This window comes from Klebsiella sp. JN_Kp126 (genome assembly GCF_033843325.1).
GTDB classification, from domain to species: domain Bacteria; phylum Pseudomonadota; class Gammaproteobacteria; order Enterobacterales; family Enterobacteriaceae; genus Klebsiella; species Klebsiella michiganensis.
Genome location: NZ_JAWXQV010000044.1, coordinates 1 through 57,671, shown reverse-complemented (window position 1 = coordinate 57,671; position 57,671 = coordinate 1). Strand labels below are relative to the sequence as shown.

The 57,671-nt window shown below is 57.3% G+C and carries 47 protein-coding genes and 2 pseudogenes (1 of these 49 running past the window's edge); 14 read left to right on the top strand and 35 right to left on the bottom strand.

What is annotated here, in order from left to right; translation table 11 throughout:
• Positions 1-708, bottom strand: partial view of a LysR family transcriptional regulator gene (locus SIK97_RS04610; protein ID WP_047722997.1) — the 5' portion only. Its footprint begins 180 nt before the window's first position; 708 of the gene's 888 nt are visible here — the first part of the coding sequence; its start codon is at positions 706-708; its stop codon lies off the left edge, out of view.
• Between the two features lie 107 nt (positions 709-815).
• Here SIK97_RS04610 and SIK97_RS04605 point away from each other — a divergent pair, with 107 nt between their 5' ends.
• Together SIK97_RS04605 and SIK97_RS04600 are read left to right on the top strand one after the other, a co-directional pair.
• Positions 816-2,030, top strand: a complete 1,215-nt coding sequence (locus SIK97_RS04605) for an MFS transporter (protein WP_047722996.1) — start codon at positions 816-818, stop codon at positions 2,028-2,030.
• A complete protein-coding gene (locus SIK97_RS04600) occupies positions 2,027-2,404 on the top strand; it encodes a DUF4440 domain-containing protein (RefSeq protein ID WP_032751032.1) in 378 nt (125 codons plus the stop codon). Before SIK97_RS04605 ends, SIK97_RS04600 begins: the two co-directional genes overlap by 4 nt.
• 65 nt (positions 2,405-2,469) lie before the next feature.
• Here the strand turns inward: SIK97_RS04600 and rpoS are convergent, their stop codons facing one another.
• The 13 genes from rpoS to cysG form a co-directional block, all read right to left on the bottom strand.
• Entirely contained in the window at positions 2,470-3,462 is a 993-nt protein-coding gene (gene rpoS, locus SIK97_RS04595) for an RNA polymerase sigma factor RpoS (RefSeq protein WP_004104962.1), read from the bottom strand.
• Positions 3,463-3,621: 159 nt separating this feature from the next.
• Complete coding sequence (gene nlpD / locus SIK97_RS04590; protein WP_223852525.1) at positions 3,622-4,683, bottom strand: murein hydrolase activator NlpD; 1,062 nt, start codon at positions 4,681-4,683, stop codon at positions 3,622-3,624.
• A 182-nt stretch (positions 4,684-4,865) separates the two neighbouring features.
• A complete protein-coding gene (locus SIK97_RS04585) occupies positions 4,866-5,492 on the bottom strand; it encodes a protein-L-isoaspartate(D-aspartate) O-methyltransferase (protein ID WP_009651549.1) in 627 nt (208 codons plus the stop codon).
• On the bottom strand, positions 5,486-6,247 hold the full coding sequence (gene surE, locus SIK97_RS04580; RefSeq protein WP_049103728.1) for a 5'/3'-nucleotidase SurE: 762 nt from the start codon (positions 6,245-6,247) through the stop codon (positions 5,486-5,488). Before surE ends, SIK97_RS04585 begins: the two co-directional genes overlap by 7 nt.
• Positions 6,228-7,277: a tRNA pseudouridine(13) synthase TruD gene (gene truD, locus SIK97_RS04575; RefSeq protein WP_014226586.1), complete on the bottom strand. Its 1,050-nt coding sequence runs from the start codon at positions 7,275-7,277 to the stop codon at positions 6,228-6,230. The genes surE and truD overlap by 20 nt, the downstream gene beginning before the upstream one ends.
• Positions 7,274-7,753 carry a 2-C-methyl-D-erythritol 2,4-cyclodiphosphate synthase gene (gene ispF / locus SIK97_RS04570; protein ID WP_004853615.1) on the bottom strand — a complete coding sequence of 160 codons (480 nt, stop codon included), beginning with the start codon at positions 7,751-7,753 and terminating at the stop codon, positions 7,274-7,276. The genes truD and ispF overlap by 4 nt, the downstream gene beginning before the upstream one ends.
• On the bottom strand, positions 7,753-8,463 hold the full coding sequence (ispD, locus tag SIK97_RS04565; protein WP_004853617.1) for a 2-C-methyl-D-erythritol 4-phosphate cytidylyltransferase: 711 nt from the start codon (positions 8,461-8,463) through the stop codon (positions 7,753-7,755). Before ispD ends, ispF begins: the two co-directional genes overlap by 1 nt.
• Before the next feature lie 19 nt (positions 8,464-8,482).
• The gene (ftsB, locus tag SIK97_RS04560; protein ID WP_004104977.1) at positions 8,483-8,800 is read right to left on the bottom strand and encodes a cell division protein FtsB; all 318 of its coding nucleotides are present in this window, start codon (positions 8,798-8,800) and stop codon (positions 8,483-8,485) included.
• 140 nt (positions 8,801-8,940) lie between these two features.
• Entirely contained in the window at positions 8,941-9,267 is a 327-nt protein-coding gene (locus tag SIK97_RS04555) for a DUF3561 family protein (RefSeq protein WP_014839365.1), read from the bottom strand.
• 53 nt (positions 9,268-9,320) lie between these two features.
• Positions 9,321-9,926: an adenylyl-sulfate kinase gene (cysC, locus tag SIK97_RS04550; RefSeq protein WP_004853621.1), complete on the bottom strand. Its 606-nt coding sequence runs from the start codon at positions 9,924-9,926 to the stop codon at positions 9,321-9,323.
• On the bottom strand, positions 9,926-11,353 hold the full coding sequence (gene cysN, locus SIK97_RS04545) for a sulfate adenylyltransferase subunit CysN (RefSeq protein ID WP_032751037.1): 1,428 nt from the start codon (positions 11,351-11,353) through the stop codon (positions 9,926-9,928). The genes cysC and cysN overlap by 1 nt, the downstream gene beginning before the upstream one ends.
• A gap of 9 nt (positions 11,354-11,362) precedes the next feature.
• Positions 11,363-12,271: a sulfate adenylyltransferase subunit CysD gene (gene cysD, locus SIK97_RS04540; protein ID WP_004104981.1), complete on the bottom strand. Its 909-nt coding sequence runs from the start codon at positions 12,269-12,271 to the stop codon at positions 11,363-11,365.
• A 9-nt stretch (positions 12,272-12,280) separates the two neighbouring features.
• On the bottom strand, positions 12,281-13,687 hold the full coding sequence (gene cysG / locus SIK97_RS04535; RefSeq protein ID WP_192831091.1) for a siroheme synthase CysG: 1,407 nt from the start codon (positions 13,685-13,687) through the stop codon (positions 12,281-12,283).
• 246 nt (positions 13,688-13,933) lie between these two features.
• Here cysG and SIK97_RS04530 point away from each other — a divergent pair, with 246 nt between their 5' ends.
• The gene (locus SIK97_RS04530; RefSeq protein ID WP_057173789.1) at positions 13,934-14,989 is read left to right on the top strand and encodes an aminopeptidase; all 1,056 of its coding nucleotides are present in this window, start codon (positions 13,934-13,936) and stop codon (positions 14,987-14,989) included.
• A 36-nt stretch (positions 14,990-15,025) separates the two neighbouring features.
• Positions 15,026-15,178: a hypothetical protein gene (locus SIK97_RS04525; RefSeq protein ID WP_162934496.1), complete on the top strand. Its 153-nt coding sequence runs from the start codon at positions 15,026-15,028 to the stop codon at positions 15,176-15,178.
• A gap of 196 nt (positions 15,179-15,374) precedes the next feature.
• Here the strand turns inward: SIK97_RS04525 and SIK97_RS04520 are convergent.
• From SIK97_RS04520 to cysJ, 4 genes and pseudogenes are all read right to left on the bottom strand, one after another.
• Positions 15,375-16,415 (bottom strand): annotated as a pseudogene (locus SIK97_RS04520) (CRISPR-associated endonuclease Cas3''); the annotation flags it as partial.
• A gap of 195 nt (positions 16,416-16,610) precedes the next feature.
• Positions 16,611-17,345 (bottom strand): phosphoadenosine phosphosulfate reductase, encoded by a 735-nt coding sequence (cysH, locus tag SIK97_RS04515; protein ID WP_014226592.1) that lies wholly within the window; start codon positions 17,343-17,345, stop codon positions 16,611-16,613.
• 98 nt (positions 17,346-17,443) lie between these two features.
• The gene (gene cysI / locus SIK97_RS04510; protein ID WP_057173790.1) at positions 17,444-19,156 is read right to left on the bottom strand and encodes an assimilatory sulfite reductase (NADPH) hemoprotein subunit; all 1,713 of its coding nucleotides are present in this window, start codon (positions 19,154-19,156) and stop codon (positions 17,444-17,446) included.
• Positions 19,156-20,955 carry an NADPH-dependent assimilatory sulfite reductase flavoprotein subunit gene (gene cysJ, locus SIK97_RS04505; RefSeq protein WP_025106432.1) on the bottom strand — a complete coding sequence of 600 codons (1,800 nt, stop codon included), beginning with the start codon at positions 20,953-20,955 and terminating at the stop codon, positions 19,156-19,158. The genes cysI and cysJ overlap by 1 nt, the downstream gene beginning before the upstream one ends.
• 430 nt (positions 20,956-21,385) lie before the next feature.
• Between cysJ and queD the strand changes: the two genes are divergently transcribed.
• Positions 21,386-21,748 (top strand): 6-carboxytetrahydropterin synthase QueD, encoded by a 363-nt coding sequence (gene queD / locus SIK97_RS04500; RefSeq protein WP_004853637.1) that lies wholly within the window; start codon positions 21,386-21,388, stop codon positions 21,746-21,748.
• A gap of 57 nt (positions 21,749-21,805) precedes the next feature.
• Here queD and queE read toward each other — a convergent pair whose 3' ends face one another.
• The gene (gene queE, locus SIK97_RS04495; protein ID WP_004124321.1) at positions 21,806-22,477 is read right to left on the bottom strand and encodes a 7-carboxy-7-deazaguanine synthase QueE; all 672 of its coding nucleotides are present in this window, start codon (positions 22,475-22,477) and stop codon (positions 21,806-21,808) included.
• Positions 22,478-22,937: 460 nt separating this feature from the next.
• On the opposite strand from queE, the gene SIK97_RS04490 reads away from it, so the two are divergent.
• On the top strand, positions 22,938-24,047 hold the full coding sequence (locus tag SIK97_RS04490; protein WP_014839382.1) for an SDR family oxidoreductase: 1,110 nt from the start codon (positions 22,938-22,940) through the stop codon (positions 24,045-24,047).
• A 66-nt stretch (positions 24,048-24,113) separates the two neighbouring features.
• Here the strand turns inward: SIK97_RS04490 and eno are convergent, their stop codons facing one another.
• The 5 genes from eno to rlmD all read right to left on the bottom strand — a co-directional run bounded on the left by eno (position 24,114) and on the right by rlmD (position 31,896).
• Positions 24,114-25,412, bottom strand: a complete 1,299-nt coding sequence (gene eno, locus SIK97_RS04485) for a phosphopyruvate hydratase (RefSeq protein ID WP_004124327.1) — start codon at positions 25,410-25,412, stop codon at positions 24,114-24,116.
• 80 nt (positions 25,413-25,492) lie between these two features.
• Positions 25,493-27,130 (bottom strand): glutamine hydrolyzing CTP synthase, encoded by a 1,638-nt coding sequence (gene pyrG / locus SIK97_RS04480; protein ID WP_004105009.1) that lies wholly within the window; start codon positions 27,128-27,130, stop codon positions 25,493-25,495.
• A 227-nt stretch (positions 27,131-27,357) separates the two neighbouring features.
• On the bottom strand, positions 27,358-28,149 hold the full coding sequence (gene mazG, locus SIK97_RS04475; RefSeq protein ID WP_014226596.1) for a nucleoside triphosphate pyrophosphohydrolase: 792 nt from the start codon (positions 28,147-28,149) through the stop codon (positions 27,358-27,360).
• Between the two features lie 68 nt (positions 28,150-28,217).
• Positions 28,218-30,455, bottom strand: a complete 2,238-nt coding sequence (relA, locus tag SIK97_RS04470; protein ID WP_004853643.1) for a GTP diphosphokinase — start codon at positions 30,453-30,455, stop codon at positions 28,218-28,220.
• Between the two features lie 97 nt (positions 30,456-30,552).
• Positions 30,553-31,896 carry a 23S rRNA (uracil(1939)-C(5))-methyltransferase RlmD gene (gene rlmD, locus SIK97_RS04465; protein ID WP_057173791.1) on the bottom strand — a complete coding sequence of 448 codons (1,344 nt, stop codon included), beginning with the start codon at positions 31,894-31,896 and terminating at the stop codon, positions 30,553-30,555.
• A 122-nt stretch (positions 31,897-32,018) separates the two neighbouring features.
• Here rlmD and barA point away from each other — a divergent pair, with 122 nt between their 5' ends.
• Complete coding sequence (gene barA / locus SIK97_RS04460; RefSeq protein ID WP_069684215.1) at positions 32,019-34,772, top strand: two-component sensor histidine kinase BarA; 2,754 nt, start codon at positions 32,019-32,021, stop codon at positions 34,770-34,772.
• A gap of 49 nt (positions 34,773-34,821) precedes the next feature.
• Here barA and SIK97_RS04455 read toward each other — a convergent pair whose 3' ends face one another.
• From SIK97_RS04455 to syd, 8 genes are all read right to left on the bottom strand, one after another.
• Positions 34,822-35,961 carry a glycerate kinase gene (locus tag SIK97_RS04455; RefSeq protein WP_014226599.1) on the bottom strand — a complete coding sequence of 380 codons (1,140 nt, stop codon included), beginning with the start codon at positions 35,959-35,961 and terminating at the stop codon, positions 34,822-34,824.
• 71 nt (positions 35,962-36,032) lie between these two features.
• Positions 36,033-37,373, bottom strand: a complete 1,341-nt coding sequence (gene gudD / locus SIK97_RS04450; RefSeq protein WP_014226600.1) for a glucarate dehydratase — start codon at positions 37,371-37,373, stop codon at positions 36,033-36,035.
• A 19-nt stretch (positions 37,374-37,392) separates the two neighbouring features.
• Positions 37,393-38,733, bottom strand: coding sequence for an enolase C-terminal domain-like protein (locus tag SIK97_RS04445; protein ID WP_057173009.1), 1,341 nt, complete (start codon positions 38,731-38,733; stop codon positions 37,393-37,395).
• Positions 38,730-40,088, bottom strand: a complete 1,359-nt coding sequence (gene gudP, locus SIK97_RS04440; RefSeq protein ID WP_004124361.1) for a galactarate/glucarate/glycerate transporter GudP — start codon at positions 40,086-40,088, stop codon at positions 38,730-38,732. Before gudP ends, SIK97_RS04445 begins: the two co-directional genes overlap by 4 nt.
• 484 nt (positions 40,089-40,572) lie before the next feature.
• Positions 40,573-41,016, bottom strand: coding sequence for a flavodoxin (locus SIK97_RS04435; protein ID WP_014226602.1), 444 nt, complete (start codon positions 41,014-41,016; stop codon positions 40,573-40,575).
• Between the two features lie 2 nt (positions 41,017-41,018).
• Positions 41,019-41,813: a tRNA pseudouridine(65) synthase TruC gene (gene truC / locus SIK97_RS04430; RefSeq protein WP_014226603.1), complete on the bottom strand. Its 795-nt coding sequence runs from the start codon at positions 41,811-41,813 to the stop codon at positions 41,019-41,021.
• Positions 41,813-42,142, bottom strand: coding sequence for a YqcC family protein (locus SIK97_RS04425; protein WP_014226604.1), 330 nt, complete (start codon positions 42,140-42,142; stop codon positions 41,813-41,815). The genes truC and SIK97_RS04425 overlap by 1 nt, the downstream gene beginning before the upstream one ends.
• 633 nt (positions 42,143-42,775) lie before the next feature.
• Positions 42,776-43,333, bottom strand: a complete 558-nt coding sequence (gene syd / locus SIK97_RS04420) for a SecY-interacting protein (RefSeq protein ID WP_014226606.1) — start codon at positions 43,331-43,333, stop codon at positions 42,776-42,778.
• Positions 43,334-43,402: 69 nt separating this feature from the next.
• Between syd and queF the strand changes: the two genes are divergently transcribed.
• The 5 genes from queF (at position 43,403) to SIK97_RS04395 (ending at position 50,068) form a co-directional block, all read left to right on the top strand.
• Positions 43,403-44,248, top strand: a complete 846-nt coding sequence (gene queF, locus SIK97_RS04415) for an NADPH-dependent 7-cyano-7-deazaguanine reductase QueF (RefSeq protein WP_004853651.1) — start codon at positions 43,403-43,405, stop codon at positions 44,246-44,248.
• Positions 44,249-44,359: 111 nt separating this feature from the next.
• The gene (gene ppnN / locus SIK97_RS04410) at positions 44,360-45,727 is read left to right on the top strand and encodes a nucleotide 5'-monophosphate nucleosidase PpnN (protein WP_004853652.1); all 1,368 of its coding nucleotides are present in this window, start codon (positions 44,360-44,362) and stop codon (positions 45,725-45,727) included.
• Between the two features lie 544 nt (positions 45,728-46,271).
• Entirely contained in the window at positions 46,272-47,561 is a 1,290-nt protein-coding gene (locus tag SIK97_RS04405) for an HAAAP family serine/threonine permease (protein WP_032751049.1), read from the top strand.
• 50 nt (positions 47,562-47,611) lie between these two features.
• Positions 47,612-48,979: an L-serine ammonia-lyase gene (locus SIK97_RS04400; RefSeq protein ID WP_057173007.1), complete on the top strand. Its 1,368-nt coding sequence runs from the start codon at positions 47,612-47,614 to the stop codon at positions 48,977-48,979.
• Positions 48,980-49,126: 147 nt separating this feature from the next.
• Positions 49,127-50,068 (top strand): aliphatic sulfonate ABC transporter substrate-binding protein, encoded by a 942-nt coding sequence (locus tag SIK97_RS04395; protein WP_042945985.1) that lies wholly within the window; start codon positions 49,127-49,129, stop codon positions 50,066-50,068.
• A gap of 152 nt (positions 50,069-50,220) precedes the next feature.
• Here SIK97_RS04395 and SIK97_RS04390 read toward each other — a convergent pair whose 3' ends face one another.
• From SIK97_RS04390 to ssuD, 3 genes are all read right to left on the bottom strand, one after another.
• Positions 50,221-51,627, bottom strand: coding sequence for an LLM class flavin-dependent oxidoreductase (locus tag SIK97_RS04390; RefSeq protein WP_014226609.1), 1,407 nt, complete (start codon positions 51,625-51,627; stop codon positions 50,221-50,223).
• Between the two features lie 73 nt (positions 51,628-51,700).
• Positions 51,701-53,098 (bottom strand): FAD/NAD(P)-binding protein, encoded by a 1,398-nt coding sequence (locus tag SIK97_RS04385; RefSeq protein WP_057173006.1) that lies wholly within the window; start codon positions 53,096-53,098, stop codon positions 51,701-51,703.
• Between the two features lie 41 nt (positions 53,099-53,139).
• Positions 53,140-54,312, bottom strand: a complete 1,173-nt coding sequence (gene ssuD, locus SIK97_RS04380) for an FMNH2-dependent alkanesulfonate monooxygenase (protein ID WP_014226611.1) — start codon at positions 54,310-54,312, stop codon at positions 53,140-53,142.
• Positions 54,313-54,582: 270 nt separating this feature from the next.
• Between ssuD and SIK97_RS04375 the strand changes: the two are divergent.
• Together SIK97_RS04375 and xni are read left to right on the top strand one after the other, a co-directional pair.
• Positions 54,583-56,526: pseudogene (locus SIK97_RS04375) on the top strand (aliphatic sulfonate ABC transporter substrate-binding protein).
• Between the two features lie 109 nt (positions 56,527-56,635).
• Positions 56,636-57,391: a flap endonuclease Xni gene (gene xni / locus SIK97_RS04370; protein ID WP_025108014.1), complete on the top strand. Its 756-nt coding sequence runs from the start codon at positions 56,636-56,638 to the stop codon at positions 57,389-57,391.
• The last annotated feature ends 280 nt before the right edge of the window (positions 57,392-57,671 follow it).

Below are 57,671 nucleotides of genomic sequence, written 5' to 3'. Positions count from 1 at the left end.
GCTGCCCGCCAGCGCAAAGGCCATCAGCGCGCTGGCGCTATCTGCCGACAGCCGCGGCGCCTGTTTAATCTCGAAGGCGATGCTCTCCTCATCGGGCCCGGTAAGCGGCCAGCGGAGCGGTGCGGTCAGACGTTCATGAATAATCCACGCCGCGTGGGCCAGCTCCTCAAGCGTCTTTACAGGATGCTGCGCCAGCCATGATGGGGCAGCAACCGGGACGATGGCAAAACGCGATATCAGCGCCGCGCGGTAGCGCGAATCCGCCAGCGTCCCGAGGCGAATCGCCACGTCAAACCGTTCGGAGATTAAATCCGCGTGGTGAGAAGAAGAAACATGGCGCACGCGGAGCGCTGGATGCCGCTGGCTGAACTCCGCCAGCGCCGGGATAATCACCTGCGCGCCATATTCTGGCGTCGTTGTGATCCGCAGTTCACCGCTCAACCCCACGTGGCTGCCCCGGACGTCGTCCTGCAGGTTTTCCGCCGCTTTCAGCAGCACGACCCCGCGATGATAGAAGAGCGAACCGGCTTCCGTCAGCGTCAGCCGACGGGTCGATCGCAACAGCAGCGTAACCCCCAGCTCGCTCTCCAGCTGGCGAATGTTGAAACTCACCACCGCCTTGGTCTGCCCCAGCGCCGTCGCCGCCGCGGTAAAACTTCCGCTATCGACCACCGCTACAAACATGTTCATCCGCTGCAGGTTCAGCATCGCGCCGCCAATTGTCAAAAAATTTCAGACAGTATATCTCCGAATGTCGTGTTTATTCGCCCTGACGCTGAGGTTTACAGTAGCGGCCTTCACGGGGGGTTTAATCAATGACGTATCGCAGCAAGGTCGCAACCGTTTTTCTGCTGGGTTTCTTTCTCGACTTAATCAATATGTTCATCGCCAGCGTCGCCTTTCCGGCGATGAGCCGAACGCTGCACGCGTCGGTGGGCGAACTGGCGTGGGTCAGCAATGGCTATATTGCCGGGCTCACGCTGGTACTGCCGTTTAGCGCCTGGCTCAGCCAGCAGTTTGGTACCCGGCGGGTATTCCTGCTTTCGCTCAGCATATTTAGCTTTGGGGCTCTGGCCGCAGGAATGGCCGACTCGTTGACCAGCCTTGTCATGTGGCGCGCCCTGCAGGGGATGGGCGGCGGACTATTGATTCCGCTAGGCCAGTCGCTAACCTGGCAACAGTTCAGGCCTCATGAGCGGGCGAAACTTTCCGCCGCGGTGATGCTGGTCGGGCTGCTGGCGCCGGCGTGCTCGCCGGCGATCGGCGGGGTGCTGGTGCAGTCGCTCAGCTGGCGCTGGGTTTTCTTTGCCAGCCTGCCGATCGCGCTGCTGACGTTCGGACTGGCAGCGCTGTGGATTAAGGATGAGACACGCGTCGCGCGGCCGGGGGGACTCCTGCGTCTCTCGCTACTGCGCGATCCGCTGCTGCGCTTTTCAATGCTGGTCTATCTCTGCGTGCCGGGGACTTTTATTGGCATCAATGTCGTCGGGATGTTTTATTTACAAAGCGTGACGGGGATGTCGCCCTCCGCCATCGGCGCCCTGATGCTTCCGTGGTCGCTGGCTTCGTTTGTGGCGATCGCGACGACCGGCCGCTATTTCAATCGTCTCGGCCCCCGCCCGCTTATCGCGGTCGGCTGCCTTCTCCAGGCTGTCGGGATCGTCACCCTGGCTGGCGTCAATGCGCATACCGCCAGCAGTATGCTAATCGCGGCATTTATATTCATGGGCGCAGGCGGCAGCCTGTGCAGCAGTACGGCCCAGAGCAGCGCGTTTCTGAATGTGGCGAACGGCGATATGCCGGACGCCAGCGCGCTGTGGAATCTTAACCGCCAGCTCAGTTTCCTGATGGGATCTGCGCTACTGGCAGCCTTACTGAGCGCCTTTTTGCTTTACTGGCCAACGCCGCAGGCGTGGCGTGGCGTATTTATCGCCGCCGCCGCGTTGACCCTGGCGCCGCTGCTGGGCTGCCTTACCTTCGATAACCGGGCGATAATCATGCGCCTGCACGGTAAAATGGAGAACAAATGAATCGCTATATTGCGGAAGTTATTGCGGCCCACGTGGCTATAGAAAACTGGCTGAATCAGGGGGACGGGAGCGCCGACGCGCTGATGCGTCGCTTTAGCCCGGACTTTACCATGATCCCGATAAACGGTATGCGCATGGATCATCAGGCGGTCAGCGCCTTTTTTCACGGGGCTCGCGCCAGCCGTCCGGGCTTAAAGATTGTCGTCGATAGTGCCGCCATACTTGCCGAATGGCGCGATGGCGCAGCGGTGAGCTACCGGGAAACACACGCTCTCCCAGGCAAAGCGGAAACCGCGCGCTGGTCGACGGTTCTTTTCCGTCTGCAGGAAGAGAAAATCATCTGGCGGCACCTCCACGAGACGGCGATCGCGTAAGCGACGGAGGCCCAAAAAAGAAAAAGGCCCAATCAAAGGATTGAGCCTTTTTTAAGAAAGGTGTCTTACTCGCGGAACAGCGCTTCGATGTTCAGCCCCTGGCTTTGCAGGATCTCCCGCAGACGGCGGAGACCTTCTACCTGGATCTGACGCACGCGTTCGCGGGTCAGGCCAATTTCGCGGCCCACATCCTCAAGCGTCGCGGCTTCATAGCCGAGCAGACCAAAGCGACGAGCCAGCACTTCACGCTGCTTGGCGTTCAGTTCGAACAGCCATTTGACGATGCTTTGTTTCATATCATCGTCCTGCGTGGTGTCTTCCGGGCCGTTGTCTTTTTCATCGGCCAGAATATCCAGCAGCGCTTTTTCCGAGTCGCCGCCCAGCGGTGTATCCACCGAGGTAATGCGCTCGTTCAGACGCAGCATCCGGCTCACGTCATCAACTGGCTTATCCAGCTGTTCGGCTATCTCTTCCGCGCTTGGCTCGTGGTCCAGCTTATGGGACAACTCGCGTGCGGTACGCAGATAAACGTTCAGCTCTTTGACGATATGGATAGGTAAACGAATGGTACGGGTTTGGTTCATGATCGCCCGTTCAATCGTTTGGCGAATCCACCAGGTCGCGTAAGTCGAAAAACGGAACCCACGTTCCGGGTCAAACTTCTCAACTGCGCGAATCAGCCCCAGGTTACCTTCTTCAATCAGATCCAGCAGAGCCAGACCGCGATTGCCGTAACGGCGGGCTATCTTGACGACCAGACGCAGGTTACTTTCGATCATCCGGCGGCGTGACGCAACGTCACCACGCAGCGCGCGACGCGCAAAATAAACCTCTTCTTCGGCCGTCAGCAGTGGGGAATAACCAATCTCTCCAAGATAAAGCTGCGTCGCATCGAGCACCCGTTGGGTTGCTCCCTGCGAAAGAAGCTCTTCCTCAGCCAGATCGCTATCACTGGGTTCCTCTTCAACTAAGGCTTTCTCATCAAAAACCTCGACTCCGTTCTCATCAAATTCCGCGTCTTCATTTAAATCATGAACTTTCAGCGTATTCTGACTCATAAAGATGGCTCCTACCCGTGATCCCTGAGCAAAGCACCTTCCGCTAAACATCACTTAAAAGACGCCCGGACGAGAACCTTTTCTGCCCCGGTAAAGCAGGCATTCTGGCCGCCCTGGCGCCTCTTTTAGCGATACTGAGCTTATCCGTACTTTGCCAAATTATCGCTGCGGTAAATACTGCAGCGGGTTGACGGATTTCCCCTTGTAACGAATTTCAAAATGCAAACGTGTAGAACTTGTACCTGTGCTACCCATGGTAGCGATTTTCTGCCCCGCCTTGATATCTTGTTGCTCTTTTACCAGCATCGTATCGTTATGTGCGTAGGCGCTCAGGTAATCATCGTTGTGTTTGATGATAATAAGATTACCGTAACCGCGCAGTGCGTTACCGGCATAGACGACGCGCCCATCTGCGGTCGCGACAATAGCCTGTCCTTTACTGCCTGCAATATCAATACCTTTATTGCCACCTTCGGCACCACTAAAGTTCTCGATAACCTTGCCATCAGTCGGCCAGCGCCATGAAGAGATCGGCGAACTGGTTGACGTACTGCTTGCAGTCGATTGGGTTGTGCTGACAGCCGGGGCCGTAACAGGCGCGACGGTTGTTGTCGTCGTCGCAGGCTTGTTATTCGGCAACATCTTATTAGCACTCTGTTCACCTGAAGATTCAGAATACGTAATAGTTGGTTGGGACGCAACCACCGCGGTGGATTTTTGTGCAGAATTTGCGGTTAACATCCCGCCGCTGCTGGCCTTCACGCTGGCCTGGGCGACAGGGTTATCTCCGGTGATTGGCTGACCGGACGCGTTGCCAACCTGCAGCGTCTGACCCACGTTCAGACCGTACGGCGCCGGGATATTATTACGCTGCGCCAGGTCGCGGAAGTCGTTCCCGGTGACCCACGCAATATAGAATAGCGTGTCGCCGCGTTTAACAGTATAGGTACTGCCGCCGGTATAGCTACCTTTCGGAATATCCCCATACTTACGGTTGTAGACAATTTTGCCGTTCACCGTTTGTACCGGCTCCTGAGCCATCGGCTGAACCTGAGCGGGCTGCGTCTGCACCGGCTGCGTTTGTACCGGGCGCGCCTGCGGAACGTTATTGGATGGAGGCGTGATCAGCATTCCGGAATTCGTGCTGGAAGACGAAGTCCCGCCAGCCGAGCTGACCGGCGCAGGCGGATTGTTGGAGCTGCTGCAGCCTGCCAGCCACAGTGACACCAGTGATAAAGCCGCAATGCGGCTTAAGGTAAAATTTGGGCTTCCCGCGCTCATTTATCCCCCAGGAATATGTTAACTACCAATATCTTGCTCACCGGACGGCGCCCGGCCAGGACACGAAAAATGCGTCCACCCTATGCCTAAATGCAGGCAAAAAAACCTGGAATAATCCGGGTTCAGGCTAACTCCCCCTTCACGAGGGGAACAAAGCGCACGGCTTCGACAGTATCAATGACAAACTCGTTGCCGCGCCGACGGATCCGCTTCAGGAACTGATGCTCTTCGCCAACCGGCAGCACCAGTACGCCGCCATCGTCCAGCTGCGCCAGCAGCGCGGCCGGAATTTCCGGCGGCGCGGCGGTAACGATAATCGCGTCGAACGGCGCACGCGCCTGCCAACCCTGCCATCCATCGCCGTGACGGGTTGAAACATTATGTAAATCAAGTTGTTTAAGACGACGGCGCGCATGCCACTGCAAACTCTTAATTCGCTCAACCGAGCAAACGTGATGCACCAGATGCGCCAGAATCGCCGTCTGATAGCCAGAACCGGTGCCGATTTCCAGCACCCGGGACTCCGGCGTTAGCGTCAGAAGCTCGGTCATCCGCGCCACCATGTAGGGTTGCGAGATGGTTTGCCCCTGACCAATCGGCAGCGCCGTGTTTTCCCACGCCTTATGTTCAAAGGCTTCATCAACAAACTTTTCTCGCGGCACCATGGCGATCGCGTTCAGCACGCGCTCGTCAATAATGCCCTGCGTGCGGAGCTGATTGAGAAGACTTTCAACACGTTTACTTACCATTGCGTATCAACTCCAACGCGATCCAGCCAGTCGCTAACCACCTCATGCGCGCCGTGGGCGGTTAAATCGACGTGTAGCGGCGTGACCGACACATAGCCTTCATCCACGGCGGCAAAGTCGGTATCCGGCCCGGCGTCGTACTTTTCGCCCGGCGGTCCGATCCAGTACAGCGTATTGCCGCGCGGATCTTTTTGCGGGATCACCTGGTCGGAAGGATGGCGACTGCCGCAGCGGGTCACGCGGATACCTTTGATCTGCTCAAGAGGCAGATCCGGCACGTTGATATTGAGAATGCGCCCGGTGCGCAGCGGCTCGCGGCCTAAAGCGCGCAGAATAGAGCAGGTGACCGCGGCAGCGGTATCGTAATGCTGATAGCCGTTTAGCGAGACGGCCAGCGCCGGAAAGCCCAGATGACGGCCTTCCATCGCGGCGGCAACGGTGCCGGAATAGATGACGTCGTCACCGAGGTTGGGTCCGGCGTTAATGCCGGAAACCACGATATCCGGACGCGGCCGCATCAGGGCGTTGACCCCGAGATAAACACAGTCCGTCGGCGTGCCCATCTGTACGGCGATATCGCCGTTATCAAAAGTGAAAGTACGAAGCGAAGATTCCAGCGTCAGGGAGTTCGACGCTCCGCTGCGGTTACGATCGGGTGCAACTATCTGAACCTCAGCGAATTCCCGTAAGGCCTTTGCCAGGGTCTGAATGCCCGGCGCATGAATCCCATCATCGTTACTCAGCAATATTCGCATAGTCACCCGTTGTATTGATAAGCTCCCTTACTACGCTGGTGGCGAAGCTGCCCGCGGGCAGCCAGAAACGCAGTTCAACGGTAACGTCATCCCACCAGTTCCAGCTCATCTGCTGGGGATAAAGCAGCATCGCCCGGCGGGCGGCCTCTACTTTTTCACGCACCAGCAGCGCCTGTAGCTGCGTCTCTTCGACCACTGCCGCCTGCTCGGCGGCCAGCGCATCCCGTTGGCTTCCCCAGTCGCCGCTGCCCACAAGCGCAGCGGTAATCATCAGCTCGCGGTTATCTACCCGCGCCTGGAGTTCCGTCAGTTCTTCAGAGGCCGCAACGAACCAGCTTCCGCGCCCCGCTAATTGTAGCGCATCGCCATCAACAACCTGATTAAATTCCGGTTTTTTTAATCTAATACCAACCTGTTGATTAAACAATGCGCTGCGGGCCGCCGACAACCAAAAACTGCGTTTATTGCGATCGCGCACCGGCGCGCCGCTCTCGGCCCAGCGCAGCGCCCCCAGCAGATTACTGCCGCCGATACCGAAGCGCTGGGCGCCAAAATAGTTGGGTACGCCATGCTCAGCAATCGCCTGTAAACGCGTTTCGACATCGTCGCGATCGCTGATTTCGCGCAGCACCAGCGTAAACTGGTTCCCCTTCAACGCCCCGAGGCGCAGCTTGCGCTTGTGGCGCGCGTACTCCAGTACCTGACAGCCTTCAAGCTGAAATTTGCTCAGGTCGGGCATCTCTTTGCCCGGCACTCGGGCGCACAGCCACTGTTCAGTCACCGCGTGTTTGTCCTTCTGCCCGGCAAAGCTCACTTCACGCGCATGAATTTTAAGGAATTTTGCCAGCGCGTCAGCAACAAAACGGGTATTGCAGCCGTTTTTCAGAATACGCACCAGCACATGCTCGCCTTCGCCGTCAGGCGCAAAGCCGAGATCCTCAACCACCACAAAGTCCTCCGGGTTGGCTTTTAGCAGCCCCTGGCTCAGCGGTTTTCCATGCAGATAAGTGAGTTCGTCAAAAGCGATCATTTCTCCGCCTTACGCAGCAGCGCCACCGCTTCACAGGCAATGCCTTCGCCGCGACCGGTAAAGCCCAGCTTTTCCGTGGTGGTAGCTTTGACGTTAACATCGTCCATATGGCAACCGAGATCTTCGGCAATAAAGATGCGCATCTGGGGAATATGCGGCAGCATTTTTGGCGCCTGGGCGATAATGGTGACGTCAACGTTGCCAAGGGTATAGCCTTTCGCCTGAATCCGCCGCCACGCTTCGCGCAGCAGTTCGCGGCTGTCGGCGCCCTTAAAGGCCGGGTCGGTATCCGGGAACAGCTTGCCGATGTCGCCCAGCGCCGCCGCGCCGAGCAGCGCATCGGTCAGCGCGTGCAGCGCGACGTCGCCGTCGGAGTGGGCCAGCAGCCCTTTCTCGTAGGGTACGCGCACGCCGCCGATGATGATTGGGCCTTCACCGCCAAAAGCGTGTACGTCAAAACCGTGTCCAATTCGCATTAAGCCTTCTCCTGGTGTCGGGAACGGGTAAGGTAAAATTCGGCCAGCGCCAGGTCTTCCGGGCGCGTCACTTTAATATTATCAGCTCGTCCGGCGACCAGTTCAGGATGAAAGCCGCAGTACTCCAGCGCCGAGGCTTCGTCGGTGATGGTCGCCCCTTCATTAAGCGCCCGCGTCAGGCAATCAACAAGCAGTTCGCGAGGGAAAAATTGCGGCGTCAGCGCGTGCCATAAATCGTTACGTTCAACGGTATGGGCGATGGCAGCCCTGCCCGGCTCCGCGCGCTTCATCGTGTCGCGAACCGGAGCGGCCAGAATGCCGCCCGTACGGCTGGTTTGGCATAGCTGAAGCAGGCGGCTGAGATCGTCCTGGTGCAGGCAGGGGCGCGCGGCATCGTGCACCAGCACCCAGTCGGCTTCGCCAAGAACCTTCAGGCCAGCGAGAACGGAGTCCGCGCGTTCCGTGCCGCCATCAACAACGGTGATTTGGGAGTGGTTCGCCAACGGCAGTTGGCTGAAGCGAACGTCGCCCGGGCTGACGGCAATCACCACCCGCTGTATAAGGGGGTTTGCCAGCAGCGCGGCGACCGCGTGCTCGAGAATCGTTTTGTTACCGATTGAGAGATATTGTTTAGGGCATTCCGTTTGCATTCGGCGGCCAAAACCGGCTGCCGGCACCACGGCGCAAACGCCCGGAAAAGTGGCTGCCATGTTGTAATCCTGGGCCTGTTTATCGATTATTCTGCTGTTGCCCCGCGGCCTGGTTGCGTTTTGACGCATCCGGCACCAGACGATAAAACGTTTCGCCCGGGCGGGTCATACTGAGTTCATTGCGCGCGCGCTCTTCGATAGCTTCCTGACCGCCGTTGAGGTCGTCAATTTCGGCGAACAGCTGATCGTTGCGTGCTTTTAATTTAGCGTTCGTTGCCTGCTGCGCGGAGACATCGTCGTTAACCCGGCTATAGTCGTGCAGACCATTTTTGCCGAACCATAGCGAGTACTGCAGCCAGACCAGCAAAGCCAATAACAGCAGCGTTAGTTTACCCATCCTGCCCCCTGAAAAACGGCATCATCATCCCATAACTCGCCCGAGTTCTCTACTCTGGCGCGCGGACGACGCCGCGTAACGCGGGGACTGTACCACATTTTTACCGTTGATACCCAGGCTAGATTCATTCGTAGAAAGGACTACCCCAGTAGCCAGAGGAACAGCAGACCGAACATCAGTCCGACGGTTAAAATCGTCGCGCAGACGCTGTACTGAAGTTTGCCGTCCATCAGCGAATGCAGCGCGATGCCAACCACGACGGCAACCGGCATTAATGCCAGGAAGAACGGCCAGGTGTAGAGGAAGACAAATAGCGTGTTACTGCCATAGATCAGGAAGGGAATACCCAGCGCCAGCAGCCATGAAATAAAGCCAACGGCAGCGCCCGACAGAGACCAGGTGGTCTCGTCGCTGACTGCCGGCGGCGGTTCTGAACGAATAATACTGATGTTCTGGGTATTGCGCATATCGAATCCTGTTGACCTGGCGATCGGCATCCTGTGATGATGCCGCTGCCGTTTCAGGATCTGATAATATCGCTCTGTCGTAGCAGGTCTAATAATTGGTGCACCAAATTTGTTACCAATTGTTCACCGTCGAGGTGAATTTCGGCGCGCTCCGGGGATTCATACACTGAATCAATTCCGGTAAAGTTGCGCAGCTCCCCGGCCCGTGCCTTCTTGTACAGCCCTTTCGGATCCCGCGCTTCGCAGATCGCCAGCGGCGTATCGACAAAGACTTCAATAAAGCGCCCTTCGCCCAAACGTTCGCGCACCATCTGCCGCTCTGCGCGATGCGGTGATATAAACGCAGTCAATACTACCAGCCCGGCATCCACCATCAGCTTCGCCACTTCACCCACCCGGCGAATGTTTTCTTTGCGGTCGTCGTCGCTGAAGCCAAGATCGCTGCACAGGCCGTGACGCACGTTATCGCCATCCAGCAAATAGGTGCTCACGCCGAGCCGATGCAGCGCCTCTTCCAGCGCGCCGGCAACGGTGGATTTCCCCGAGCCCGAAAGCCCGGTGAACCACAGCACCACGCCGCGATGGCCATGATGCTGCTCGCGCTGCGCCTGCGTGACAGGATGTGCGTGCCAGACGACGTTTTCGTCATGTCGGGCCATTACTTGCCTCCCAGCAGGTCGCGGGCGTCCCAGTGCGGGAAGTGCTTGCGAATAAGCTGGTTCAGCTCAAGCTCAAACGCGCTGTATTGCGAAGCGCCTGCCTGAGCCTGCTCGTTCGGTTCGCGTACCATCCCTGCGCCAACGGTCACGTTGGTCAAACGATCGATAAAAATCAGGCCCCCGGTGACCGGGTTATCCTGGTATTTATCCAGCACCAGCGGCTCGTCGAAAGTCAGATCCACCAGCCCAATGCCGTTGAGCGGCAGCGATTCCACTTCGCGCTGGGTCAGGTTGTTAATATCAACCTGGTAGCGTACGCCATCCACGCGGGCGCGGGTTTTCTTACCGGCGATTTTAATGTCATAGCTCTGGCCAGGCGTTAGGGCCTGCTCCGCCATCCATACCACATCAACGCTGGCGCTTTGTACCGCAGGCAGAGAGACCGTCGCGTCCACCAGCAGGTCACCGCGGCTGATATCAATTTCATCCTTCAGCACGAGAGTGATAGCTTCCCCGGCCGCCGCTTCCGGCAGATCGCCGTCAAAGGTGACGATGCGCGCCACGGTGGATTCTACCCCCGACGGCAGCACTTTCAGGCGCTGTCCTACGCTCACGCTGCCGGCGGCAACCGTACCTGAGAACCCGCGGAAGTCGAGGTTCGGGCGGTTGACGTACTGCACCGGGAAGCGCAGCGGCTGGCTTTCCACCACGCGCTGAATCTCAACGGTTTCCAGCACTTCCAGCAGCGTAGGGCCGCTGTACCACGGCATTTTATCGCTCTGGCTGGCGACGTTGTCCCCTTCAAGCGCGGAAAGCGGGACAAAGCGAATGTCGAGATCGCCTGGCAGCTGTTCAGCAAAGGTCAGATACGCTTCACGAATGGTGTTAAAGGTATCTTCGTTAAAATCGACGAGGTCCATTTTGTTCACCGCCACCACCAGGTGTTTGATCCCCAGCAGCGTGGAGATAAAGCTGTGACGACGGGTTTGATCGAGCACGCCTTTGCGCGCGTCGATCAGCAGGATCGCCAGGTCGCAGGTTGACGCGCCGGTCGCCATGTTGCGGGTATACTGTTCGTGTCCCGGGGTGTCGGCGATAATAAATTTGCGCTTCTCGGTTGAGAAGTAACGATAGGCGACGTCAATGGTAATGCCCTGCTCACGCTCGGCCTGCAGACCGTCCACCAGCAGCGCCAGATCGAGTTTTTCGCCCTGGGTACCGTGACGTTTGCTGTCGTTATGCAGCGAAGAGAGCTGATCTTCGTAAATCTGACGGGTATCGTGCAGCAGGCGGCCAATCAGCGTACTTTTGCCGTCGTCGACGCTGCCGCAGGTCAAAAAGCGCAGCAGGCTTTTGTGCTGCTGGGCATGCAGGTAGGCTTCAACGCCGCCTTCATTGGCAATTTGTTGTGCAATAGTCGTATTCATGGCGGCTCCTTAGAAATAACCCTGACGTTTCTTCAGCTCCATGGAGCCTGCCTGGTCGCGGTCAATCACGCGCCCCTGTCGTTCGCTGGTGGTCGAGACCAGCATCTCTTCGATGATCTCCGGCAGCGTTTGCGCATTGGACTCCACCGCGCCGGTCAGCGGCCAGCAGCCGAGGGTGCGGAAGCGTACCATCTGTTTTTTGATCATCTCGCCGGGCTGTAAATTGATGCGATCGTCATCGATCATCATCAGCATCCCGTCGCGCTCCAGCACCGGACGCTCCGCCGCCAGGTACAGCGGAACAATTTCAATATTTTCCAGATAGATGTACTGCCAGATGTCCAGCTCGGTCCAGTTGGAGAGCGGGAACACGCGGATACTTTCGCCCTTGTTAATCTGGCCGTTATAGTTGTGCCACAGCTCCGGGCGCTGGTTTTTCGGATCCCAGCGGTGGAAGCGGTCGCGGAAGGAGTAAATACGCTCTTTAGCGCGGGATTTCTCTTCATCGCGACGGGCGCCGCCGAACGCGGCATCGAAGCCGTATTTGTTCAGCGCCTGCTTGAGGCCTTCGGTTTTCATGATATCGGTATGCTTGGCGCTGCCGTGAACGAACGGGTTAATCCCCATCGCTACCCCTTCCGGGTTTTTGTGCACCAGCAGCTCACAGCCGTAGGCTTTAGCTGTACGGTCACGGAACTCGTACATTTCGCGGAATTTCCAGCCGGTATCGACGTGCAGCAGCGGGAACGGCAGGGTGCCCGGATAAAACGCTTTACGCGCCAGATGCAGCATCACGCTGGAGTCTTTGCCGATGGAGTACATCATCACCGGGTTAGAGAATTCGGCGGCCACCTCACGAATGATATGGATGCTTTCCGCCTCCAGTTGCCGCAGGTGAGTAAGTCGTTTTTGGTCCATAACCGTTCCTTAAGCCAGATTTACTACAGAAGCCTTAAAGGCGTCTGAGGATGAGGTGTGTTGAAACCAGGCGAGCTGTTGATGTAATTGCACCACTTCACCCACCACCAGCAGCGCGGGCATCGGGGCGTCTTTCGCCAGGTTTTCAAGCTGTTGTAATGTGCCGGTCTTCGTTTGCTGATCGGCGCGAGTGCCGCGCGAGATTACCGCCACCGGGGTATCGCCTCCGCGGCCGTTGGCGATCAGCTGGGCGCTGATTTCCGCCGCTTTCAGGCTGCCCATATAAATCGCCAGGGTCTGGCCGCTTTGCGCCAGCCGCGCCCAGTCGAGCGGCGAATTTTCAGCGCCAAAGTGCCCGGTAATAAAGGTTACGCTCTGGGCATAATCACGATGCGTCAGCGGAATACCGGCATAGGCCGTTGCGCCCGCCGCCGCCGTGATACCCGGGACGACCTGAAACGGAATGCCTGCTTCGGCTGCGGCCTGCAGCTCTTCACCGCCGCGGCCAAAAATAAACGGGTCACCGCCCTTCAGGCGAATCACCGTCTTGCCCGCTTTCGCCGCTTCCAGCAGCAGGCGGTTGATCTCCTGCTGCGGTACAGATACGCCGGCGGCGCTTTTGCCGACGCAGATTGTCTCCGCGTCCCGGCGCACCAGTTCACGTACTTCCGGGGTGACCAGGTTGTCGTAAAACACCACGTCCGCCTGCTGAAGGGCCTGCAGGCCGCGCAGGGTCAGCAATCCGGCATCGCCTGGCCCTGCCCCGACGAGAATAATTTCACCAGGGCGTTTTTCCGGCTGAAGAAGTTCATCTTCCAGCGCTTTTTCCGCTTCATCTTTATTGCCCGCCAGAATCAGGCTGGCAAAGCGACCGGTAAACACGCGCTCCCAAAAGCGGCGGCGTTCGGCGGTGGTTTTCAGATGGGTTTTAATATGGTGACGCCAGTAGCTCGCCGTTTCAGCCAGCCGACCCAGGTTGGTGGGCAGCAGCGCTTCGATTTTTTCGCGCAAAATCCGCGACAGCACCGGCGCTTTTCCGCTGGAAGAGATAGCCACCAGCAGCGGAGAACGATCGACAATGGATGGAAAGACAAACGAGCACAGCGCCTGATTATCCACGACGTTGACCAGCCGATAGCGCGCGTTAGCCGCGACATAAACGCGTTGGTTCAGCTCGTCATCTTCCGTGGCGGCAATCACCAGGAATACGTCGTCAAGCTGCTGCTCTTCGAATACGGTTGCCCGCCACTGAATTTCCTCGCGCTCGACCTTTTCGGCAAGTTCCGGTATCAACGTTTCGGCGACAATTTGCACCTTCGCTTCAGCGCGCAGCAAAAACGTAATCTTACGCGCGGCTATCTCGCCGCCGCCGATCACCAGCACGGGTCTGTCTTTCACTTCGGCAAATATCGGCAAGTATTCCACTGCGCAACAACTCTCTTACAATCAGCAATAGAGCGACTATAGGGTGCGGTTTAGAGCAAATGAAATTACGAAATGGAATGAGTTGTTACTCAAAAGAATAACGACCTGGGAAAGCAAATATCAAAAAGTGCTTAACACGCGGTTTTTCCACCATTTAAGAGCGATTGAAATTGTTTAACCCCGGTCACAGTTTCATACTACGCGGGTGAAATTGTTTTAAGTGCTAAAGGACCCCCTATGTTTTCCGCATTGTGCCGTCGCCTGCTCCCCCTGGCGTTGGGCGCAGGTTTTGTCTTCTCCGCCGCCCCGGCATTCAGCGCCCCGGGCGAAACCGCCAATGCCCAGGCTCGTCATATCGCCACCTTTTATCCCGGAAGAATGACCGGCACGCCGGCCGAGATGCTGTCGGCCGATTATCTCCGCCAGCAGTTCGCCCAGATGGGTTACCAGAGCGATGTGCGCAGCTTCAATATCCGTTACGTCTATACCGATAGCAATCAGCGTAAAAACTGGCATAACGCCACCGGCAGTACGGTGATCGCCGCTCATGAAGGCCAATCTCGTCAGCAGATTATTATCATGGCGCACCTGGATACCTACGCGCCGCAGAGCGATAAAGATGTTGAAAACAACCTCGGCGGCCTGACCCTGCAGGGGATAGACGACAACGCGATGGGTCTCGGCGTCATGCTGGAACTTGCTGAACAGTTAAAGAACGTTCCTACCCGTTACGGTATTCGCTTCGTCGCCACCAGCGGTGAAGAAGAAGGCCGGCTGGGTGCGCAGAATCTGCTTAAGCGCATGAGCGACGCGGAAAAGAAAAACACCCTGCTGGTGATTAATCTCGATAACCTGGTGGTGGGCGATAAGCTGTACTTTAATAGCGGCCGCAGCACGCCAGCATCGGTGCGCAAGCTCACCCGCGACCGGGCGCTGGCTATCGCCCGTAGCCACGGCATAGCGGCCTTCACCAATCCTGGGATGAACCGGGACTTCCCGAAAGGCACCGGCTGCTGCAACGACGCCAGCGTTTTTGATAGCGCCGGGATCCCGGTACTGTCGGTGGAAGCGACCAACTGGTCATTAGGTAAGAAAGACGGTTATCAGCAGCGGAGTAAATCACGCAGCTTCCCGCAGGGCACGAGCTGGCATGATGTACAGCTGGATAACCTGCAGTATATTGATAAAGCGCTGCCGGGGCGTATTGAGCATCGCGGACGCGATGTGATGAAAGTGATGCTGCCGCTGGTGAAAGAGCTGGCGAAGGCGGAGAAGAGACCCGCCTCAAAATAGACTAACGATAAAAATCCGGCAACAAGGACTGTCGCCATGATGCGTTTTCATTTTTTAATACCGTTGTTACTGCTACTGGCTGTCAGCGCGCGATCCATCGCCGACAGCCAGGTTTATATCTGGCAGCGCGTCTGGCAGGACGGGTTGGATTTGGGCTCGGAACCCAGCATCGGTAAAACATCGGTATAAGCGCTATGTTAAAAACGGCGCACTGTTCCCATGAGCCCAAAATTTGGCAAGTATTACCTGGAAGCGGACTTTGCCACACTAAAGAATGCTGGAAAAAATAAAGTACAGGATAATAAGGATGGCGGCGCGGGGAACACAATGCCAGAAATAACAGCCATTATTCTAACTCCGGTTTATCCCCGCTGGCGCGGGGAACACGATACAACGCCAGCCAGCTCTCCGACATACGATCGAACATGGCATTTGCCGTCGCCATCGTCGGCAGACCAAAATAGAGCCCCTGCGCCTTTCCCGTAGCCATCAGACGATGTGTCAAAATAAGCGCAGCCTCTGTTTTTCCAGCACCAGTCACATCTTCAAGAATAAATAATTGCGGATCTTGTTTATCAATATCCAGCTCAAGCGTTTTTTGCTGCAATGGGGTGGGCTGTTGAATAAAGGGAAATAACGCCGTTATTCCGCTAAAAGAGGCAACGTCAGAGGAAGGTGGGAAAACGGTTACGGCTACTTTCGCTTTAACCAGCGCATGCTGTTGCCAGTATTCATCGACCTCCATCGATTTTGTAATTCGGGGGAAATATCGGGTTGAAGAACCAACCCAGTCAGCCAGTACTATCGTAGCGGAAATAAACCATGAGAGATCTTTAAAAAACGCAATACCGTTATCATCATCCCAAAACTCAGGAATCTCAATCAGTGGAAATAATGATTTAACCCTGGTAAGAAAATCACGGGCCGCTTCTTTATCCTGCTGACGAAAATTTTTTAGTTCTGTTACTGAAGAAGGCGGTCGCCCATGATGTCCTGTCGTAAGGGGCATCCAAAGCGCAATGACGCGCTTTAACTTACGAGCAGAAAGAGGGGATTCGGGGAAAAGTTCAGGGCACTCGCTTAAATAATCATTCCAGAGCCAATACCCCAGAGTCGCATGCGGGATGGCTTCATAATATTTTATATATTCGTCCTGCGCATTTAACTCTTCATGACGATAAAGCTGCTGAAAAGAGTGGGCAAACTTTCCAATATCATGCCAGCATAGTAGCCATGCAAAAAATTGTGCCGCCTGAATTCTATGATGAAGCCCCAGTTTGTTAAGATAATCATTAATGCCATGGATATTATGCTGCACCATCCAATAGCCAACGGCTGCAACATCCAGCGAATGCCAGCACAGCAAGTGATAATCATCACCGCCATCATCCTCTCCGCGCCGGGATTTCCCCCAATAATTGAACATTATCTCTATTGTTCCATTTAGCAGGCGTATTTATTCAAGTATGTTCACACTGCAAAATAAGAGAAATGATTTACATCAAAAATATTTGATCTTTGCGATGAAATTGATAACAAATATTAATTATTAATAATTATAAAGACATCAAATAATTAATTAACAATTCAGGAAAAAATCCCGGCAGCGCCGGGACTCATCTTAACCTTCGTGCAGCCCGCACTCTCTTTTCAGACCAAAGAAGCGCGTTTCTTCCTCCGCCATCCCCGGCTCCCATTTCCGGGTGGTGTGGGTATCCCCCACCGACAAATAGCCCTGATCCCACAGCGGGTGATACTTCAGGCCGTGCTTTTGCAGATACTGATAGACGGTACGATTATCCCAGTCGATGATCGGCAGCACCTTAAACACGCCGCGCTGGATCGCCAGCACCGGCAGGTGGGCGCGACTGCCGGACTGCTCGCGGCGCAGGCCCGCAAACCAGGTTTGCGCATTCAGCTCTTCCAGCGCCCGGTTCATTGGCTCGACCTTGTTAATATCATTGTACTTTTCAATACCCTCAACGCCCTGCTCCCACAGCTTACCGTAGCGCGCCTCCTGCCAGGCGGCGCTCTCCTTCGCCCGATAGATCTTCAGGTTCAGATTGAGTTTGTCCGTTAACTCGTCGATAAACTGGTAGGTTTCCGGGAACAGATAGCCGGTATCGGTCAGAATGACCGGAATATCCGGGCGCACCTGATTGACCAGATGCAGGCTCACCGCCGCCTGAATACCAAAGCTCGAAGAGAGCACATATTCGCCCGGCAGGTTTTCCAGCGCCCACGCGACGCGCGCTTCCGCGCTCAGCTTTTCCAGCTGGCTATTGGTTTCCGCCAGCTGCAAAACACGATCGACCTTCGGTAATGCGTTCAGCGCGTTTAGATCGAGTACGGACATAAGAACCTCGCTTGCCTGTTTCGCCGGGCGGTACTGCGTTTGCCCGGCCTACAAAACCCACAGGCCCGGATCGCTGCTCGCCACCGGGCACCTGGATGTTATTCCCAGAAATCACGGGCTGGGTCGAGCACCGGGCGAATGATGCCCGCACGCACCGTAAAGTCGCCGAAGCCTTCACCCGCTTCACGCTCTTTCGCCCAGCGCCCTACCAGTTCGTCGATCGAATCGAGAATTTCCGACTCGGTAATATTTTCCCGATACATACGCGGAATACGCGTCCCGCTGCGGTTGCCGCCAAGGTGCAGGTTATAGCGGCCCGGCGCTTTACCGACCAGCCCCACTTCCGCCAGCATCGCGCGGCCGCAGCCGTTCGGGCAGCCGGTAACGCGGGTAACGATATGCTCGTCGCCAACGCCATGTTTGCTCATCACCGCCTCGACTTTATCGGTAAACGACGGGAGGAAACGCTCGGCTTCCGCCATCGCCAGCGGGCAGGTCGGGAACGACACGCAGGCCATAGAGTTTTCGCGCTGCGGCGTGACGGCGTTCATCAGGCCGTGATCGCGGGCCAGCTTCTCGATCTTCGCCTTCTGATCTTCCGGTACGCTGGCAATAATCAGGTTCTGGTTCGCCGTAATGCGGAATTCGCCTTTGTGGATCTTCGCAATCTTCAGCAGGCCGGTTTTCAGCGGACGACCCGGATAATCAAGGATACGACCATTTTCAATAAACAGCGTCAGATGCCAGTTATTGTCGATACCCTTCACCCAGCCGATACGATCGCCGCGGCCGGTGAATTCGTACGGACGGATCGGCTCAAACTTGATGCCCGCCCGACGTTCCACTTCCGCCTTAAAGGTCTCAACGCCAACGCGTTCGAGGGTGTATTTGGTTTTCGCATTTTTACGATCGGTACGGTTACCCCAGTCGCGCTGGGTCGTGACCACCGCTTCCGCCACCGCCAGAGTGTGCTCCAGCGGCAGATAGCCAAACTCGCTCGCCGTACGGGCGTAGGTTTTCTTATTGCCGTGCTCAATCGATAAACCGCCGCCGACCAGCAGGTTGAAGCCGACCAGCTTGCCGTTTTCAGCGATGGCCACGAAGTTCATATCGTTCGCGTGCAGATCGATATCGTTCTGCGGCGGGATCACTACGGTCGTTTTGAACTTACGCGGCAGATAGGTCTGACCGAGGATCGGCTCTTCATCGGTGGTGGCGACTTTCTTCTGATCCAGCCAGATCTCGGCGTAGGCGCGCGTGCGCGGCAGCAGGTGCTCGGAGATCTTCTTCGCCCATTCGTAGGCTTCAGTATGCAGCTGGGACTCGTACGGGTTAGAGGTACACAGCACGTTACGGTTCATATCGTTGGCGGTGGCCAACGCGTCCAGCCCGACCGAATGCAGCATCTGGTGCACCGGCTTGACGTTCTTCTTCAGAATGCCGTGGAACTGGAAGGTCTGACGGTTGGTCAGACGGATACTGCCGTAGATGGTGTTATCGGCGGCGAATTTATCGATCGCCTGCCACTGTTTGGTGGTGATCACCCCGCCCGGCAGGCGGCAGCGCAGCAGCATCGCGTGACGCGGCTCCAGCTTCTGCGCCGCGCGCTCGGCGCGGATATCGCGGTCATCCTGCTGGTACATACCGTGAAAACGGATCAGCAGAAAGTTATCACCTTTAAAACCGCCGGTCAGGCCGTCGTTCAAATCTTCCGCAATGGTGCCGCGCAGGTAGTTGCTTTCGAGCTTCATGCGCTCGGCGTCAGTCAGTTTACCTTCGACCACCAGCGGGCCTGGATGTTTTTCGCTCATTAGTAGACATCTCGCTGATAACGGCGCTCAACGCGCAGCTCACTTAAAAATTCGTCCGCCGCTTCGGCGTCCATCGCGCCGTATTCGGCAATCACTTCCAGCAACGTCTGCTCAACGTCTTTTGCCATACGATTGGCATCGCCGCAGACATAAATATGGGCGCCGTCGTTAATCCAGCGCCACAGTTCGGCCCCCTGCTCGCGCAGCTTGTCCTGAACGTAGACTTTTTGTTGTTGATCGCGGGACCAGGCCAGGTCGATGCGGCTCAGCACGCCTTCTTTGACGTAGCTTTGCCACTCCACCTGATAAAGGAAATCTTCGGTAAAGTGCGGGTTGCCGAAGAACAGCCAGTTCTTCCCTTCCGCGCCTTCCGCCGCGCGCTGCTGCATAAAAGCGCGGAACGGCGCGATGCCGGTGCCGGGGCCAATCATGATCACCGGCGTCTGCGGGTTGGCAGGCAGACGGAAGTTATCGTTATGCTCGATGAAGATGCGCACTTCGCCATCTTCTTCGACGCGGTCAGCCAGGAAGCTGGAAGCGCCACCGGCCCGAGCGCGGCCTTCGATGTCATAACGCACCACGCCAACGGTGACGTGGACTTCGCTTTCCACTTCCGCCTGCGAAGAAGCGATCGAGTACAGTCGCGGGGTCAGCGGGCGCAGCAGGTCGACCAGCGCCTGTGCATCCAGCTGCGCCGGGGAGAAACGCACCATATCGACAATCGGCGTGGTCGCGGCGTAATGCTGGAGCTGTGCCTTATCGCCCACCAGCGGCAGCAGGGATTCGCTGCGGGTTAAGGTGGCATAATTTTCCACGATGTTACCGGTGTTGACCGTCAGCTCGAAGTGCCACTCCAGCGCTTCGGCGAGCGGCAGCGTTTTGCCGTCAACCGTGACCGGCTCCTCGCCCGTCAGCCACAGCAGCTCTACCAGCTCTTTCACCAGAGCCGGATCGTTCTGGTACCAGACGCCCAGCGCATCGCCCGGCTGATAGCGCAGGCCGGAGTCGCCGAGGTCGATTTCAATATGGCGCACATCTTTTTCAGAATCGCGACCGGTAATTTTTTGATTCACCGCCAGCGTCGCGGTCAGCGGCGCTTCTTTGGTATAGGGGCTGGTGTGGATCTCGTTCACCGATCCGCTGGCAATCAGCTGAGACGGGACGGCGGCAGGGGCGCGCGCTTTCAGCGCCTCAACCACCCGAGCGCGCCATTCGGCGGCGGCGGCCTGATACTCTACATCAGCATCAACCCGGTCGAGCAGGCGTTCGCCGCCCAGTTCGGCCAGCTTATTATCAAAATCTTTGCCGGACTGGCAGAAGAATTCATAGGAGGTATCGCCGAGGCCAAACACGGCAAATGCGGTATCGGTCAGCTTCGGCGCTTTCTTCGAAAACAGGAATTTATGCAGCGCGACGGCTTCTTCCGGCGGCTCACCTTCACCCTGCGTTGACGTCACCACGACCAGCAGCTTTTCGGAGGCAATTTGTTTGAATTTATAGTCGCCTGCGTTGACCAGCTTCACGTTCAGCTGCGCGGCCTGCAGATCGTCGCGCAGCGCTTCAGCGACGCGGCGGGCGTTGCCGGTTTGCGATGCCGAAATCAGGGTAATGGACGGTACTTCAGCCGCCTGGGCTGGCGCAACAACCGCTGCGCCGGGCTGCTGGTTCAGCACCCCCCAAAAATAGCCGGAAACCCAGGCCAGCTGGGTGGGCGTGAAGTCAGTCGTGGCCGCCTGAAGGCGCGCCATTTGCTCCGGACTCAGCGGTAGCAAATTGGAAGGTGGGGCCTGTGTCGTCATGCGTTGTTATGTTCCAGTAAGCAAAGCTGTGATTCACGCCCTGTCAGCGTGATAAACAGAAGATAATGTATTTACTCTAAATAATTCGAGTTGCAGGCAGCGACACAGCGCCCATCAGGGCAAAGCCCAAGGCTGGGCCGAGTTATTGCCAACGCACATGCGGCTCGAAGTATGACGAGTGAGTAGGTTAACGGTGCAAATAGTAACAACTAAATAAAGGATGGAAATAACAAATAACCAAATGGACTAACCTGTTTTAGTTATAGTTATTAACAACAAAATCGATTAAATAAGCCCATGAAATATAGGCAATTAATTTGAACAGGCTGGATGAATGTGGCTATTTTCCGCTCAGGGCCGTTTTAGTTAATGCGAAAAAATGTGCTTTCCGGTACCCTACGGCGGTTTTTTGCCATATTGAGAAGAAAAGATGTCCACCACGCTGTTTAAAGATTTCACCTTTGAAGCCGCTCACCACCTGCCGCACGTGCCGGAAGGTCATAAGTGCGGTCGCCTGCACGGCCACTCTTTTATGGTGCGCCTGGAGATTACCGGTGAAGTCGATCCCCATACCGGGTGGATCATGGATTTTGCCGAGCTGAAGGCCGCGTTTAAACCCATCTACGATCGCCTCGACCATTACTACCTGAATGATATTCCCGGGCTGTCCAATCCGACCAGCGAAGTGCTGGCAAAATGGATCTGGGAGCAGATGAAACCGCGGGTACCGCTGCTGAGCGCGGTGATGATCAAAGAAACCTGCACCGCGGGCTGCGTCTATCGCGGCGAGTGATAGTGCCTTTAGCTGAATAAGACCCTGATAGCCCTGCGCTATCAGGGTTTTTTTATATCACGCGATATTGAGGTACTTGTGCGTCTGCATCGATAAGCGCCAGTTGCGGGCGATACAGGTTTCGATGCACAGGCGCGTCGCATCATCTTTCTGGCTAATTGGCTGAAGCGCGATAATACGCGGCTTTTCATCGGCCAGCGTTGCCAGCAGCTCATCCAGCGCTTCGATATCGCGCACGCGTCCAACCGGATGTTTAATTTCATCAGCCCGCTGTAGCGCCTGAGAGAGTACGTCATAGCCGCCGCGCATGTTCACCTTTGGCGACACCGTCACCCAGGTATGCGGCGTGCAGCGCACTTCGTGGGTGCCGCTGGTTTCAATCTGGCAGCTAAATCCGTTTTGCTCCAGTAAAGAGGTTAACGGCGTTAAATCATGAATGCAGGGCTCGCCGCCGGTAATGACCACGTGACGGGCCGTCCAGCCCTGACGCCCGATGATAGCCAGCAGATCTTCGCTGCTCGCCGGGCCCCATTTATCGCTCTCTTTGGTTTTTGCCAGAATGCTGAACAGCGACACTTCCCGATCGGCAAGCTTATCCCAGGTATGTTTGGTATCGCACCAGGCGCAACCAACCGGGCATCCCTGTAAACGAATAAAAATGGCGGGAACGCCGGTGAAGTAACCTTCGCCTTGCAAGGTCTGGAACATCTCGTTAATCGGGTACTGCATAATCATCTCTGCTTAGGGTTGTGAGCGCGCATTATCGCAGATTTGCCCGCGCAGATCTTGTCCCGCGCTGCGCCGCGTGGTGGGTAGAACCTAAACCTTAATGATAAACCTCCGGCAGCTGGCCGATTCCATTATCCCGCACCGGCTGATTTAATTAGTCTGATAATCATCAGGCGACTATTAAGCGTCACGGCTAAAATTTTTGGTGTAACAAAACATGTATGATTTTGAAAGCCAAAAATAAAATAACAAACTTAAAAATAATAAATTTCAACGATGTACAAATGGATACACGAAATAATGAATTTATTGTCATAGCTTAGGGTCAAATTCGATCCACGACGCTAAATTACCTTAAAATAACCTTAATAAACCGCATCTTATGTTCATTTTCCATTTAATATCCGTTTAATTTTCCGCGCCTAGAATCCAGTCAACCAACCATAATGAGACTGCATTCATGAATACATTATTAATTACTGGCGCGACCGGTTTTCTCGGTGGAGCAGTGTTAGAAAGCATTCTGAATAAAAAGAATGCGCCTAATCTATTACTGTTAGTTCGTGCAGATAATAGTGTAGCTGCCGTAGAACGGGTAAAGGAAAACCTGCGAAAATTCAATATTAGCGAAGAGAGATTAACGGTCCTGACGCCCGGCAACATTCTGCTGGGGGATCTGGCCAATCCGCAGCCCTTTCTCGACGACCCGCGCCTGAATCAGGTTACCCACGTGCTCAACTGCGCCGCCGTCGCCTCATTTGGTAATAATCCGCTTATCTGGAAGGTCAACGTCGAAGGCACGCTGCAGTTTGCCCGGCGGATGGCTCAGGTCGGCGGCCTTGAGCGCTTTCTGCACGTGGGCACCGCGATGTCCTGCTCGCCAGACCCCGATTCGCTGGTAGCGGAAAGTACGGCGTTTCGTGAACGCGCCGAGCATCTGGTCGAGTACACCCACTCTAAATCAACAATTGAGCGTCTCATGCGGCAGGAGTGCCCAACGCTACCGCTGGCGATCGCCCGTCCCTCTATTGTTGTTGGCCACACTCATCACGGCTGTCAGCCCTCCAGCAGCATCTTCTGGGTGTTCAGCATGGGGCTGATGCTGCAAAAATTTATGTGTTCGATGGAAGACCGCATCGATGTAATCCCCGTCGATTACTGCGCCGATGCGCTGCTGATGCTGCTTACCAGCCCGCTGGCGCGCGGAGAGGTGGTGCATATTTCCGCGGGAGAGGAAAACAGCGTAAGGTTTGCGGATATCGATAACGCGATGGCCTCCGCCCTCGAGCAGGCGCCGGTCGGCGATAAATACGCGCAGGTCAGCTATGAAACGCTGGTCAAAATGCGCCGTGAGCTGAAGGCTATTTTTGGCCCCTGCAACGAACGGCTGATGCTAAAAGCCATGCGCCTGTACGGTGCCTTCGCCACGCTTAACGTACGATTCAGCAACGACAAGCTGCTCAGCATGGGTATGCCAAAACCGCCGCGCTTTACCGATTACATTGACCGCTGCGTACAGACCACGCGCGGGCTTTCTATCCCGCAGCAAATGGCGGTAGATTTTAAGTAGCCGCTTTTGCAGGTATAAAAAAAGCCAGCCCGAAGGCTGGCTTTTTCATATCAGATTAAGACAGGCTTATGCCTGACCTTTGATCTCTTTACGACCGTTGTACGGTGCTTTTTCGCCCAGCGCTTCTTCGATACGAATCAGCTGGTTGTATTTAGCAACGCGGTCAGAACGGCTCATAGAACCAGTTTTGATCTGGCCTGCAGCGGTACCCACAGCCAGGTCAGCGATGGTCGCGTCTTCAGTTTCGCCAGAACGGTGAGAGATAACGGCAGTGTAGCCAGCGTCTTTCGCCATTTTGATCGCAGCCAGAGTTTCGGTCAGAGAACCGATCTGGTTGAATTTGATCAGGATGGAGTTAACGATGCCTTTCTCGATGCCTTCTTTCAGGATCTTGGTGTTGGTTACGAACAGATCGTCACCAACCAGCTGGATTTTGTCGCCCAGTACTTTAGTCTGGTATGCGAAACCGTCCCAGTCAGATTCGTCCAGGCCATCTTCGATGGAGACGATCGGGTACTGTTTGGTCAGCTCTTCCAGGAAGTGGGTGAATTCTTCAGAGGTGAACGCTTTGTTGCCTTCGCCGGCCAGAACGTATTTACCGTCTTTGTAGAATTCAGAAGCCGCGCAGTCCATCGCCAGGGTGATGTCTTTGCCCAGCTCGTAGCCAGCAGCTTTAACCGCTTCAGCGATAACAGCCAGCGCTTCAGCGTTGGAGCCCAGGTTCGGCGCGTAGCCGCCTTCGTCACCAACAGCGGTGTTCATACCTTTAGCTTTCAGAACTTTAGCCAGGTTGTGGAACACTTCAGAACCCATACGTACGGCTTCTTTCAGGGATTTAGCGCCAACCGGCTGAATCATAAACTCCTGGATGTCGACGTTGTTGTCAGCGTGCTCGCCACCGTTGATGATGTTCATCATCGGAACCGGCATGGAGTATTTGCCCGGGGTGCCGTTCAGCTCAGCGATGTGCTCGTACAGCGGCTGACCTTTAGAAGCAGCGGCAGCTTTGGCGTTAGCCAGAGAGACGGCCAGGATGGCGTTCGCACCGAAGTTAGATTTGTTTTCAGTACCGTCCAGGTCGATCATGATTTTGTCGATGCCAGCCTGATCTTTGGCATCTTTGCCAAGGATTGCCTGAGCGATCGGGCCGTTAACCGCGCCAACAGCTTTCAGTACGCCTTTACCCATGAAACGGGATTTGTCGCCATCGCGCAGTTCCAGCGCTTCGCGGGAGCCAGTAGAAGCACCTGACGGAGCAGCTGCCATACCGACGAAACCACCTTCCAGGTGTACTTCGGCTTCAACAGTCGGGTTACCACGGGAGTCGATGATTTCACGACCGATGACTTTAACGATTTTGGACATTAGGTTTTCCTCAGTACAAGTTAAACTAAAACTCCAGACAAACAATGCACCCGGATGGGTGCATTGCCGTTCTAACTCTTTTACTTCGCCTGACGCTTCTGGTACTCGCCAGCGGCTTTCACAAAGCCAGCAAACAGCGGATGGCCATCACGCGGCGTCGAAGTAAACTCCGGATGGAACTGACAGGCGACGAACCACGGATGGTTAGGCACCTCGATGATCTCGACCAACTGATCATCCCCGGAACGGCCCGCAATACGCAGGCCCGCATTTTCAATCGGCTTCAGCAACATATTGTTGACTTCGTAGCGGTGACGATGGCGTTCGGTAATGGTTGGCTCGCCGTACAGCTGGCGCACCAGGCTATCTTCAGCCAGCTGGCACTGCTGCGCGCCGAGGCGCATCGTGCCGCCGAGATCGCTCTTATCAGAGCGGACTTCGACATTACCGTCTTCATCACGCCATTCGGTAATCAGGGCCACGACCGGGTACTTACAGTCTGGCACAAATTCCGTTGAGTTGGCGTTTTCCATCCCCGCTACGTTGCGCGCGAACTCAATCAGCGCGACCTGCATCCCCAGGCAAATGCCCAGGTATGGAATGTTGTTTTCACGCGCGTAGCGCGCGGTGGCAATCTTACCTTCAACCCCGCGATAGCCGAAGCCACCAGGAATCAGGATTGCGTCTAAATTCTTCAGAATTTCGACGCCGCGCGTTTCCACATCCTGCGAATCAATCAGCTTGATGTTGACGGTGACGCGATTTTTCAGACCGCCGTGTTTCAGCGCTTCAATCACCGATTTGTAGGCGTCCGGCAGTTCAATGTACTTGCCGACCATACCAATGGTGACTTCACCTGCCGGGTTCGCTTCTTCGTAGATAACCTGTTCCCATTCGGCCAGGTTCGCTTCCGGACAGTTTAAGCTGAATCGTTTACAAATATAATCGTCCAGACCCTGAGATTTCAACAGGCCCGGGATTTTATAAATGGAATCGACATCTTTCATCGAAATAACGGCTTTTTCCGGCACATTGCAGAACAATGCAATTTTGGCACGTTCGTTCGCCGGAATAGCGCGATCGGAGCGGCAGACCAGAATGTCAGGCTGAATACCGATGGAGAGCAGTTCTTTAACGGAGTGCTGGGTCGGCTTGGTTTTGACTTCACCCGCGGCGGCCATGTACGGCACCAGGGTCAGGTGCATAAACAGCGCGTTTTCACGACCGATATCCACCGCCAGCTGGCGAATCGCTTCAAGGAACGGCAGCGATTCAATATCGCCAACGGTGCCGCCGATTTCAACCAGCACCACATCATGGCCTTCACCGCCGGCCAGCACGCGCTCTTTGATCGCGTTGGTGATATGCGGAATAACCTGAACGGTGGCACCCAGATAGTCGCCGCGACGCTCTTTGCGCAGGACGTCAGAGTAAATACGACCCGTGGTGAAGTTGTTGCGACGGGTCATCTTGGTGCGAATGAAACGCTCGTAGTGACCCAGGTCCAGATCGGTTTCAGCGCCGTCTTCAGTAACGAACACTTCCCCGTGTTGGATTGGGCTCATGGTGCCCGGATCGACGTTGATGTACGGATCCAGTTTCATCATGGTCACGTTAAGCCCGCGGGCTTCGAGAATGGCTGCGAGGGAAGCTGCGGCAATGCCTTTACCCAGAGAGGATACGACCCCGCCGGTCACAAAAATATAGTTCGTTGTCATGCTGAACCTGAGAAGTTAGGTTTAAAAGACGATGGAATAACCAGGACGGGAAAGCAGTATACCCGATCATGACTGACGCCACAAACTTTCATTATCCCTCCTTTTCATCAGGCCCACACAAACGCAGGGAGTGAGAAAATAGCCGCTTTTGGCGAAATGTTTTTGACGTAAATCAAGCGCTTGTTATTTAAAAAATCACACAAATAGCGCTTGATCACGAAAACTCTTTAGAGATCAGTTTCCTGGCGTTTTACTTCCTGCCACACCCGCTCCATGGTATCGAGGTCAACGCCGGTCATTTCCAGGCCGCGCGCGGCGACAATCCGCTCAACTTCGCGGAACCTGCGCTCAAACTTCAGGTTGGCTTTTTGCAGCGCAACTTCGGCTTTTACCCCTAAATGGCGGGATAAATTGACCGTCGCAAACAGCAGGTCGCCCACTTCCTCCTCCAGTTTAGCTTCATCCACCACGGCCTGCTGCGCTTCGTGCATCACTTCATCTATTTCTTCGTGCACTTTATCCAGCACCGGCCCCAGAGAGGTCCAGTCAAAGCCTACCGCCGAGCAGCGTTTCTGGATTTTATGCGCGCGCATCAGCGCCGGAAGGCTATGCGGGATGTCGTCCAGCGCGGAGTGCTGGGACTTTTCCGCTCGCTCAGCGCTTTTGATCTGTTCCCAGCGGGCCAGCACTTCGCTGCTGCTACCGGCGCTCGCCTCGCCGAAAATATGCGGATGACGGCGCTCCAGCTTGTCGCTGATGGCGGCGCAGATATCGTTAAAATCAAAGCGCCCCTCTTCCTGCGCCATCTGAGCGTAGAAGACGACCTGGAACAACAGGTCGCCCAGCTCACCGCGCAGATCGTCAAAATCTTCGCGGGCGATAGCGTCGAGCACTTCATAGGTTTCTTCAAGGGTATACGGCGCGATGGTGGCAAAGGTCTGCTCTTTGTCCCACGGGCAGCCGTTTTCCGGATCGCGCAGACGCCGCATAATGCCGAGCAGGCGTTCGATTTGAGTCATAAGTCTGTCCTGATAAAAAAATGCCGGGTGGCGGTAGCGCCTGACCCGGCTGACATAAGCGTGGGAGTTTATCCGCCGTGCAGACGACGGGCGTCGATGACGTCAGGTACCTGATTCAGCTTCGCCAGTACGCGCCCCAGCACCTGCAGGTTGTAGATCTCAATGGTCATATCGATCGTCGCCATCTGCTGTTTAGTATCGCTGCGGCTGGCAACGCCCAGCACGTTGACCTTCTCATTGGCGAGAATGGTGGTGATGTCGCGCAGCAGGCCGCTACGATCGTTGGCCTGGACGCGCACCACCAGCGAGTAGCCCGCCGAGTAGCTCTCTCCCCACACCGCGTCAACGATGCGCTCGGGAGCATGAGACTGTAGCTCCGCGAGCTGATCGCAATCCGCGCGGTGCACCGAGATCCCGCGGCCCTGGGTGATAAAGCCCACGATCTCGTCGCCGGGAATCGGCTGGCAGCAGCGCGCAATGTGGTGCATCAGATTGCCGACGCCCTCCACCACCACGCGACCATTGTCTTTGCTGCGATTCTGCGGAGCGTGGGTTTTCTGCTGCAGCTGCTTTAACGCCGCCGCATCCTGCTCCGCCGCGCTGGGTTTATTAAACTGCGCCTGCAGGAAATTAACCATCTGGTTGAGGCGAATATCGCCCCCGCCAATCGCCGCCAGCAGTTCGTCCTGCTCGTTAAAGTTATAGCGCGGCAGCAGATGCTTTTCCGCGTCCTTCAGGCTGATGCCCAGATGCTCGAGCTCATCATCAAGGATCTGTCGCCCGGCAAGAATATTCTTGTCGCGATCCTGCTTGCGGAACCAGGCGTGAATTTTGGAACGCCCGCGGCTGGTGGTGACGTAGCCAAGGTTCGGGTTCAGCCAGTCGCGGCTGGGGTTGGGCTGCTTCTGGGTGATGATTTCAATCTGGTCGCCCATCTGCAGCTGATAGGTGAACGGCACAATACGCCCGCCGATTTTCGCCCCGATGCAGCGGTGGCCGACATCGCTGTGTATATGGTAGGCAAAATCGAGCGGCGTCGAACCCGAAGGCAAATCCACCACGTCGCCCTTCGGCGTAAAGACATAAACCCGGTCATCAAAGACCTGGCTGCGCACCTCATCCAGCATCTCGCCGGAATCGGCCATCTCTTCCTGCCAGGCGATCAGTTTACGCAGCCAGGCAATGCGATCTTCATAGCCGCGCCCGCCGCTGGCCGCTGCGCTGGCGCCCTCTTTATACTTCCAGTGCGCGGCCACGCCCAGCTCGGCATCTTCATGCATCTGGCGGGTACGGATCTGAATTTCAATGGTTTTTCCGCCGGGGCCAAGCACGACGGTATGAATTGACTGGTAGCCATTAGGCTTGGGATTGGCGACGTAATCATCGAACTCATCCGGCAGATGGCGGTAATGAGTATGCACGATCCCCAGCGCGGCATAGCAGTCCTGCAGGCGCTCGGCGACAATACGCACCGCCCGCACGTCAAACAGCTCGTCGAAGGCGAGATGTTTTTTCTGCATTTTGCGCCAGATGCTGTAGATATGCTTGGGACGCCCGTAGACCTCAGCCTTGACGCCCTCGGTTTTCATTTCCGTGCGTAAATGGCTGACGAATTCATCAATATAATGTTCACGATCGATGCGCCGCTCGTGTAACAGCTTAGCGATTCGCTTATATTCCGCCGGATGCAGATAGCGGAAGCAGTAATCTTCGAGCTCCCACTTCAGCTGGCCGATCCCCAGGCGGTTGGCCAGCGGCGCGTAAATATTGGTACACTCTTTTGCCGCCAGTACGCGCTCATCTTCCGGCGCATCTTTCACTTCACGCAGATGGGCGATGCGCTCGGCGATTTTAATCACCACGCAGCGGAAGTCATCGACCATCGCCAGCAGCATGCGGCGAATGTTGTCCACCTGTTCAGAGGAGACCGAATCCGTATGGGTGGCTTTAAGCTGGCGTATCGCGGCCATGTCCCGTACGCCGTGGATCAGGGTGACGACCGATTTCCCGACGCTCTCCTGCATGATCTCTTCGCTGACGACGTTACCGTCCGCCAGCGGGAAAAGCATCGCCGCGCGCAGCGTATCGATATCCATGCTCAACATGGAGAGAATTTCCACCATCTCCACGCCGCGCCATAGCAGGAGATCGGCCTGCGGATGCCCCTGCGTTTTCTCTCGACAATAATCCCAGGTTTCGGCTAAGCGTTCACACGACTGCTGGCTGGAAATTCCCAGACTCGCGATCCATTTCTTCGGGTCAAATTCACCAGCTTTATTTAAATGTGCACTTCTTACCGCAACCATTGTCCTCTCCTTAAGGGACCGCCTGCCGAAGTCGGCAAGCCTCAACTTTTACACTTCATCCTTCAAACCGCGCCAACGCTGGCGTTCGTCTTTTATCTCAGTCATCTGCTTCTGAGGATGCCGCTTCACTGCGATTTGAATGATTCTTGTGCTCAAACAACACCATTGATTCCAGATGTCCGGTATGCGGGAACATATCGAGCATCGCCAGGCGTTGAATGGTATATCCCGCCTGCAATAAAACGTCGCTATCGCGCGCCAGGGTCGCCGGGTTACATGAAACATACACCACCCGACGCGGCGCTAATTTTATAATATGTAACATAACGCCCGCCGCGCCGGCGCGCGCCGGGTCGAGCAAGACCTTATCAAAACCGTGCTTCGCCCACGCCTGGCGGGTGACGTCCTCTTCCAGGTTCTCATGGAAGAAAGTCACATTATGCAACCCGTTCAACGCCGCGTTCTCCTGGCCCTTCGCCACCAGCGCGGGAACCCCTTCAACGCCAACCACCTGCGCCGCACGCTTCGCCAGCGGCAGGGTAAAGTTGCCCATGCCGCAAAAGAGGTCCAGCACGCGATCCTGAGGCTGGATATCCAGCCATTCCAGCGCCGTACGCACCATCAGCTGGTTTACGCCATCGTTCACCTGGATAAAATCGCGCGGACTGAACACTAAGCGTAGACCGTCCGAGGTATACCAGGGGGCTTCCCCGCGAATATGTTCCAGTATCTCGCTTTGCGGGGCGAGGTACAGGGAAAGACCGTGAGATTGCGAAAAACGTTCCAGCTTTTCTTTATCTGCCGCGGGAAGCGCCGCCGTATGGCGCAATACCATCAGCGGGCCGTTATCCGCCTGCACCAGCTCAACGTGGCCAAGCTGACGCACCGATTTCAATTCGCTAAGACATTCACGTACCGCGGGCAATAGCGCACCAAGAGTGGGCACCAAAACGGGGCACTGCACCACATCGACGATCTCGCTGGCGTTAGCCTTGCGGAAGCCCATCTGTAATTGTTGGGACTTTGGCTGATAATTCAAGCTCAGACGCGCCCGGCGGCGATAGCCCCACGGCGAAGCGGCTATAATGTCATCAACCTCGCGCTTCATCAGCCTCGCGAGCGCGGCGCGTTTGCTCTGCTGCTGCAGCTCAATGCTGGCGTGCTGCTGCTGGCACCCGCCGCAGATGCCAAAATGCGGGCAGCGCGGCGCCTGCCGCTGCGGGCTATCGCTAAGACGGCGTTTAACCTGGGCGCGGGCGTACTGTTTTTTATCTTCGACCACAACAACGTTAGCCTGCTCCTGTGGCAATAAACCGCTGATAAACAGCGCCTTACCCTGATGACGCGCAACGCCCTGGCCGAAGGGGTCAAGGTCATTTACTGTAACGGTTATGATCTGGCGCGTCGTCACACGCCGTTTTGCAGAGTAGAATTGCGCCATCGTAGAGATTTGTCTCAATTAAATATACTGACTCTGAATAAGAGTTCGGTCAGGATGAGCCAGAGTAACAACGCACCAGCCTCCTGAAAGATGATGTGTATATTCTCCCATAATGGAACCGCATGACCAACTACAGCCTTCGTGCCCGCATGATGATTCTTATTCTGGCGCCTACCGTTCTGATCGGTCTGCTGCTCAGTATTTTCTTCGTCGCACACCGCTATAACGACCTACAGCGCCAGCTGGAGGATGCCGGCGCCAGCATTATCGAACCGCTGGCGGTCTCCAGTGAATATGGCATGAATTTGCAAAACCGCGAGTCAATCGGGCAGCTCATCAGCGTGCTGCACCGCCGCCACTCCGATATTGTGCGCGCCATTTCCATCTACGACTCGCACAACAGGCTGTTTGTCACCTCTAACTTTCAGCTCGATCCCGGCGAACTTCAGCTGCCAAAAGGGGAACCCTTTCCCCGCCGCCTGAGCGTGGAGCGCCACGGCGATTTGATGATTTTGCGTACCCCTATTATCTCTGAAAGTTATTCACCGGATGAATCACCGGGAAGCGATGCCAAGATGCCGGACAATATGCTGGGCTACGTGGCGCTTGAGATGGATCTCAAATCGGTGCGGCTACAGCAGTACAAAGAGATCTTTATCTCCAGCGTGATGATGCTGTTCTGTATCGGTATTGCGCTGATCTTCGGCTGGCGGCTGATGCGCGACGTGACCGGGCCGATCCGCAATATGGTGAATACCGTTGACCGCATCCGCCGGGGCCAGCTTGATAGCCGCGTCGAAGGCTTTATGCTCGGCGAGCTGGATATGCTGAAAAACGGTATCAACTCCATGGCCATGTCGCTGGCGGCCTACCACGAAGAGATGCAGCATAACGTCGATCAGGCGACATCGGATCTGCGGGAAACGCTTGAACAGATGGAAATCCAGAACGTCGAGCTGGACCTGGCGAAAAAACGCGCGCAGGAAGCGGCGCGAATCAAATCCGAATTCCTCGCCAATATGTCTCATGAACTGCGCACGCCGCTCAACGGCGTCATTGGCTTTACCCGCCTGACGCTGAAGACCGACTTAAACACTACCCAGCGCGATCACCTGACGACCATTGAGCGTTCCGCGAATAATCTGCTGGCCATCATTAACGATGTTCTGGACTTCTCTAAGCTCGAAGCCGGGAAGCTTATTCTGGAGAGTATTCCGTTCCTGCTGCGCACTTCGCTGGACGAGGTGGTCACGCTGCTGGCGCACTCGGCGCACGATAAGGGGCTGGAGCTGACGCTGAATATCAAAAACGATGTGCCGGATAACGTCATTGGCGACCCGCTGCGCCTGCAGCAAATTATTACCAACCTGATGGGCAACGCCATTAAGTTCACCGAACACGGCAATATCGACGTGCTGGTGGAACAGCGCGCCATCAGCAACTCAAGAGTACAAATCGAAGTCCAGATCCACGATACCGGTATCGGAATTCCTGAACGCGATCAGTCGCGTCTGTTCCAGGCGTTCCGCCAGGCCGACGCCAGCATCTCCCGTCGCCACGGAGGAACCGGACTTGGGCTGGTCATCACCCAGCGGCTGGTGAAAGAGATGGGCGGCGATATCTCCTTCCATAGCCAGCCTAATCGCGGCTCGACGTTCTGGTTCCATATCAGCCTCGACCTCAACCCCAACGCGGTTCCCGACAGCGTGCCAACCCAGTGCCTGGCGGGTAAAAAGCTGGCCTATATCGAGGCCAACGCGGCGGCGGCGCAGTGTACGATGGAGCTACTGGCGACAACGCCGCTGGAGGTGGTTTACAGTCCGACGATGACCGCCCTACCGGATGCTCACTACGATATCCTGCTGGCCGGCATTCCCGTATCAATACGCGACCTGAGCCAGCATCGCGATAAGCTGGAAAGAGCCAGCAAGCTTGCCGATCATCTGGTGCTGGCCCTGCCGTGCCACGCCCAGGTCAGCGCCGAAACGCTGCGCCAGGACGGCATTGCCGCCTGTTTGCTTAAGCCACTGACCTCAACGCGCTTATTGCCAGCGCTGACGGCCTCCTGCCAGACGCAGCCAACGGTTCTGCCGCCGCGTTCCGATAGTAAGAAGCTTCCGATGACGGTCATGGCCGTTGATGACAATCCGGCGAATCTCAAGCTTATCGGCGCCCTGCTGGAGGATTTAGTCCAGCACGTTATCCTCTGCGACAGCGGCCAGCACGCCGTCGAGCGGGCCAGAGAAACGCAGCAGGATCTGATTCTGATGGATATTCAGATGCCGGAGATGGATGGGATCCGCGCCTGCGAACTGATTCACCAGCTCCCTCATCAGCAGCAAACGCCGGTGATCGCCGTGACCGCCCACGCCCTGGAAGGGCAGCGAGAGAAATTACTCAGCGCGGGGATGAACGACTATCTGGCGAAACCCATTGAGGAGGATAAGCTCTACAGCCTGCTGCTGCGCTACCAGCCGGGAAAGACGCTACCGCCGCAGGTCGCCGCGGAGCCTGTTGAGCCGCCCGTTAACCATGACATCACCCTCGACTGGCAGCTGGCGCTGCGTCAGGCGGCGATGAAACCGGATCTGGCGCGGGAAATGCTGCAGATGCTGCTCGCCTTTATGCCGGAGGTGCGTAACAAGGTAGAAGAACAGCTGGTGGGAGAACAGCCGGAAGGCGTGCTGGATCTTATTCATAAGCTTCACGGCAGCTGTAGCTATAGCGGCGTGCCGCGGCTGAAAAAACTGTGTCATACCCTTGAGAGCCAGCTACGCGCGGGCACCGCCGCCGAGGAGATGGAGCCGGAGTTTCTGGAGCTGCTGGATGAAATGGACAACGTCGCGCGCGAAGCCTGTAAGCTGTTGGGGATTTAGAGGATGTAAAACGCGAGCCCCGGTCTGCGCTTCGCGACCGGGGAAAAACCTATAATAGCCGGCCCATTTTCAGCACGGCGGCGACGTTTCTCGCCGTCATACGCACGTTTTCGGCGGCATTTTCCAGTGCTTGCTCCAGGGTGCAAACTGAATAAATCACGCTGAATACCGCATCCAGGCCGTGCTGATGCACGACGCCGACGTCAGCCGTCAGGCTCCCGGCAATGCCGATGACCGGCAGGTTGTAGCGTTTTGCCACCCTCGCCACGCCAACCGGCACTTTGCCGTGAACCGTCTGGCTATCGATACGCCCTTCGCCGGTGATCACCAGGTCCGCATCCGCCACGATATCGGCAAGATGGAGCGCATCGGTCACAATCTCAATGCCCGGCCGCAGCTTTGCGCCGCAAAAGGCGTACAGGCCCGCGCCCATTCCCCCCGCCGCGCCGCCGCCTTCAAGATGCAGCACATCAAGTTCTAAATCGCGATGGATAATATCGGCAAAATGGGCCAGCGCGTTGTCCAGGCAGGGGATCATCTCCGCCGTCGCCCCTTTCTGCGGCCCAAATACCGCCGTCGCGCCCTGTGGTCCCGTCAGCGGGTTAGTAACATCGCAAGCGACGTCAATACGACAGCCGGCCAGGCGTTTATCAAGTTCGCTAACGTCGATGCGCGCGAGGCTCTCCAGCGCGCGTCCGCCGGCGGCAATCTGCTGGTTATCTTTGGTCAGCAGTTTCGCCCCCAGCGCCTGTACCATCCCGGCGCCGCCGTCGTTCGTCGCGCTGCCGCCGATGCCGATAATAATTTGCCTCACTCCGGCATCCAGCGCATGGCGAATCAGCTCGCCGGTCCCCCATGAAGTGGTCAGCAAAGGATTTCGCCGCGCCGGCGGTACGCTCTCCAGGCCGCTTGCCGCCGCCATTTCAATAAACGCGCACTGCCTGTCGCCCGACAGGCCATAAAAGGCCTCCACGGGTTCACCGAGCGGACCGGTGACGGTGACCGCAATCCGGCATCCCTGGGTCGCGGCAACCATGGCTTCAACGGTTCCTTCGCCACCGTCGGCAACCGGCAGCTTAACGTACTCCGCATCGGCGTAAATTTCCCGAAAACCTTGTTCTATCGCGGTTGCGACATCCAGCGCACTCAGGCTCTCCTTGTATGAATCCGGTGCGATCACTATCTTCATATGCTGTCCTTAAAATGAACGATTACCCGACGCCGTGCAGGAAACCGGTCCCCGAAGGGACCGGTATTTCTTTAGCGCACCATGCACGGACGCTTGTTATCAAACGTCCAGTTCGGGATCAAATACTGCATGCCCATCGCGTCATCGCGCGCGCCCAGGCCGTGTTTCTGGTACAGCTCATGAGCTTTCATTACCCGATCCATATCGAGCTCCACGCCCAGACCCGGTTTCGCCGGTACCTGTACCATCCCGCCTTTAATTTCAAAGGGCTCTTTGGTCAGACGCTGGTTACCCTCCTGCCAGATCCAGTGGGTGTCGATGGCGGTAATTTTACCCGGCGCTGCCGCCGCCACGTGGGTAAACATCGCCAGCGAGATATCAAAGTGGTTGTTAGAGTGCGAGCCCCAGGTCAGGCCAAACTCGTGGCACATCTGCGCCACGCGGACGGAACCCTGCATGGTCCAGAAGTGCGGATCCGCCAGCGGGATATCGACGGACTGCAGCGACAGCGTGTGGCCCATCTGACGCCAGTCGGTCGCGATCATATTGGTCGCCGTCGGCAGGCCGGTGGCGCGGCGGAACTCCGCCATCACTTCGCGTCCGGAGAAGCCCTGTTCTGCGCCGCACGGATCTTCCGCATAGGCCAGAGAGCCTTTCAGGTATTTGCCAATTTTGATCGCTTCATCCAGCGACCACGCGCCGTTCGGATCGAGGGTCACGCGCGCCTGCGGGAAGCGCTTCGCCAGCGCAACGATGGACTCCGCTTCCTCTTCCCCGGCCAGTACGCCGCCTTTCAGTTTAAAGTCATTAAAGCCATATTTCTCATACGCCGCTTCCGCCAGGCGCACCACCGCATCCGGGGTCATCGCTTCATCATGACGCAGGCGATACCAGTCGCATTTGTCATCCGGCTGGCTCTGATACGGCAGCGGCGTGGCTTTGCGGTTGCCGACGAAGAACAGGTAGCCGAGCATTTCCACTTCGCTGCGCTGTTGGCCATCGCCCAGCAGAGACGCCACGTTCACGCCCAGATGCTGGCCCAGCAGGTCAAGCATCGCCGCTTCGATCCCGGTCACTACGTGAATTGTGGTACGCAGATCGAAGGTCTGCAAACCGCGTCCACCGGCGTCGCGGTCGGCGAAAGTATTGCGCACGGCGGTCAGCACGTTTTTGTATTCACCCAGCGTCTTACCGACCACCAGCGGGATCGCGTCCTCCAGGGTGGTGCGGATTTTCTCTCCGCCGGGGATTTCACCGACGCCGGTATGGCCGGAATTATCTTTGATCACCACAATATTGCGCGTGAAGAACGGGGCGTGCGCGCCGCTCAGGTTCATCAGCATGCTGTCGTGGCCCGCGACCGGAATGACCTGCATAGAAGAAACAACGGGGGTCGAAAATTGTGCGCTCATAATTTAGTCCTTATTCAAATCAGTGACGGCCGAAAACGGGGCGTTTACGGTCAAAAGTCCATCCGGGGATCAGGTACTGCATTGGGCCTGCGTCATTACGCGCGCCGCCGGGCAGCTTTTTATACGCCTCATGCGCTTTCTGTACCTGCTCCCAGTCCAGCTCAACGCCAAGTCCTGGCGCGTCCGGAACAGCAATTTTTCCGTGCTTAATCTCCAGCGGATTTTTGGTCAGGCGGCAATCTCCCTCCTGCCAAATCCAGTGGGTATCAATGGCCGTGGGGTTACCCGGCGCCGCCGCGCCGACGTGGGTGAACATGGCCAGTGAAATATCAAAGTGGTTATTGGAATGGCAGCCCCAGGTCAGGCCCCAGTCATCGCACAGCTGCGCCACGCGCACCGCGCCGGACAGGGTCCAGAAGTGCGGATCGGCCAGCGGAATATCCACGGCGTTCAGCATCACCGCATGGCCCATTTCGCGCCAGTTGGTGGCGATCATGTTAGTTGCCACCGGCAAACCGGTGGCGCGGCGAAACTCCGCTATCACTTCGCGGCCGGAAAAGCCCTGCTCGGCGCCGCAGGGGTCTTCGGCGTAGGTCAGCACATCGTTCAGCCCTTTGCACAGGGCGATGGCTTCATCCAGCAGCCAGGCGCCGTTAGGGTCGACCGTAATGCGCGCATCCGGGAAACGCTTCTTCAGCGCGCGGGCGGTTTCGATCTCCTGCTCGCCGGGCAGCACGCCGCCCTTGAGTTTGAAATCTTTAAAGCCGTAGCGATCCTGCGCGGCCTCCGCCAGGCGCACCACCGCCTCGCTGTTCAGCGCCTCCTGATGACGCAGGCGATACCACGCGTGGCTGCCCGGCGTGCTGTCCAGATAAGGCAGAGCGGTTTTGGTGCGATCGCCCACGTAGAACAGGTAGCCCAGCACGGTTACCGCATCGCGCTGCTTGCCCGGCCCCAGCAGTTCGCAAACCGGCACGTTGAGCGCCTTGCCCAGTAGATCCAGCAGCGCAGCCTCCAGCGCCGCCACCGCGTTCACCCGCAGTTCGAACGTCCAGGCGCCTTTACCAAAGGTGTCAAAATCCGCGGCCTGGTTGCCTTTATGCACCTGCTGAACCACTTTATTCAGGCGGGCGATTTCCTGCCCCAAAACCATCGGGATAGCATCCACCAGCGTCTGATAAATCACCTCGCCGCCGGGCGCCTCGCCGACGCCGGTATTGCCAGCGTTATCGGTCAGCACCACGATGTTGCGGGTAAAGTACGCGTTATGGGCACCGCCGATATTGAGCAGCATACTGTCCTGCCCGGCCACCGGGATAACCTTCATGTCGGTGATAACGGGGCTCGATTGCGTTGTCATGATGATTGTCCTGCCACAGGTTTCAGTTCAATACGCTTAATATCACCCACCAGCACCAGATAGCTCAGTACCGCCACCAGCGCATGGACCCCCACATAAATCAGCGCGCCGTTAAACGAACCGGTGGTGCCAACGATGTAGCCAATCGCAATCGGCGTCACGATACCGGAGATATTGCCGAACATGTTGAACAGACCGCCGCTCAGGCCGCTGATCTCTTTCGGCGCCGTATCCGCCATGACCGCCCAGCCCAGCGCGCCGATGCCTTTACCGAAGAAGGCCAGCGCCATAAAGCCGATGATCATCCACTCCACGTTGACGTAGTTACAGAACACCATCACCATCGACAGCAGCATCCCCATCACGATCGGCGTTTTACGCGCGATATTCAGCGAGCCGGTACGACGCATCAGCCAGTCGGAAATAATCCCGCCGAGCACCCCGCCCGCGAAGCCGCAGATAGCTGGCACCGAAGCGACAAAACCGGCTTTCAGAATGGACATGCCGCGCGCCTGCACCAGATAAACCGGGAACCAGGTGATAAAGAAATAGGTTAAAGCGTTAATGCAGTACTGTCCGATATAGACGCCAATCATCATGCGGGAGCCCAGCAGCTGCTTAATTTGCCCCCATTTTACGCTAAACGGCACTTTGGCTTTGGCCGCCGCCTGATCCATGTTGATAAGCGCGCCGCCTGCGGCGATGTAATCGAGCTCTTTTTGGTTCACGCCCGGATGCTGGTTGGGTTCATGAATCACCTTCAGCCAGACAAAGCTGATGATAATCCCGAGGCCGCCCATAAAGAAGAACACGTGCGACCAGCCCACCTCATGGGTCAGCCACCCCATGATTGGCGCAAAAATAACGGTGGCAAAGTATTGCGCGGAGTTAAAGATAGCCACCGCTGTGCCCCTCTCCTGCGCCGGGAACCACGCCGCGACGATACGGCTGTTTCCGGGGAAAGAGGGCGCTTCGGCCAGGCCGACAAGAAAACGCAGGGTAAACAGCGCGACGATAATGCCGAAGCCGCTGAAGATATCAACGAAGCCCTGCAGCAGGGTAAACATGGACCAGATAAAAATGGACCAGAAGTAGACGCGTTTTGAACCGAAACGGTCAAGCAGCCAACCGCCCGGGATTTGGCCGATCACATAGGCCCATGAGAACGCGGAGAAAACATACCCCATGCCAACGGCGTCAAGACCAATATCTTTGGCCATCTCCGATCCGGCAATGGATAAGGTGGCGCGGTCGCCGTAGTTGAAGGATGTGACGATAAACAGCATCACCACTATCCAGTAGCGAGCATTGGTGCGCTTTTCAGCGCCGCTCGCCGCCTGACTTAATGAACTCATTGTTGCACTCCTGAATCATAGCGTTAGCTACGTTCATTCTGAACAGCACAACCTGTAGGGTACTCAGAATGACGTGTTAGTGTTTTTCATTGTTTTCGTTATATCTGGCACTGCATTGGGAACTGGCAGGGAAAGTATAAAAAGAGGGGCTGGCGGGCTCACCGTGCAAATACACAGCTTTCACCGGCTGAGTAAATGTGATTTATGGCGTATGCCTAATGAGATGGGGGATGGTTCACGGAAATGAAAAACCGCGCGCGTTCAGAGGCGGAAACGGCGGTGCAAAAGGCAGGAGTGTGAATCAACTCTCTTGACCCCGTGAAATAGCCCGGTAAAGGCCCTGGCATTACACAGGTTTTAAGGCAAATGCCCGAAGCCAGCTACGCGGAGAATTGGTACGATCTTTTTGACCGTTAATCTGGCTCTGGCATTGAACATCAGTAAAAAAGGAGCGCCCTCTAGTGTAGGGAGAGGGCGAAACTTTTTAATCGAGCAGCGACGCCCACTGCGTTACCCATGGGTTAGAGACGCTTTCGGGTTCCGGATCTTCGCTGGCGTCAATCATCAGCATCTCGCCAACGCGCGTGCCGCCCTGTTCCTGCAATAACGCATCAAACTTTAAGCCGCCGCCGCAGAAGTTAGCGTAGGTGCTATCGCCCAGGGCGATAATCCCATAGCGTAAATGCGGCTGATACATATCTTTGATGCCTTCGTACAAGGGCACGATACTGTCCGGTAAATCGCCCTGTCCGGTGGTCGATGTCACCACCAGCACATATCTACCGCTATACGACTCCCAGTCTTTGACCTCGGGATCCTCAAAGACTTTCGCCTGATGCCCCAGCCCGCTCAAAATAGCCTGCGCCTCTTCGGCGACCAAGAGCGAATTTCCATACATCGTGCCGACAAAAATTCCGACTTCTGCCATGACTATCTCCCTGAATTGACCTGTATCTCTTCATCCTGACCGCAGTCGTCGGCAAACTCAACCCTTTCATTTAGCGGGAGAAGGCCGCGCCAGCCAAACTGCGACAGCGCGCGCATCCAGACGTCGTCAAGACCGGCGCGAATAACCAACGGTTCGCCGGTAAAGGGATGCGTTAACGAGAGCTGGCTGGCGTGCAGCATCAGCCGATCGCAGCCAAAGTGCGCCGCCGCGCTGCGATTCTGCCGCAAATCGCCGTGTTTGCTATCGCCGATAATCGGATGGCGAAGATGGGCAAGATGGCGACGTAGCTGGTGTTTACGTCCGGTTTTCGGTTCCAGCTCCACCAGGCTATAGCGGGTCGTGGGGTAACGGCCGGTCGCCACCGGCATCTCTACCGTCGCCAGGCCGCGATAATGCGTCACCGCCGGCTGCGGGTCTTTATTTTCGCGGGCAAACTTATCGGCGATTTTATCCAGTTCCTCAACCAGCGGGTAATCAAGCACCGCTTCGTCGTTCAGCCAGCCGCGAGCGATCGCATGATAGCGTTTCTGCATTTGATGCTGCTCGAACTGCTGCGACAGCAATCTTCCCGCTTCGCTCGACAGCCCCATCAGCAGCACGCCGGACGTCGGCCTGTCGAGGCGATGGGCGGTGAACACGTGCTGGCCTATCTGGTCGCGCACGGTCTGCATCACCACCACTTTTTCATCACGATCCAGCCAGCTGCGGTGCACCAGCCAGCCCGATGGCTTGTTCACCGCGACCAGCCACTGGTCCTGATATAAAATCTCCAGCATCAGGCTTCGCCGCCGGCAAACAGCGCATCCAGCAGGACCAGTTCGGCCAGCACCCGCTCGCGCACGGGGTGAGCATTATCCAGAGCCATCTCATAATAGGGCGCAACGGCGAAGTTCTGCGGCAGCGGCGTTCCGCTTTCCAGAAGCTGGTGCATACGCGGAATCAATACCCACTGCAGCCATTCAAGCGGCTCCATGGTGTCGAGGCAAAACGGCTGTTCGCTGGCAAACGCGCGGCTATCGGGGGCACTATCCTGCCAGTGTTCCGTTTCGCGCAGCAGCGCTTCAATGGCGAGCAGGCGCTCGCGCACGCGATGGTCAAGAGTCATGGGAAACCTCGGTGAGTTAAAAACCGGCGCAGAATAGCAAATTCAGACGAGAAATAAAAAAAGGGAGCACTGTATAAAACAGTGCTCCCGGTTCGTTTTGCAGCAATCCAGCTACATTGGTGCTCCCTGCTCGTCCTTGAAAACTTTTCCTGAGGTCTCCTGACCATGTTCATCCATAAACAGTTGCATCCTGCTTTCACACCACCCCGATGCGAAATAACTCATCCTTAAGTCTGTCCTGATCTTCCTGATCCACCGAACGTCCCGCTCGGCTCTCGTTCTCCTTCCTGGAGGTGTCCTTTTACGCAATCCTGCGTTATCCTGTGCTTCATCCTGAAGCCTGTCCTTGCAACGCCATCCTGGCGGGTCCTGCAGAAGCGTCGTCATCCTGATGTTCACTTCCTTTATCAACTCCCTGTCGATGTGTATAGAATCCCTGATTCCGCCCTGTCTTACAACCCTTGTTAAGACAATATCTTAAGATTAATCGTCAGTATCCTTAATGAGAAAATCATTAATCACTTGAAAAATATTATATTTCTTAAAATACAACCCCTGGAGGATCGGCTTAAATGATGACGATCTCTTACAGGTCTTGTAAGAGATCTCTCACAAAAGTTTGGGTACTGTGGATTACAGAACTGGCTTAAGGGAATTAAGGAAACTCGCAAGCGAGGGAGAAAGGGTCGTCCGTTTTCGGGTGCCGAGGGTCTCTTTGATCACTTCACCGCTCATATTACAGACCGAAATGACCTCCAGTTCGCTGTCCAGCGTGGCGATAAACAGCGTGGGCGACAGCTTCAAACGCTTTTGCACCAGCAGATGACCAATCAGATTCTCCTGCACCCGCTGGAAATCATCCGGGCTCCAGGTTTGCAGCAGCGTCATGGTTTCATCGGCAGTTTCATCGGCAAAACGCGCCTGCATATCACCAGCAAACTGAGTGGTATAATAAGCATGAAGCGGTTGTTGTACCACAATCTCCAGCGCCCGTTCAACCGCGTCAATATTTTGTGCTAATGAAAACGGCTGCGGCTGCCAGAAAACGCCGTCATCATCCGTGCCGTTGACGCACGGCGACGGGATACCGTAAAGCTCTTCGCTGCGCGGCAGGCTGGAGCGCTGCTGCTGCCACGCCTCACAATAACGTTGGGTAAATGCTTGTAGCGCTTCTGCGGTTTGCTGGTCCACCGGTTTCTCTCTTCACGTTAGACAGGATACACTTGGCATATAGTGTAACCGCTTTAACTATGGTGAAACATGTCTTCTTACGATAATCATCAGGCGCTGGCCGGCCTGACGCTCGGAAAATCAACCGATTACCGCGATACCTACGACGCAAGCCTGCTTCAGGGCGTCCCGCGCAGCCTGAACCGCGACCCGCTGGATCTGCACGCCGATAACCTGCCGTTTCACGGTGCCGATATCTGGACGCTGTATGAGCTCTCCTGGCTGAACGCCAAAGGCCTGCCGCAGGTCGCCGTGGGCCACGTGGAGCTCAGCGATACCACCGTAAACCTGGTGGAATCAAAAAGCTTTAAGCTCTATCTCAACAGCTTCAACCAGACGCGCTTTGCCGACTGGCAGGCGGTCGAGGCGACGCTGGCGCGCGATCTCAGCGCCTGTGCGCAAGGAGAAGTGAAGGTAGCGCTGTATCGCCTCGATGAGCTCGAAGGCCAGCCGGTCGCTCATCTGCACGGTACCTGCATCGACGATCAGGATATTGAAATCGATAATTACCAGTTCAGCGCCGATTACCTGCAGGACGCCGCGGCCGGCAAAGTGGTCGAAGAGACCCTGGTCAGCCATCTGCTGAAATCCAACTGCCTGATTACCCACCAGCCAGACTGGGGGTCGGTGCAAATCCAGTATCGCGGGGCGAAAATCGATCGCGAAAAGCTGCTGCGCTATCTGGTGTCATTCCGCCACCACAACGAGTTCCACGAGCAGTGCGTAGAGCGCATCTTCAATGACATTCAGCGTTTCTGCCAGCCGGAAGCCCTTTCCGTTTATGCGCGCTACACGCGACGAGGCGGTCTCGATATCAACCCGTGGCGCAGCAATACCGATTTTGTGCCGGCCACCGGTCGCCTCGCCCGTCAATAGTAAACATTTTCACAATTTGCGCGCGTTAACCCGCGCGCAAGGTTGTGAAAACGCCATCAGCAGGGCTATTGTAATCACAGGAAGACGATAATCGTCCTGTAAGGAGTTCACTTGATTACACATGTTAGCCCGCTTGGTTCAATGGATATGCTGTCGCAGCTGGAAGTGGATATGCTTAAACGCACCGCCAGCAGTGACCTGTATCAACTCTTTCGCAACTGCTCGCTTGCTGTGCTCAACTCGGGGAGCCTGACCGATAACAGCAAGGAGCTTCTGTCTCGTTTTGAAAACTTCGATATTAACGTGCTGCGTCGCGAACGCGGCGTGAAGCTGGAACTGATCAACCCGCCGGAAGACGCTTTCGTTGACGGGCGTATTATCCGTTCCCTGCAGGCCAACCTGTTTGCCGTACTGCGCGATATCCTGTTCGTCTACGGCCAGATCCACAACACCGTTCGCTTCCCGAATCTCGATCTTGAAAGCTCGGTGCATATCACCAACCTGGTATTCTCCATTTTGCGTAACGCCCGCGCCCTGCACGTCGGCGAAGCGCCAAACATGATTGTCTGCTGGGGCGGCCACTCGATTAACGAAAACGAATATCTGTACGCCCGCCGCGTCGGCACCCAGCTGGGCCTGCGCGAACTGAATATCTGTACCGGCTGTGGACCGGGCGCGATGGAAGCGCCGATGAAAGGCGCCGCGGTCGGCCACGCGCAGCAGCGTTACAGAGACAGCCGCTTTATCGGTATGACCGAGCCGTCGATTATCGCCGCCGAGCCGCCGAACCCGCTGGTGAACGAACTGATCATCATGCCGGATATCGAAAAACGCCTGGAGGCGTTCGTGCGCATCGCCCACGGCATCATCATCTTCCCGGGCGGCGTGGGCACGGCGGAAGAGCTGCTCTATCTGCTGGGCATTTTGATGCACCCGTCGAACAAGTCGCAGGTTCTGCCACTGATTCTCACCGGGCCAAAAGAGAGCGCCGATTATTTCCGCGTGCTGGATGAGTTTATCGTCCATACGCTGGGTGAAGCCGCCCGTCGTCACTATCGCATTATCGTTGACGACGCCGCGGAAGTGGCCCGGCAGATGAAAAAAGCGATGCCGATGGTGAAAGAGAATCGCCGCGAGACCGGCGACGCCTACAGCTTCAACTGGTCGATGCGCATTGCGCCGGACCTGCAGATGCCGTTCGATCCGACCCATGAGAATATGGCCAACCTTAAACTCTATCCGGACCAGCCGGTGGAAGTGCTGGCAGCGGATCTCCGCCGCGCCTTCTCCGGTATCGTCGCCGGTAACGTTAAAGAGGTGGGTATCCAGGCTATCGAGAAATTCGGCCCGTATAAGATTCACGGCGACCCGGCAATGATGCGCCGCATGGACGATCTGCTGCAGGGCTTTGTGGCGCAGCATCGTATGAAGCTGCCGGGCGGCACCGCTTACATCCCCTGCTACGAAATCTGTTCCTGAGTTCTCTTCTGCTCTTCTCCCGGGCGGCGGCTTACGCCCCCGGGCTATTTCTCCCCGCCCGGGCGGCACTCTTTCTCCGCTTTTTCGCTTCTCCATTCGCCCGTATGCTTTCCAGATAAATCATTCCTTTTATGAATTTTTAGCATCGCCTTTACAAAAGCCAATCGTTTGCGTTTCCAAAAACTGCAATAAATATCACCAGGAAAAACGCCTTTTAACGTAAAAACGTCGAGAACTTCGCATTTTTACAGTAAAAACCTCGTTATTACGTCGCGCCACTATTCTCTCATATGCTGAAAATGATAGCCTCCGCGCCACAAATCTCTGGCTGATCACCAGAAACAGGCTGTTGGACTAAAATTGCTTACATTTAAAGTGGATTATTGCATTTGAGATCGCGATCACTGATGCATTCACCATATAAATGTATCTTCCCGCACCAATTGTTACGGAGAAAATGCCTAAAAAACCGTATACAAACGAATTTCATATTATTTAGTCGTTTTTTTTCATTAGATTTTGTTGCTTCCTCCAGGAGATACAGATGGAAACCACTCAAACCAGCACCATCGTTACGGATGCTACCCGTAGCGGTTGGCGTAAGACGGACACCATGTGGATGCTGGGCCTGTACGGCACGGCTATCGGCGCGGGCGTCCTGTTTCTGCCGATCAACGCCGGCGTCGGCGGTATGATCCCGCTGATCATCATGGCGATTCTGGCCTTTCCGATGACCTTCTTCGCCCACCGCGGGATGACCCGTTTCGTACTGTCCGGTAAGAATCCGGGCGAAGACATCACTGAAGTGGTCGAAGAGCATTTCGGCGTTGGCGCAGGTAAGCTGATTACCCTGCTCTACTTCTTCGCCATCTACCCGATTCTGTTGGTTTACAGCGTGGCGATCACCAATACCGTCGAAAGCTTTATGCTGCACCAGCTGCATATCACGCCGCCGCCTCGCGCCATTCTTTCCCTGATTCTGATTGTCGGCATGATGACCATCGTGCGCTTCGGCGAGCAGATGATTGTGAAAGCGATGAGCGTGCTGGTGTTCCCGTTCGTGGTCGCGCTGATGATTCTGGCCTTTTATCTGATTCCGCAGTGGAACGGCGCGGCGCTGGAAACCCTCTCCCTGAGCAGCGCGACCGCGACCGGCAACGGCCTGTGGATGACCCTGTGGCTGGCGATTCCGGTGATGGTGTTTTCTTTTAACCACTCGCCGATCATCTCCTCCTTCGCCGTCGCGAAACGCGAAGAGTACGGCCAGGGCGCAGAGAAAAAATGCTCCAGCATTCTGGCCCGCGCGCACATCATGATGGTGCTGACCGTCATGTTCTTCGTCTTCAGCTGCGTACTGAGCCTCTCCCCGGCGGATCTGGCGGCGGCGAAAGATCAGAACATCTCGATTCTGTCTTACCTGGCGAACCACTTTAACGCGCCGATCATCGCCTGGATGGCGCCGATCATTGCGATGATCGCCATCACTAAATCCTTCCTTGGCCACTACCTGGGCGCTCGCGAAGGCTTTAACGGCATGGTGATTAAATCCCTGCGCGGTAAAGGCAAGTCCATCGAAATCAATAAACTGAACAAAATCACCGCCCTGTTCATGCTGGTCACCACCTGGATTGTGGCGACGCTGAACCCCAGCATCCTCGGGATGATCGAAACCCTGGGCGGCCCGATTATCGCGATGATTCTGTTCCTGATGCCGATGTACGCGATTCAGAAAGTCCCGGCGATGCGTAAATACAGCGGCCACGTCAGCAACGTTTTCGTGGTGATTATGGGCCTGATTGCTATCTCCGCGATTTTCTACTCTCTGTTTAGTTAATATCCCCCGCGCCGCCTGACGGCGGCGCTCCCGACAGCACTGGATGCATCATGATCAGCGTATTCGATATTTTTAAAATCGGCATTGGCCCTTCCAGCTCCCACACCGTTGGACCGATGAAAGCGGGCAAACAATTCACGGACGATCTTATTGAGCGCGGGCTGCTTTCCGAGGTAACCAAAGTCGTCGTCGATGTCTACGGCTCCCTTTCCCTGACGGGAAAAGGCCACCATACCGATATCGCGATTATTATGGGCCTGGCGGGCAACCTGCCGGATACCGTCGACATCGACACGATTCCCGGCTTTATCCAGGATGTCAACACCCATGGCCGCCTGATGCTGGCAAATGGCCAGCAGGAAGTGGCGTTCCCGGTCGATCAGTGCATGAATTTCCACGCCGACAACCTGTCGCGGCATGAAAACGGCATGCGTATTACCGCCCTCGGCGGCGAAAAGGTTCTCTACAGCCAGACGTATTACTCCATCGGCGGCGGGTTTATCGTCGATGAAGACCATTTCGGCGTGACCCGCGAAGCGCCGGTCGCCGTACCTTATCCGTATAAAAACGCCGCCGATCTGCAGCGCCACTGCCGCGAAAGCGGGCTATCGCTCTCCGGTCTGATGATGCAAAACGAGCTGGCGCTGCACAGTAAAGAAGCGCTGGAGCAGCATTTTGCCGCGGTCTGGGAAGTGATGAGCAGCGGAATTGAGCGCGGCATCACCACCGAGGGGGTTCTGCCGGGCAAGCTGCGGGTGCCGCGTCGCGCCGCCGCGCTGCGCCGGATGCTGGTAAGCCAGGACAACACCAACAGCGACCCGATGGCGGTCGTTGACTGGATTAACATGTTCGCCCTGGCGGTTAACGAAGAGAACGCCGCCGGCGGACGCGTCGTGACCGCGCCGACCAACGGTGCCTGCGGTATCGTACCTGCGGTGCTGGCCTACTACGACAAGTTCATCCGCAAAGTGAACGCCAACTCGCTGGCGCGCTATATGCTGGTCACCAGCGCCATTGGCTCGCTCTATAAGATGAACGCCTCGATTTCCGGCGCCGAAGTGGGCTGCCAGGGTGAAGTCGGCGTAGCCTGTTCAATGGCGGCGGCCGGTCTGGCTGAACTGCTTGGCGGCAGTCCGGGTCAGGTATGCATCGCGGCGGAAATTGGTATGGAGCACAACCTCGGTCTCACCTGCGATCCGGTTGCCGGCCAGGTGCAGGTGCCGTGCATCGAGCGTAACGCTATCGCAGCGGTCAAGGCGGTCAACGCCGCGCGTATGGCCCTGCGCCGCACCAGCGAGCCGCGGGTGTGCCTCGATAAAGTCATCGAGACCATGTACGAAACGGGCAAAGATATGAACGCCAAATATCGTGAAACCTCGCGCGGCGGCCTGGCAATGAAGATTGTCGCCTGCGATTAACGCCCCCTCCCGGTATGCTGCGGCATGCCGGGCTTCCTTTCCCTGCCCTCCTCCTTCATTTATGTTATATAAATGATAATTTAGTTATTTATTAGTTATAAAGACGATTTGTTACCTTACGGAAAAACCGCTCAAGGAGAACAAATCATGCTCAGATTATCCCGCCCGGCGCTGCTGCTACTGCTTGCAGGCTTATCCGCTTCCGCGCTGGCGAAAGCGCCGGAGACCGTGAATATCGGTTATCAGAAAGCTAATATCTTCGCGCTGCTTAAATATCGCGGCACCCTCGATGAAAGCTTCAAAAAGCAGGGTATCGCCGTCCGCTGGATTGAATTTCCCGCCGGGCCGCAGATGCTGGAAGGGCTGAACGTCGGCAGCATCGACCTCGCCGCCACCGGCGATGCGCCGCCGGCCTTTGCTCAGGCGGCGCAGGCGGATCTGGTCTATTTAGCCCACTCCCCGGCGAACCCAAAAACCGAGGCCATCGTGGTGGCGGAAAACTCGGCAATTAAGAGCGTGGCCGATCTTAAGGGCAAGCGCGTGGGGCTCAATAAAGGCTCCGACGTAAACTACCTGCTGGTGACCGCGCTGGAGAAAGCCGGGCTGAGCTATAAAGATATCACGCCGGTCTATCTGCCGCCTGCTGACGCCCGCGCCGCCTTCCAGCGCGGCGCTATTGACGCCTGGGTTATCTGGGATCCGTTCCTCGCCGAAGTGGAAACGAACGCCAAAGCGCGACAGATTGGCAATGCCGAAGGGCTGGTGCCGCACTACACCTTCTACCTGGCCAGCCGCAAATTTGCCGACACCTATCCGGATACCGCAAAGCAGGTGGTGGATGAGCTGGGTAAACTGAGCGAATGGGCCAACAGTCATCAGGAGGATGCCGCCGGGATCCTCTCCACCTCAACCGGGCTGGATAAGGCTATCTGGCTGAAGACGCTGGCGCGTCTGCCTTATGGTGCCGAGCGTATGACGCCTGCGGTCTATAACGAACAGCAGGCGCTGGCGGATACCTTCACCCGTATCGGCCTGCTGCCGGTGAAAGTCGATGTTCGCAGCGCGACCTGGTCGCTGGATAAGCAGTAAGCCTTCCCTTCCCGGGTCGCGGCGCAGGCGCCTTACCCGGGCTACCGGCCCGCAGACGACGGTGGATCCGTAGCCCGAGCGCCGCCTCCGGGAAAAACCTCCCGCCCCACAGTTCAGCCCCTCACCCTTCGGGGAGAGGGGGACCGGCAAAATTAACTCACCTTCTCTTCACTTCCGACCGCGACCTGCGCGCCGTAGCGATAGCCTGCGCCCGGATGCGGCGCAGCCAGCCGCGGGCCGGCGCCAAACAGCTTCTCGCGCAGGGTTCCCTCGCGATACTCCTGCTTAAACACGCCGCGCTTTTGCAGCTCCGGAACCAGCAAATCCACCACGTCGCGGAAGGTTTCGTGGGTCACCGCATAGGCGAGGTTAAACCCATCGACGTCGGTCTCTTCGACCCAGGACTGCAGCTCATCGGCGACCGTCTGCGGGCTGCCGACCACCAGCGGCCCGAAGCCGCCGATCCCCGCCCAGTCCGCCAGCTTCTGCACGGTCCACTGGCTGTTCGGATCGGCGGTGGAAAACGCCTCTACCATCGACTGAATCGCGTTGGTATGCAGATACTCCAGCACCTGATCCGGCTGATACTGACCAAGGTCGATGCCGGTCCAGCCGGAGAGCAGAGCCAGCGCCCCTTCGTAGCTGACGTACGGTTTATACTCCTGCCATTTAGCCTGAGCTTCACGGTCGGTTTCGCCGACGATGACCGTCTGCATATTGAAGATCAGGATGCTGCGCGGATCGCGCCCGGCCTCCTCGGCGCGACGGCGAATATCCGCCACCGTCTTTTTCAGCAGCACTTTCGACGGCGCGCCGACAAATACGCACTCCGCGTGGCCGGCGGCGAACTGCTTGCCGCGGCTGGAGGCGCCCGCCTGATAGAGTACCGGCGTACGCTGCGGCGACGGCTCGCAGAGGTGGATCCCCGGCACCGAGAAGAAGTTCCCCTGATGGTTAATCGGGTGAATTTTTCGCGGATCGCTGAAGATCTTACGTTCCCTGTCGCGCAGCACCGCGCCATCCTCCCAGCTCCCCTCCAGCAGCTTATAGACCACCTCCAGATATTCATCGGCATAGTCGTAGCGGGCGTCGTGGTCGGTCTGCGCTTTCTGGCCAATATTACGCGCCCCGCTCTCAAGATAGGAGGTCACGATATTCCAGCCCACTCGCCCCTTCGTCAGATGGTCGAGCGTCGACAGGCGGCGGGCGAACGGATAGGGATGCTCAAAAGAGAGCGAAGCGGTCAGACCGAATCCGAGATGCTCCGTCACCAGCGCCATCGGCGTAATCAGCGCCAGCGGATCGTTGACCGGCACCTGCGCCGCCTGGCGGATCGCCGCATCGCCGTTGCCGTTCAGCACGTCATAGACGCCCAGCACATCAGCGATAAATAGCCCGTCAAACTTGCCCCGCTCCAGCAGACGCGCCAGGTCGACCCAATACTCGAGGTCTTTATACTGCCAGGAGCGGTCGCGCGGATGGGCCCACAGCCCCGGCGACTGATGGCCGACGCAGTTCATATCAAAAGCGTTCAGACGAATTTCACGTTGTGATGACATAGCACTCTCCACGGCGCGCCCCGCTGTCGGGACGCGCGCATAATCATTAAAGGAATCAGGGGATAAAAGGCGTTCAGAACGCCGGACATCGGGCGGATTGTTTGACGCCCAGGGTCCGCAGCGCTTCGTCGGCCACGGCGGCGGCATGGTCGGCCACCTGCGGCAGCCCCATTAATTCTCCGAAATACGCCCGCGCGGCGGGTCCGGAAACCAGCAGATTGGGCGTAATCCGCCCTTCCCGGCCTATCGCCCGCGAGCGTCGATCGACGTCCAGGCCAAGGCCGAACGCATCGGCGCGAATCAGCCCACGCTGGCTCAGCTGACGCAGCAGCGGCTGGCTGTCGGTCAACCCGCCGTGCGCCGGGCCGGTGGTTAAAATAAAGTGGTCAGCGCTCACCCGCAGCGTTTCACCGCGCCGGGACGTCAGGGTTAGCGCCAGCTTTTGCGCGTCGCCTTCCAGCGCCGTCAGCCTGGCCGCCAGCACCCGCAGGCTGCCGTCGCGCTGGCGCTGCTCAAGGACCCCGGCGACCTGCGGAGCGATACGGTAGCGGTGAACGTCCCAGTAGCTGCGCAAATGACGCAGGAAGCGCTGGCGATCGGCCACCGTCAGCCCCTGCCAGATGCTCTGCCCCTGATTACGCACCGCGTCCAGCACCACCTGCCAGGCCTGTCCCTGCTCCGCCGCGCGCTCGATATCCAGACGGATTTGCCGCAGCCGCTGGCGCAGCGTTCCGAGATCGTATTCGCCAGGCCAGGGTTCACTACTGCCGCTGAGATTGCTGCGGGACAGCAGCCCGCGGCGTGAAAATGCCGCGATCGGCCCCCGATGGCCCAGACGCGTCAGGGTCGCGACGGTGTCCGCCATCGTCAGGCCGGTGCCCATGACCGCGACGCTCGCTTCCGGGGCGATAGTTGCCAGCACGCCCGCTCGCCAGGGGTTAGCGATGAGCGCCGGATGCGTTGCGAACGGCGTCGCCAGCGACGGCAGCGACGGCGGCGGATGGCTGATGGCCAGCACCAGCAGATCGGCCTGCAGCCGACGCCCGCCGTCGGTGACAACTTCACCATGATTAACGCTCAGCGCCTGCTCGCGCAGATGCGTCAGCCGCCCGCCGCTGGCGCGCGCCTCCTCGGCGAAACGCTGGGCGACATAGCGGCCAAACTGACCGCGCTGCGGATAGACCGCGCCGTCTGCCAGCAGGGCATGCGGGTCATCCGCAAAGGCGGGCTGGCTGCGGTACCAGCGATCGAACGCGCCCTCCTCTTCACCGGCAAGCTGCATCCGCGCGGCAGGAACGTTAATCCGATGGCTCGGTTCGGTCGTGGAGTAGGCCACGCCCGCGCCGGGCACCTCGCGCGGCTCCAGCAGCGTGACCCGCACGCCAACCGGCGCCAGGCGCAGGAGATGAATCGCCACCGCCGCACCGCTAAATCCGCCGCCGACAATCACCACGTGCGGTTCAGTTTGCATAGCCCACCGCCTTCACAAATCGGTGTAACATACGCGCCTCCTCAGCTTGCGCTGACCTGTTTCACCGGACGCTTATCGCCGCCGATGGTTTCGCCAAACGGGCCGGTATTGACGCTACGCGCCTTCGGCTGATCGTGGCCTGCCAGCGGCAATAGCGGCATGACCAGGTCAGCGAAACGATGGGCTTCTTCCAGATGCGGGTAGCCGGAGAAGATAAAGTTGGTGATACCGAGCGCCTGATATTCACGAATGCGTTCTGCCACCTGCTGCGGATTGCCGACCAGCGCCGTCCCGGCCCCGCCGCGCACCAGCCCCACGCCCGCCCACAGGTTCGGCGCAATACGCAGATTGTCGCGCGATCCTTTATGCAGCGAACTCATTCGCGCCTGGCCGGTGGAGTCCATACGGGCAAAAATTTTCTGCGCCTGGGCGATAGTTTCGTCATCAAGGTGTGAAATCAGCCGATCGGCGGCGGCCCACGCCTCCTCTTCGGTTTCGCGAACAATCACATGCAGACGAATCCCGTACTGCAACGTGCGGCCCCGGGCGGCGGCGCGCTCGCGCACTATCGCCAGCTTTTCGGCCACCAGCGCCGGCGGCTCCCCCCAGGTCAGGTAGGTATCGATTTGATCGGCGGCGACGTCGATGGCTTCCTCAGAGGAGCCGCCAAAAAACAGCGGCGGGCCGTTTTCCTGTACCGGCGGAAACAGCACTTCCGCGCCTTCCACGTGGATATGCTCGCCGTGATAATCCACCTTTTCACCTTTCAGCAGGCGCGAGTAGACGTCGAGAAATTCGCGGGTGACCTGATAGCGTTCGCCGTGGCTGAGGAAAATACCGTCGCCTTTGTTCTCCACCGGATCGCCGCCGGTCACCACGTTAATCAGCAGCCGACCGCCCGACAGGCGGTCGAGCGTCGTCGCCATCCTCGCCGCCAGCGTCGGCGGCTGCAGGCCCGGACGAACGGCCACCAGATAGCGCAGGCGGCGGGTCAGCGGCGCCAGCGCCGAGGCCACCAGCCAGGAGTCTTCGCAGCTTTTCCCCGTTGGGATCAGCACGCCGTAATAGCCGAGGCTGTCGGCCGCCAGCGCCACCTGCTGCAGGTAAGGCAAATCAACCGGGCGTCCGCCCTCCGAGGTGCCCAGGTAGCGGCCATCGCCGTGGGTGGGCAGAAACCAGAACACGTTGATTTTATCGTCGGTTTTTTGCGTCATTATCCATTTCCTATATAACCATATCCGATATTTATCGAAGAGTTGTTTTAATTTGGTTATATGAGTGTTAGCGATAATCGTGCCAATGGTGAATAAAAAATTAACAGTATAAATTCAGTGAGTTACAAAAAGCCGAACCTTACGCCGCTGTTGCAAATGCCGCAGCCAATGCGTCCGGACTGCGGCATTTGCAACAGACCGGCGAGTTAGCCCTCTGGTTTCCGTCCCCGGCACAGGATAACTTCAGGGCATCAAATACCGGAGGTCACCATGCTGAATCCTGAATTTCCATCCTCTACGCCCGCGCTGATCGACCCGGCGTCAAAAGCGTTTCAGAGCCTGCTGGATAAACTGGCCCCCACCGAGGCGACCGTGCTGATTGTCGGCGAAACCGGCACCGGTAAGGAGGTCGTCGCCCGCTACCTGCATCACCATAGCCCGCGCCGCCACCGGCCGTTTCTGGCCGTCAACTGCGGCGCGCTCAGCGAAAGCCTGGCGGAAGCGGAGCTGTTCGGCCATGAAAAAGGGGCGTTTACCGGCGCGGTACAAGGCCATCCCGGCTGGTTCGAGGCGGCGGAGGGCGGCACCCTGCTGCTCGATGAAATCGGCGAGCTTAGCCTGCCGCTTCAGGTCAAACTGCTGCGCGTTCTGCAGGAGCGCTAAATCACCCGCGTAGGCTCGCGCAAGGCCATTAAGGTGGACGTGCGGGTGATCGCCGCCACCCACGTGGACCTGATGCAGGCCATCCGCGAGCGTCGTTTCCGCGAAGACCTCTACTATCGCCTGAATATCGCCCTCGTCCCGCTGCCGCCGCTGCGCCAGCGTCGCCAGGATATTCCCGTACTGGCGGACCATTTTCTCTCGCTCTACGCCCGCCGCCTGGGCCGCCCGGCTCGTCGTCTGGCCCCGGAGACGCTGGCAAGGCTGATGGAGTACCCCTGGCCGGGCAATATTCGCGAGCTGGAAAACACTCTGCATAACGCGGTATTGCTGAGTAAAGAAGAGGAGATCGGCCCCGCCCAGCTGCGGCTGACGACGCTGAACAATGAGCCCTCGGCGGCGGGCGATAATGAGCTCGACGATTTTATTCGTCGTCAGCTTTCCCTGCCGGGCGAGCCGCTGTGGGAAAGGGTCACCGGGGCGTTGATACGCGGCGCGATGGCCCACAGTGACGATAATCAAAGCCAGGCCGCGGCGCTGCTCGGTATTAGCCGCCACACGCTGCGCACGCAGCTGGCCAATTTTGGCATCATTAAAAGCCGCCGCCGTCAGGAGCCTCTCTTCGGCGCGGCGGTCAACAGCGTCTCTCGCGACCGGGAATTGCGCATCGGCTTCCAGCGCTTCGGCAATCTTGGCATTCTGAAAGCGCGGCAAAGTCTCGAGCAAGCCTTTGCCAGCCGCGGCGTCAGCGTGCTGTGGAGCGAATTCCCCGCCGGGCCGCAGCTGCTGCACGCCCTCGCCTGCGATGAGATCGATTTTGGCACCACCGGCGAAGCGCCGCCGGTTTTCGCTCAGGCGAGTAACGGCGAGCTGGTCTACGTCGCCTGGGAACCGCCCGCTCCGCAAAGCGTGGCGATGGTCGTCCCGCAGCACAGCGACATTCGCACCATTGCCGATCTGCGCGGCAAGCGTATCGCGCTGAATAAGGGCTCTAACGTGCACTGGCTGCTGCTGCATATCCTGGAAGAGGCCGGGCTGGCATTAAACGACGTCAAAGTGGTCTATATTCCGCCGAAATATCCGCTGACCGCCAGCGATTACCTGGCGGTGGACGCCTGGATGATGTGGGATCCGCTGCTCAGCGACGCGGAATATAGCGGCGAATTACGGGTTGTTGCCAGCGGCGAGGGGCGCGTCAATAACCACCAGTTCTACCTGTCGCGCCGCGACTACGCCAGCCGCAATAGCGATATCATGCAGCGCCTGTTAGCCGAGCTGGCGCAGACCGGCCAGTTTATTGACCAGCACCGGGAGCAAGCCGCCGGACTGCTCTCCGCCGAGCTGGGGCTTAACGCCGCCTCTCTGACGCGCGCCTTATCGCGCCGCAGCCATCGTCCGCGGCCGATGGATCTCAACGTGATTCGCGCCCAACAAAGTATCGCCGATCGCTTTTACGCGCTGGGGCTTATCCACAAACCGGTTTCGGTGCGCGAGGCGGTCTGGTACGGCGAAGCCACCAATAGCGATCTCGGCCTGCTGATGCACGTTGATTAGCCGGAAACTGCGAGTCATCTTCCTGATTTCCCTGGCGCCAATAGCCTCATCCGCGCGGCGATGTTACCCTGAAAGGCACTGCAATAAGAGCCTATTTATGAGGATATCCGTGGCCGTTCATCTGTTAATCGTCGACGCACTTAATCTGATTCGCCGCATCCACGCGGTGCAGGGGTCACCCTGCGTCGACACCTGCCTGCATGCGCTTGAACAGCTGGTGGTCCATAGCCAGCCAACCCACGTGGTGGCGGTATTTGATGATGAAGACCGCGGCCACGGCTGGCGACATCAGCGTCTGCCCGATTATAAAGCCGGGCGCGCGCCGATGCCGGAGACCCTCGAAGCGGAAATGCCGGCGCTGCGGGCGGCGTTTGAGCAGCGCGGGTTTCGCTGCTGGGCGCTCAGCGGCAGCGAAGCCGACGATCTTGCCGCGACCCTGGCGGTCAAAGTGGCGCAGGCCGGCCATCAGGCAACCATCGTTTCAACCGACAAAGGCTACTGCCAGCTGCTGTCGCCAACGATCCGCATCCGCGACTATTTTCAGAAGCGCTGGCTTGATGCGCCGTTTATCGCCAAAGAGTTTGGCGTGACGCCGGAACAGCTGCCTGACTACTGGGGGCTGGCGGGCATCAGCAGCTCAAAGGTTCCCGGCGTGGCGGGCATTGGGCCGAAAAGCGCCGCCCAGCTGTTAACCGATTTTCAGGATCTGGAAGGGATCTACGCGCGGCTGGCGGACGTGCCGGAGAAGTGGCGCAAGAAGCTGGAAGAACAGAAAGAGATGGCCTTCACCTGCCGGGACATCGCGCGCCTGCAAACCGATTTACAGCTGGACGGCAACCTCCAGCAGCTGCGGCTGTCCCGGTAGCGCCGGGCTGCGGTGCGCGCGGCTTCCCGGACGCGATGCTGCGCATCTGTGCGGGCTACCGGATCGCAGACGGTGAGCGCATTCCCCGGGTCGCGGCTTATGCCTTACCCGGGCTACCGCAGACGGCTGAATACCTGTAGCCCGGGCAAGGCGCGTCAAGCGCCGCCCCCGGGAGCAGAGCGCAGCGTGGCACCATTTCCCCGGAGGCGATGCTGCGCATCTGTACGGGCTACCGGATCGCAGACGGTGAGCGCATTCCCCGGGTCGCGGCTTATGCCTT

What these genes read in the sequence shown, in the direction of transcription:
- SIK97_RS04605 (WP_047722996.1), top strand. Translation starts at nt 816, where the DNA reads ATGACGTATCGCAGCAAGGTCGCAACCGTTTTTCTGCTGGGTTTCTTT.
- SIK97_RS04600 (WP_032751032.1), top strand. Translation starts at nt 2,027, where the DNA reads ATGAATCGCTATATTGCGGAAGTTATTGCGGCCCACGTGGCTATAGAA.
- rpoS (WP_004104962.1), bottom strand. Translation starts at nt 3,462, where the DNA reads ATGAGTCAGAATACGCTGAAAGTTCATGATTTAAATGAAGACGCGGAA.
- SIK97_RS04585 (WP_009651549.1), bottom strand. Translation starts at nt 5,492, where the DNA reads ATGGTAAGTAAACGTGTTGAAAGTCTTCTCAATCAGCTCCGCACGCAG.
- surE (WP_049103728.1), bottom strand. Translation starts at nt 6,247, where the DNA reads ATGCGAATATTGCTGAGTAACGATGATGGGATTCATGCGCCGGGCATT.
- truD (WP_014226586.1), bottom strand. Translation starts at nt 7,277, where the DNA reads ATGATCGCTTTTGACGAACTCACTTATCTGCATGGAAAACCGCTGAGC.
- ispF (WP_004853615.1), bottom strand. Translation starts at nt 7,753, where the DNA reads ATGCGAATTGGACACGGTTTTGACGTACACGCTTTTGGCGGTGAAGGC.
- ispD (WP_004853617.1), bottom strand. Translation starts at nt 8,463, where the DNA reads ATGGCAGCCACTTTTCCGGGCGTTTGCGCCGTGGTGCCGGCAGCCGGT.
- ftsB (WP_004104977.1), bottom strand. Translation starts at nt 8,800, where the DNA reads ATGGGTAAACTAACGCTGCTGTTATTGGCTTTGCTGGTCTGGCTGCAG.
- SIK97_RS04555 (WP_014839365.1), bottom strand. Translation starts at nt 9,267, where the DNA reads ATGCGCAATACCCAGAACATCAGTATTATTCGTTCAGAACCGCCGCCG.
- cysC (WP_004853621.1), bottom strand. Translation starts at nt 9,926, where the DNA reads ATGGCCCGACATGACGAAAACGTCGTCTGGCACGCACATCCTGTCACG.
- cysN (WP_032751037.1), bottom strand. Translation starts at nt 11,353, where the DNA reads ATGAATACGACTATTGCACAACAAATTGCCAATGAAGGCGGCGTTGAA.
- cysD (WP_004104981.1), bottom strand. Translation starts at nt 12,271, where the DNA reads ATGGACCAAAAACGACTTACTCACCTGCGGCAACTGGAGGCGGAAAGC.
- SIK97_RS04530 (WP_057173789.1), top strand. Translation starts at nt 13,934, where the DNA reads ATGTTTTCCGCATTGTGCCGTCGCCTGCTCCCCCTGGCGTTGGGCGCA.
- SIK97_RS04525 (WP_162934496.1), top strand. Translation starts at nt 15,026, where the DNA reads ATGATGCGTTTTCATTTTTTAATACCGTTGTTACTGCTACTGGCTGTC.
- cysH (WP_014226592.1), bottom strand. Translation starts at nt 17,345, where the DNA reads ATGTCCGTACTCGATCTAAACGCGCTGAACGCATTACCGAAGGTCGAT.
- cysI (WP_057173790.1), bottom strand. Translation starts at nt 19,156, where the DNA reads ATGAGCGAAAAACATCCAGGCCCGCTGGTGGTCGAAGGTAAACTGACT.
- cysJ (WP_025106432.1), bottom strand. Translation starts at nt 20,955, where the DNA reads ATGACGACACAGGCCCCACCTTCCAATTTGCTACCGCTGAGTCCGGAG.
- queD (WP_004853637.1), top strand. Translation starts at nt 21,386, where the DNA reads ATGTCCACCACGCTGTTTAAAGATTTCACCTTTGAAGCCGCTCACCAC.
- queE (WP_004124321.1), bottom strand. Translation starts at nt 22,477, where the DNA reads ATGCAGTACCCGATTAACGAGATGTTCCAGACCTTGCAAGGCGAAGGT.
- SIK97_RS04490 (WP_014839382.1), top strand. Translation starts at nt 22,938, where the DNA reads ATGAATACATTATTAATTACTGGCGCGACCGGTTTTCTCGGTGGAGCA.
- eno (WP_004124327.1), bottom strand. Translation starts at nt 25,412, where the DNA reads ATGTCCAAAATCGTTAAAGTCATCGGTCGTGAAATCATCGACTCCCGT.
- pyrG (WP_004105009.1), bottom strand. Translation starts at nt 27,130, where the DNA reads ATGACAACGAACTATATTTTTGTGACCGGCGGGGTCGTATCCTCTCTG.
- mazG (WP_014226596.1), bottom strand. Translation starts at nt 28,149, where the DNA reads ATGACTCAAATCGAACGCCTGCTCGGCATTATGCGGCGTCTGCGCGAT.
- relA (WP_004853643.1), bottom strand. Translation starts at nt 30,455, where the DNA reads ATGGTTGCGGTAAGAAGTGCACATTTAAATAAAGCTGGTGAATTTGAC.
- rlmD (WP_057173791.1), bottom strand. Translation starts at nt 31,896, where the DNA reads ATGGCGCAATTCTACTCTGCAAAACGGCGTGTGACGACGCGCCAGATC.
- barA (WP_069684215.1), top strand. Translation starts at nt 32,019, where the DNA reads ATGACCAACTACAGCCTTCGTGCCCGCATGATGATTCTTATTCTGGCG.
- SIK97_RS04455 (WP_014226599.1), bottom strand. Translation starts at nt 35,961, where the DNA reads ATGAAGATAGTGATCGCACCGGATTCATACAAGGAGAGCCTGAGTGCG.
- gudD (WP_014226600.1), bottom strand. Translation starts at nt 37,373, where the DNA reads ATGAGCGCACAATTTTCGACCCCCGTTGTTTCTTCTATGCAGGTCATT.
- SIK97_RS04445 (WP_057173009.1), bottom strand. Translation starts at nt 38,733, where the DNA reads ATGACAACGCAATCGAGCCCCGTTATCACCGACATGAAGGTTATCCCG.
- gudP (WP_004124361.1), bottom strand. Translation starts at nt 40,088, where the DNA reads ATGAGTTCATTAAGTCAGGCGGCGAGCGGCGCTGAAAAGCGCACCAAT.
- SIK97_RS04435 (WP_014226602.1), bottom strand. Translation starts at nt 41,016, where the DNA reads ATGGCAGAAGTCGGAATTTTTGTCGGCACGATGTATGGAAATTCGCTC.
- truC (WP_014226603.1), bottom strand. Translation starts at nt 41,813, where the DNA reads ATGCTGGAGATTTTATATCAGGACCAGTGGCTGGTCGCGGTGAACAAG.
- SIK97_RS04425 (WP_014226604.1), bottom strand. Translation starts at nt 42,142, where the DNA reads ATGACTCTTGACCATCGCGTGCGCGAGCGCCTGCTCGCCATTGAAGCG.
- queF (WP_004853651.1), top strand. Translation starts at nt 43,403, where the DNA reads ATGTCTTCTTACGATAATCATCAGGCGCTGGCCGGCCTGACGCTCGGA.
- SIK97_RS04405 (WP_032751049.1), top strand. Translation starts at nt 46,272, where the DNA reads ATGGAAACCACTCAAACCAGCACCATCGTTACGGATGCTACCCGTAGC.
- SIK97_RS04400 (WP_057173007.1), top strand. Translation starts at nt 47,612, where the DNA reads ATGATCAGCGTATTCGATATTTTTAAAATCGGCATTGGCCCTTCCAGC.
- SIK97_RS04395 (WP_042945985.1), top strand. Translation starts at nt 49,127, where the DNA reads ATGCTCAGATTATCCCGCCCGGCGCTGCTGCTACTGCTTGCAGGCTTA.
- SIK97_RS04390 (WP_014226609.1), bottom strand. Translation starts at nt 51,627, where the DNA reads ATGTCATCACAACGTGAAATTCGTCTGAACGCTTTTGATATGAACTGC.
- SIK97_RS04385 (WP_057173006.1), bottom strand. Translation starts at nt 53,098, where the DNA reads ATGCAAACTGAACCGCACGTGGTGATTGTCGGCGGCGGATTTAGCGGT.
- ssuD (WP_014226611.1), bottom strand. Translation starts at nt 54,312, where the DNA reads ATGACGCAAAAAACCGACGATAAAATCAACGTGTTCTGGTTTCTGCCC.